General features: G+C 69.8%; 57 protein-coding genes and 1 tRNA gene (2 of these 58 running past the window's edge). 37 read left to right on the forward strand and 21 right to left on the reverse strand.

Going from position 1 to position 55,096, the window contains the following annotated elements; genetic code table 11:
- Positions 1 to 1,407, reverse strand: partial view of a single-stranded DNA binding protein gene (locus GRX01_RS07080; protein WP_159664959.1) — the 5' portion only. 54 nt of this gene lie to the left of the window's left edge; only the first 1,407 of its 1,461 coding nucleotides appear in the window; its start codon is at positions 1,405 to 1,407; the stop codon falls past the left edge of the window.
- Between the two features lie 225 nt (positions 1,408 to 1,632).
- On the reverse strand, positions 1,633 to 2,154 hold the full coding sequence (locus tag GRX01_RS07085) for a hypothetical protein (protein WP_159664961.1): 522 nt from the start codon (positions 2,152 to 2,154) through the stop codon (positions 1,633 to 1,635).
- 130 nt (positions 2,155 to 2,284) lie between these two features.
- Between GRX01_RS07085 and GRX01_RS07090 the strand changes: the two genes are divergently transcribed.
- The 3 genes from GRX01_RS07090 (at position 2,285) to GRX01_RS07100 (ending at position 4,043) form a co-directional block, all read left to right on the forward strand.
- Positions 2,285 to 2,357: transfer RNA gene (locus GRX01_RS07090), tRNA-Arg, on the forward strand.
- A 399-nt stretch (positions 2,358 to 2,756) separates the two neighbouring features.
- Positions 2,757 to 3,434: a DUF309 domain-containing protein gene (locus GRX01_RS07095; protein WP_321167951.1), complete on the forward strand. Its 678-nt coding sequence runs from the start codon at positions 2,757 to 2,759 to the stop codon at positions 3,432 to 3,434.
- 129 nt (positions 3,435 to 3,563) lie between these two features.
- A complete protein-coding gene (locus tag GRX01_RS07100) occupies positions 3,564 to 4,043 on the forward strand; it encodes an HPP family protein (protein ID WP_159665711.1) in 480 nt (159 codons plus the stop codon).
- A gap of 28 nt (positions 4,044 to 4,071) precedes the next feature.
- Here the strand turns inward: GRX01_RS07100 and azf are convergent, their stop codons facing one another.
- Positions 4,072 to 4,884 carry an NAD-dependent glucose-6-phosphate dehydrogenase Azf gene (gene azf / locus GRX01_RS07105; RefSeq protein WP_159664967.1) on the reverse strand — a complete coding sequence of 271 codons (813 nt, stop codon included), beginning with the start codon at positions 4,882 to 4,884 and terminating at the stop codon, positions 4,072 to 4,074.
- 204 nt (positions 4,885 to 5,088) lie between these two features.
- Here azf and GRX01_RS07110 point away from each other — a divergent pair, with 204 nt between their 5' ends.
- Both GRX01_RS07110 and GRX01_RS07115 read left to right on the forward strand, forming a co-directional pair.
- A complete protein-coding gene (locus GRX01_RS07110) occupies positions 5,089 to 5,439 on the forward strand; it encodes a dihydroneopterin aldolase family protein (RefSeq protein WP_159664969.1) in 351 nt (116 codons plus the stop codon).
- A gap of 180 nt (positions 5,440 to 5,619) precedes the next feature.
- Positions 5,620 to 6,057: a DUF5790 family protein gene (locus GRX01_RS07115; RefSeq protein ID WP_159664972.1), complete on the forward strand. Its 438-nt coding sequence runs from the start codon at positions 5,620 to 5,622 to the stop codon at positions 6,055 to 6,057.
- 114 nt (positions 6,058 to 6,171) lie between these two features.
- On the opposite strand, the gene GRX01_RS07120 is transcribed toward GRX01_RS07115, so the two are convergent.
- Positions 6,172 to 6,963, reverse strand: coding sequence for a creatininase family protein (locus GRX01_RS07120; RefSeq protein WP_159664974.1), 792 nt, complete (start codon positions 6,961 to 6,963; stop codon positions 6,172 to 6,174).
- 120 nt (positions 6,964 to 7,083) lie between these two features.
- Between GRX01_RS07120 and GRX01_RS07125 the strand changes: the two genes are divergently transcribed.
- A complete protein-coding gene (locus GRX01_RS07125) occupies positions 7,084 to 7,773 on the forward strand; it encodes a methyltransferase domain-containing protein (protein ID WP_159664977.1) in 690 nt (229 codons plus the stop codon).
- A gap of 24 nt (positions 7,774 to 7,797) precedes the next feature.
- Here GRX01_RS07125 and GRX01_RS07130 read toward each other — a convergent pair whose 3' ends face one another.
- The gene (locus GRX01_RS07130; RefSeq protein WP_233740930.1) at positions 7,798 to 8,355 is read right to left on the reverse strand and encodes a type IV pilin N-terminal domain-containing protein; all 558 of its coding nucleotides are present in this window, start codon (positions 8,353 to 8,355) and stop codon (positions 7,798 to 7,800) included.
- Between the two features lie 80 nt (positions 8,356 to 8,435).
- The gene (locus GRX01_RS07135; protein WP_159664979.1) at positions 8,436 to 9,779 is read right to left on the reverse strand and encodes a DUF7096 domain-containing protein; all 1,344 of its coding nucleotides are present in this window, start codon (positions 9,777 to 9,779) and stop codon (positions 8,436 to 8,438) included.
- A 223-nt stretch (positions 9,780 to 10,002) separates the two neighbouring features.
- Between GRX01_RS07135 and GRX01_RS07140 the strand changes: the two genes are divergently transcribed.
- The 3 genes from GRX01_RS07140 to GRX01_RS07150 all read left to right on the forward strand — a co-directional run bounded on the left by GRX01_RS07140 (position 10,003) and on the right by GRX01_RS07150 (position 13,165).
- Entirely contained in the window at positions 10,003 to 11,334 is a 1,332-nt protein-coding gene (locus tag GRX01_RS07140; RefSeq protein WP_201289536.1) for a helix-turn-helix transcriptional regulator, read from the forward strand.
- A gap of 89 nt (positions 11,335 to 11,423) precedes the next feature.
- Entirely contained in the window at positions 11,424 to 12,215 is a 792-nt protein-coding gene (locus GRX01_RS07145) for an electron transfer flavoprotein subunit beta/FixA family protein (RefSeq protein WP_159664982.1), read from the forward strand.
- On the forward strand, positions 12,212 to 13,165 hold the full coding sequence (locus tag GRX01_RS07150; protein ID WP_159664985.1) for an electron transfer flavoprotein subunit alpha/FixB family protein: 954 nt from the start codon (positions 12,212 to 12,214) through the stop codon (positions 13,163 to 13,165). Before GRX01_RS07145 ends, GRX01_RS07150 begins: the two co-directional genes overlap by 4 nt.
- A gap of 178 nt (positions 13,166 to 13,343) precedes the next feature.
- On the opposite strand, the gene GRX01_RS07155 is transcribed toward GRX01_RS07150, so the two are convergent.
- Positions 13,344 to 13,718 (reverse strand): CBS domain-containing protein, encoded by a 375-nt coding sequence (locus GRX01_RS07155; RefSeq protein ID WP_201289537.1) that lies wholly within the window; start codon positions 13,716 to 13,718, stop codon positions 13,344 to 13,346.
- Between the two features lie 191 nt (positions 13,719 to 13,909).
- Between GRX01_RS07155 and GRX01_RS07160 the strand changes: the two genes are divergently transcribed.
- The gene (locus tag GRX01_RS07160; protein ID WP_159664987.1) at positions 13,910 to 14,752 is read left to right on the forward strand and encodes a polyprenyl synthetase family protein; all 843 of its coding nucleotides are present in this window, start codon (positions 13,910 to 13,912) and stop codon (positions 14,750 to 14,752) included.
- 272 nt (positions 14,753 to 15,024) lie between these two features.
- Here the strand turns inward: GRX01_RS07160 and GRX01_RS07165 are convergent, their stop codons facing one another.
- Both GRX01_RS07165 and GRX01_RS07170 read right to left on the reverse strand, forming a co-directional pair.
- Positions 15,025 to 15,891: a 2-oxoacid:ferredoxin oxidoreductase subunit beta gene (locus tag GRX01_RS07165; protein WP_159664990.1), complete on the reverse strand. Its 867-nt coding sequence runs from the start codon at positions 15,889 to 15,891 to the stop codon at positions 15,025 to 15,027.
- Positions 15,888 to 17,654 carry a 2-oxoacid:acceptor oxidoreductase subunit alpha gene (locus tag GRX01_RS07170; RefSeq protein ID WP_159664992.1) on the reverse strand — a complete coding sequence of 589 codons (1,767 nt, stop codon included), beginning with the start codon at positions 17,652 to 17,654 and terminating at the stop codon, positions 15,888 to 15,890. Before GRX01_RS07170 ends, GRX01_RS07165 begins: the two co-directional genes overlap by 4 nt.
- A gap of 293 nt (positions 17,655 to 17,947) precedes the next feature.
- Here GRX01_RS07170 and GRX01_RS07175 point away from each other — a divergent pair, with 293 nt between their 5' ends.
- A complete protein-coding gene (locus tag GRX01_RS07175; RefSeq protein ID WP_159664995.1) occupies positions 17,948 to 18,574 on the forward strand; it encodes an FAD-dependent oxidoreductase in 627 nt (208 codons plus the stop codon).
- 40 nt (positions 18,575 to 18,614) lie between these two features.
- Here GRX01_RS07175 and GRX01_RS07180 read toward each other — a convergent pair whose 3' ends face one another.
- Entirely contained in the window at positions 18,615 to 19,961 is a 1,347-nt protein-coding gene (locus tag GRX01_RS07180) for an alkaline phosphatase family protein (protein ID WP_159664998.1), read from the reverse strand.
- Between the two features lie 162 nt (positions 19,962 to 20,123).
- On the opposite strand from GRX01_RS07180, the gene GRX01_RS07185 reads away from it, so the two are divergent.
- A complete protein-coding gene (locus GRX01_RS07185; protein WP_159665001.1) occupies positions 20,124 to 21,485 on the forward strand; it encodes an MFS transporter in 1,362 nt (453 codons plus the stop codon).
- Positions 21,486 to 21,604: 119 nt separating this feature from the next.
- Here GRX01_RS07185 and GRX01_RS07190 read toward each other — a convergent pair whose 3' ends face one another.
- Positions 21,605 to 22,036, reverse strand: a complete 432-nt coding sequence (locus tag GRX01_RS07190) for a hypothetical protein (RefSeq protein ID WP_159665004.1) — start codon at positions 22,034 to 22,036, stop codon at positions 21,605 to 21,607.
- A 174-nt stretch (positions 22,037 to 22,210) separates the two neighbouring features.
- On the opposite strand from GRX01_RS07190, the gene GRX01_RS07195 reads away from it, so the two are divergent.
- Both GRX01_RS07195 and GRX01_RS07200 read left to right on the forward strand, forming a co-directional pair.
- Positions 22,211 to 22,549, forward strand: coding sequence for a DUF7536 family protein (locus tag GRX01_RS07195; RefSeq protein ID WP_321167952.1), 339 nt, complete (start codon positions 22,211 to 22,213; stop codon positions 22,547 to 22,549).
- Between the two features lie 45 nt (positions 22,550 to 22,594).
- Positions 22,595 to 22,831, forward strand: coding sequence for a hypothetical protein (locus GRX01_RS07200; protein ID WP_159665007.1), 237 nt, complete (start codon positions 22,595 to 22,597; stop codon positions 22,829 to 22,831).
- Between the two features lie 7 nt (positions 22,832 to 22,838).
- On the opposite strand, the gene GRX01_RS07205 is transcribed toward GRX01_RS07200, so the two are convergent.
- From GRX01_RS07205 to GRX01_RS07220, 4 genes are all read right to left on the reverse strand, one after another.
- Entirely contained in the window at positions 22,839 to 24,161 is a 1,323-nt protein-coding gene (locus tag GRX01_RS07205; protein WP_159665010.1) for a potassium channel family protein, read from the reverse strand.
- 50 nt (positions 24,162 to 24,211) lie between these two features.
- Positions 24,212 to 24,691, reverse strand: a complete 480-nt coding sequence (locus tag GRX01_RS07210) for a PaaI family thioesterase (RefSeq protein WP_159665013.1) — start codon at positions 24,689 to 24,691, stop codon at positions 24,212 to 24,214.
- Positions 24,692 to 24,774: 83 nt separating this feature from the next.
- Positions 24,775 to 25,422: a DUF502 domain-containing protein gene (locus tag GRX01_RS07215; RefSeq protein WP_159665016.1), complete on the reverse strand. Its 648-nt coding sequence runs from the start codon at positions 25,420 to 25,422 to the stop codon at positions 24,775 to 24,777.
- A 55-nt stretch (positions 25,423 to 25,477) separates the two neighbouring features.
- Complete coding sequence (locus tag GRX01_RS07220; protein WP_159665019.1) at positions 25,478 to 26,317, reverse strand: proline dehydrogenase family protein; 840 nt, start codon at positions 26,315 to 26,317, stop codon at positions 25,478 to 25,480.
- A gap of 153 nt (positions 26,318 to 26,470) precedes the next feature.
- Between GRX01_RS07220 and GRX01_RS07225 the strand changes: the two genes are divergently transcribed.
- The 17 genes from GRX01_RS07225 to GRX01_RS07305 all read left to right on the forward strand — a co-directional run bounded on the left by GRX01_RS07225 (position 26,471) and on the right by GRX01_RS07305 (position 43,080).
- Complete coding sequence (locus tag GRX01_RS07225) at positions 26,471 to 27,019, forward strand: CDP-2,3-bis-(O-geranylgeranyl)-sn-glycerol synthase (RefSeq protein ID WP_159665022.1); 549 nt, start codon at positions 26,471 to 26,473, stop codon at positions 27,017 to 27,019.
- A 78-nt stretch (positions 27,020 to 27,097) separates the two neighbouring features.
- Positions 27,098 to 27,610, forward strand: coding sequence for a hypothetical protein (locus GRX01_RS07230; protein WP_159665025.1), 513 nt, complete (start codon positions 27,098 to 27,100; stop codon positions 27,608 to 27,610).
- Positions 27,611 to 27,727: 117 nt separating this feature from the next.
- Positions 27,728 to 28,273, forward strand: coding sequence for an orotate phosphoribosyltransferase (gene pyrE, locus GRX01_RS07235; protein ID WP_159665028.1), 546 nt, complete (start codon positions 27,728 to 27,730; stop codon positions 28,271 to 28,273).
- 153 nt (positions 28,274 to 28,426) lie between these two features.
- Positions 28,427 to 29,140 carry a phosphoribosyltransferase family protein gene (locus GRX01_RS07240; protein ID WP_159665031.1) on the forward strand — a complete coding sequence of 238 codons (714 nt, stop codon included), beginning with the start codon at positions 28,427 to 28,429 and terminating at the stop codon, positions 29,138 to 29,140.
- A 193-nt stretch (positions 29,141 to 29,333) separates the two neighbouring features.
- Positions 29,334 to 30,740 carry an NCS2 family permease gene (locus tag GRX01_RS07245; RefSeq protein ID WP_159665034.1) on the forward strand — a complete coding sequence of 469 codons (1,407 nt, stop codon included), beginning with the start codon at positions 29,334 to 29,336 and terminating at the stop codon, positions 30,738 to 30,740.
- Positions 30,741 to 30,844: 104 nt separating this feature from the next.
- On the forward strand, positions 30,845 to 32,263 hold the full coding sequence (locus GRX01_RS07250) for an aryl-sulfate sulfotransferase (protein WP_159665037.1): 1,419 nt from the start codon (positions 30,845 to 30,847) through the stop codon (positions 32,261 to 32,263).
- A gap of 254 nt (positions 32,264 to 32,517) precedes the next feature.
- On the forward strand, positions 32,518 to 32,850 hold the full coding sequence (ahaH, locus tag GRX01_RS07255) for an ATP synthase archaeal subunit H (protein ID WP_159665040.1): 333 nt from the start codon (positions 32,518 to 32,520) through the stop codon (positions 32,848 to 32,850).
- Positions 32,837 to 35,101, forward strand: a complete 2,265-nt coding sequence (locus tag GRX01_RS07260) for a V-type ATP synthase subunit I (protein WP_159665043.1) — start codon at positions 32,837 to 32,839, stop codon at positions 35,099 to 35,101. Before ahaH ends, GRX01_RS07260 begins: the two co-directional genes overlap by 14 nt.
- Positions 35,102 to 35,309: 208 nt before the next feature.
- Positions 35,310 to 35,570 carry a F0F1 ATP synthase subunit C gene (locus GRX01_RS07265; RefSeq protein ID WP_159665046.1) on the forward strand — a complete coding sequence of 87 codons (261 nt, stop codon included), beginning with the start codon at positions 35,310 to 35,312 and terminating at the stop codon, positions 35,568 to 35,570.
- 20 nt (positions 35,571 to 35,590) lie between these two features.
- Positions 35,591 to 36,175: a V-type ATP synthase subunit E gene (locus GRX01_RS07270; protein WP_159665049.1), complete on the forward strand. Its 585-nt coding sequence runs from the start codon at positions 35,591 to 35,593 to the stop codon at positions 36,173 to 36,175.
- Positions 36,168 to 37,220, forward strand: a complete 1,053-nt coding sequence (locus tag GRX01_RS07275) for a V-type ATP synthase subunit C (protein ID WP_159665052.1) — start codon at positions 36,168 to 36,170, stop codon at positions 37,218 to 37,220. The genes GRX01_RS07270 and GRX01_RS07275 overlap by 8 nt, the downstream gene beginning before the upstream one ends.
- Positions 37,217 to 37,540, forward strand: a complete 324-nt coding sequence (locus tag GRX01_RS07280; RefSeq protein ID WP_159665055.1) for a V-type ATP synthase subunit F — start codon at positions 37,217 to 37,219, stop codon at positions 37,538 to 37,540. Before GRX01_RS07275 ends, GRX01_RS07280 begins: the two co-directional genes overlap by 4 nt.
- A gap of 4 nt (positions 37,541 to 37,544) precedes the next feature.
- Positions 37,545 to 39,308, forward strand: a complete 1,764-nt coding sequence (locus GRX01_RS07285; RefSeq protein ID WP_159665058.1) for an ATP synthase subunit A — start codon at positions 37,545 to 37,547, stop codon at positions 39,306 to 39,308.
- A 3-nt stretch (positions 39,309 to 39,311) separates the two neighbouring features.
- Positions 39,312 to 40,742: an ATP synthase subunit B gene (locus tag GRX01_RS07290; protein WP_159665060.1), complete on the forward strand. Its 1,431-nt coding sequence runs from the start codon at positions 39,312 to 39,314 to the stop codon at positions 40,740 to 40,742.
- A 179-nt stretch (positions 40,743 to 40,921) separates the two neighbouring features.
- Positions 40,922 to 41,629 (forward strand): V-type ATP synthase subunit D, encoded by a 708-nt coding sequence (locus GRX01_RS07295; protein ID WP_159665063.1) that lies wholly within the window; start codon positions 40,922 to 40,924, stop codon positions 41,627 to 41,629.
- A 57-nt stretch (positions 41,630 to 41,686) separates the two neighbouring features.
- A complete protein-coding gene (locus tag GRX01_RS07300) occupies positions 41,687 to 42,130 on the forward strand; it encodes a DUF6276 family protein (RefSeq protein WP_159665066.1) in 444 nt (147 codons plus the stop codon).
- 62 nt (positions 42,131 to 42,192) lie between these two features.
- The gene (locus GRX01_RS07305; RefSeq protein WP_159665069.1) at positions 42,193 to 43,080 is read left to right on the forward strand and encodes a DMT family transporter; all 888 of its coding nucleotides are present in this window, start codon (positions 42,193 to 42,195) and stop codon (positions 43,078 to 43,080) included.
- 91 nt (positions 43,081 to 43,171) lie between these two features.
- Here the strand turns inward: GRX01_RS07305 and prf1 are convergent, their stop codons facing one another.
- Positions 43,172 to 44,437, reverse strand: a complete 1,266-nt coding sequence (prf1, locus tag GRX01_RS07310; RefSeq protein WP_159665072.1) for a peptide chain release factor aRF-1 — start codon at positions 44,435 to 44,437, stop codon at positions 43,172 to 43,174.
- A 95-nt stretch (positions 44,438 to 44,532) separates the two neighbouring features.
- Between prf1 and GRX01_RS07315 the strand changes: the two genes are divergently transcribed.
- The gene (locus tag GRX01_RS07315) at positions 44,533 to 45,903 is read left to right on the forward strand and encodes a P-loop NTPase (RefSeq protein ID WP_159665075.1); all 1,371 of its coding nucleotides are present in this window, start codon (positions 44,533 to 44,535) and stop codon (positions 45,901 to 45,903) included.
- 57 nt (positions 45,904 to 45,960) lie between these two features.
- Entirely contained in the window at positions 45,961 to 46,104 is a 144-nt protein-coding gene (locus tag GRX01_RS18780) for a hypothetical protein (protein ID WP_201289538.1), read from the forward strand.
- Positions 46,105 to 46,159: 55 nt separating this feature from the next.
- Here the strand turns inward: GRX01_RS18780 and argS are convergent, their stop codons facing one another.
- Positions 46,160 to 47,920 carry an arginine--tRNA ligase gene (argS, locus tag GRX01_RS07320; RefSeq protein WP_159665078.1) on the reverse strand — a complete coding sequence of 587 codons (1,761 nt, stop codon included), beginning with the start codon at positions 47,918 to 47,920 and terminating at the stop codon, positions 46,160 to 46,162.
- A 233-nt stretch (positions 47,921 to 48,153) separates the two neighbouring features.
- Between argS and GRX01_RS07325 the strand changes: the two genes are divergently transcribed.
- From GRX01_RS07325 to GRX01_RS07335, 3 genes are all read left to right on the forward strand, one after another.
- Positions 48,154 to 48,909, forward strand: a complete 756-nt coding sequence (locus GRX01_RS07325) for a DUF120 domain-containing protein (protein ID WP_159665081.1) — start codon at positions 48,154 to 48,156, stop codon at positions 48,907 to 48,909.
- Positions 48,906 to 49,580: a 3,4-dihydroxy-2-butanone-4-phosphate synthase gene (gene ribB, locus GRX01_RS07330; RefSeq protein WP_321167953.1), complete on the forward strand. Its 675-nt coding sequence runs from the start codon at positions 48,906 to 48,908 to the stop codon at positions 49,578 to 49,580. Before GRX01_RS07325 ends, ribB begins: the two co-directional genes overlap by 4 nt.
- 77 nt (positions 49,581 to 49,657) lie before the next feature.
- Entirely contained in the window at positions 49,658 to 50,200 is a 543-nt protein-coding gene (locus GRX01_RS07335; RefSeq protein WP_159665084.1) for a GNAT family N-acetyltransferase, read from the forward strand.
- 60 nt (positions 50,201 to 50,260) lie between these two features.
- On the opposite strand, the gene arcD is transcribed toward GRX01_RS07335, so the two are convergent.
- Complete coding sequence (arcD, locus tag GRX01_RS07340; protein WP_159665087.1) at positions 50,261 to 51,700, reverse strand: arginine/ornithine antiporter ArcD; 1,440 nt, start codon at positions 51,698 to 51,700, stop codon at positions 50,261 to 50,263.
- A 311-nt stretch (positions 51,701 to 52,011) separates the two neighbouring features.
- Here arcD and GRX01_RS07345 point away from each other — a divergent pair, with 311 nt between their 5' ends.
- Entirely contained in the window at positions 52,012 to 52,944 is a 933-nt protein-coding gene (locus GRX01_RS07345) for a branched-chain amino acid transaminase (protein WP_159665090.1), read from the forward strand.
- A gap of 153 nt (positions 52,945 to 53,097) precedes the next feature.
- Here GRX01_RS07345 and meaB read toward each other — a convergent pair whose 3' ends face one another.
- The 3 genes from meaB to GRX01_RS07360 all read right to left on the reverse strand — a co-directional run.
- Positions 53,098 to 54,162, reverse strand: coding sequence for a methylmalonyl Co-A mutase-associated GTPase MeaB (gene meaB / locus GRX01_RS07350; RefSeq protein ID WP_159665093.1), 1,065 nt, complete (start codon positions 54,160 to 54,162; stop codon positions 53,098 to 53,100).
- Positions 54,162 to 54,587, reverse strand: coding sequence for a cobalamin B12-binding domain-containing protein (locus tag GRX01_RS07355; protein ID WP_159665095.1), 426 nt, complete (start codon positions 54,585 to 54,587; stop codon positions 54,162 to 54,164). Before GRX01_RS07355 ends, meaB begins: the two co-directional genes overlap by 1 nt.
- 104 nt (positions 54,588 to 54,691) lie before the next feature.
- On the reverse strand, positions 54,692 to 55,096 hold the end of the coding sequence (locus GRX01_RS07360) for a GAF domain-containing protein (protein WP_159665097.1). The gene runs 774 nt beyond the window's last position; 405 of the gene's 1,179 nt are visible here — the last part of the coding sequence; its start codon lies off the right edge, out of view; the stop codon is at positions 54,692 to 54,694.

Genomic DNA, 55,096 nt, shown 5'->3' on the forward strand with positions numbered 1-55,096 from the left:
GACCTCCTCCCCGAGACGGAGCTTCGCCGACGTCTCCACCGACCGGGTCTGTGTCCCGTCGTCGAGAACGACCGGGTCGCCCGCCTGCACGACGGTCCCGGTGAACTCGACGACGCCGCCCTCGTCCGGGTCGCCGCCGTCGGCGTCGCTGGCGGCGGCCCCGTCGGCGGTCGCGGCGGCGGCCGATCCGCCGGCGCCGTCAGAGTCCGCCGATCCACCCGAGCCGCCGTCGAAGGAATCGAGACCGCCCTGTCCGGCGTCGCGATCCGCCGCTCCGGCGGCGCTCCCGGCGCCGCCGCCGCTCGCCCGTTCGAGCACGGAGACGGAGGACCGCCACCCGGCGGAGGCCTCGAGGTCGTCCTGCCAGCCGTCCTGGATCTCCACGTCGGTGAACGCGACCCGGTCCGCGAGGTCGATGTCGCGGTCGGCCTTGTCGCCCCACAGCGCCACGCGGATCTCGCCGGACTCGTCCTTGATTCGGACGTTGCGAACCTGCCCCTGCGAGCCGTCGTCGCGGTCGAACGTCCGCTTCTCGCTCGTCTCGATGACGCCGCCGGCGATGTCGGCCACGTCCTCGAGTTCCAGGTCCGCGATGTCGGTGGTCTCGGGAACGTACTCCACGTCGGCGTCGACCTCCTCGATCGCGCCGCGCGACCCGACGTGGAGCTCGAGATCGCCGTCGCGTTCGCGGACGTAGCCGTCCACGATCTCGACGGTCTGGTCCGCCTCCAGTTCCTCGACGCGGTCGGCCGTGTCGTCCCACATGGTGACGCGCACGCGACCGGTCTCGTCGCCGACGGTCAGGTTCGACACCTTCCCCTCGGAGCCGTCGTCGCGGTCGAAGGTGCGGACGGTGTCGACGTCGAGGATCACACCGAGCAGGTCCACGTCCGATGCACCCATCGTGAGGTCCTCGACGCGGTACTCCTCGACGGCCTCCACGTCGACCTCGGCGTCCGGGTCGGGCTCGACCTTGTCGACGGCGACCTCCAAGCCGCTGTAGCCCTCCTTCGGGCGGCCCATGATCCGGAGCACGTCGCCCGTCTGGAGGTTCTCCTTCGCGTCGACGGCCACTTGGTCCCACAGCGAGATCGTGACGCGGCCGGACTCGTCGGCGACCTCGACGTTGAGGACGTGACCGTCCTCGTCCTCGCCGTCGCGCTCGAAGGTGCGCACCTCGCCGACGGCCATCACCTTCGCGAGGAACTTCACGTCGTCCATCCCGGGCTCGATGTCGGCGACGCTGTTGACCTCCTCGTCGCGCAGCTCGTGGGCGATGAGCATCGCCGCGGTCTCCTCGTCGGCTAGCCCGCCCATGTCCTCGACCTTCTGCTCGACGGCGGCCTCGAACTCCTCGAAGGGGACGTCGGCGTCCAGGTCGTCGTAGACGTCCTCGATAGCGCCCATAGTCGTATCCGGATTCAGGCAACTCCCGCGCATAAGGGTTCTCGTTCGTTCGGATCCCGCCAGTTCTCCCCCGGCCGCATCGCCCGGCCCCTCGGCGGATCCCTCTCGGGTCCGCTCACCCGTTCCCGTCGCCTCCTCCGTCGCGTCCCCGACCGCCGGCGTGTCACCCGTCACACGTCGGCTGTGTCGGGATCGTATTTGAGGCTTCGCCGGAGCCGGACCCGCTCACTGAGTCACGTCGGTCACGGTCCGCACCTCGCCCATCGACTCGTGCTCGACGACGACGGACCCGGGGTGGCCGCCGGCGAACTCGACGGCCGCCTCGTAGCCGCGATAGACGATCTGCTGGGTACAGGTGTCACCGCCCTCGCGGACGGTCTCCACGCGGACGCGGAGTTCGTTCGCGTCCCGGTCGTACTCGGCGGCCTTCAGCGACGCCTGCATGCAGCCGTTGTTGCCACGGATGACGCCGGTGACGGTCACGAGGTCGGTCCCGAAGGAGACGGTCGCGGACTCGCCCGGTTCCGCCGCGTCACCCGTCCGCTCGAACGATCGGTCCGTGATCCGCGGGAACTCGCCCTCCTCGTTCGGCGTCTCGGTTGCGGTCTCGGTCGCGGTCGGCTCCGGTCCCTCGTCCGTCTCGTCGTCGTCGCCCCCGCCGTTGGTTCCTCCGCCTCGACCGGTACAGCCCGCCAGCGCGGCCGCTCCGACGCCGGCCGCGAGCGAGAGGACGGTGCGTCTGTCCATGTTTCAGGGAACGACAACTGAACGCAAAAGTCCAGCGTAGACGCAAGGGCGCGTTTGTGTCACGGTGGTCGGTCGCACGGGCCGATCGGATCGGAATCCCTTTACGTGGTCCGGGCGTCGGTTGAATCGAGTCCGGGTAGGGTAGTGGACTATCCTCTTGGCTTGCGGAGCCAGGGACCGGAGTTCAAATCTCCGTCCGGACGTTTTCAAGGCGCAACGACGACGAGCGAAGCGAGTCGTCCGTGCCGACTTCGAGTCTATATGTGGAGATTTGGGCAGCGAACGAGCGAGCGATAGCGAGCGAAGTGAGTGAGTTCAAATCTCCGTCCGGACGTTCCTTCACTCACTTCGTTCGTTCAGTCACGACCGGCCGGTTCACGTTCGCTCGTTCACGGGTCGCTTCGCTCCCCGTTCACGGTCACGGTCTCACTGCGTTCGACCGCGCACCGCTCACGTGAACTCCGTCCGGACGTTTTCAAGGCGCAACGACGACGAGCGAACCGAGTCGTCCGCGCCGACTTCGAGTCTATATGCGGAGATCTGGGCGGCGAACGAGCCGCCGCCACGGACAGACTGAAACGCCCGCCCGCCCGAGGTTCGTTGTGACCACCAGCGACGCCCCGGAGGAGTCCGCACGCGTCGCGGCGCTCCGCGCCGGCATCGCCCTCTACACGGTCGGCGAGTTCCACGCCGCCCACGACCCCTGGGAAGCCGTCTGGCTCGACCTGAAGGACACGACCGCCGCCGGCGACACCCCCGAAGCCGTCGTTCGGGACGAGGCGCTGTTCCACGGCCTGATCCAGTTCACCGCCGCACAGTACCACGCCCGCGACCGGAACTGGTCGGGCGCGGTCGGCCTCGCCGAGAGCGCTCGGGGGTATCTCGCCGACGTGCCCGACGACTACCGCGGCGTCGACGTGGCCGACACGCGCACCGCCCTCGCCCGTCTATCCGCGGACCCCGAGCGCGTCGAACGCGCGCCCGAGCCGCCGCTGCCGTACGACGACGGCCGTATCGCTCCCGAGGCACTGTCGCTGGAGGCCGCCGGACTCGCGGCTGAGGCGCTCGCGGAGGAGCACGGCCTCGACGCCGACGCCGTCGCCGACGCGGCGCGGTTCGCCCGCGAGGAGGAGCGGGCGGGCCGATCACGCTTCGCGGCGCTGCTGTTCGACCTGCTGCGCGTCGAGGAGCCTCAGGAGCGGCGACTGGTGTTCGACCGCCTGACGGGGCTGGTGGCGAAGGAACGCCGCAAGGAGGAGGACGTGGAGGGGCTGTTCTGATCGAGCCGGGCTCGCTCGGCCGCTCGCCCGGATCCGCCCGAGCGGTCCGAACACGACAGGGATTTCAGCCGACGCACACGGCGGGAAGACGTGAACCGACGTCGAACGGGAACGAGCCTGTACGCGGGGATGCTGTTCCTGGTGCTCGGACTCGTTGCGTGGGCCAGCGGCCAGCCGTTCGTCTTCCCCAGCCTCGGGCCCTCGGCGTTCGTCCTCGCGTTCGAGCGTCGGGGCGAACGAACCCGTATCTACCGTATCGTCGGGAGCCACGTCATCGGCGGGGTCGCCGGACTCCTCGCGTACACGCTCCTGGCCGACGGCGTGGCGATCACGGCCACGCCGGGGGCGTTCTCCCCGGACGGCCTCCGACTCGCCGCGAGCGGGGTGCTCTCGATCGTGGCGACGAGCTGGGCGATGGTCGCCACCGACACGAACCACGCCCCCGCGTGTGCGACGACCCTCATCGTCTCGCTGGGCCTGCTCTCGACGCCCCTGCAGGTGGGCGTCATCGTCGCGAGCGTCGTGATCCTCGTGGAGGTGCACCGGGCGGTCGTCTACGCGTACAGACGCGCCGTCGCCGGGACGCACCCCCGGTTCGACGAGAACTGATCCGGACTGACGGCTCGACCGTGGTCGCTTACCGCGGCGTCCGCCCGTCCGCCTCCACACTCTCGCGCGGTTCCCCGTCGAAGGTGTACTCCGCGGAGTTGTCCTGCGGGTCGTAGCCGAGCGCCTCCCGCGCCCGCTCGATGGAGTAGTACTTGCGGTCGTTGTCGGAGATGCCGTAGACGATCTCGTAGCCGTAGTCCGCGAGGAGACAGCGGTCGAAGAGGTGCGCGCAGTCGCGGTGGGAGAGCCACATCGCTTGCCCGCGTTCGTACTCCTTGGGCGGGTGGCCCTCGGTGAGGTTTCCGATGCGGACGCACGCCACCGAGAGGTCGTGGTGGTCGTGGTAGTAGCGCCCGAGCGTCTCGCCGGCCGCCTTCGAGACGCCGTAGAGGTTCGACGGGCGGGGAAGCTCCGAGCCGTCGAGGCGGAACTCGTCGTCCTTGCGGTACATGTGGGGCGTGCGGTCGTCGGTCTCGTATGCCCCGACCGCGTGGTTCGAGGAGGCGAAGACGAGCCGGTCGACGCCGGCGTCGACGGCGGCCTCGAACACCGTCCGCGTGCCGTCGATGTTGTTCGTGAGGACGGAGTCCCACGGCGCGTTCGGACGGGGGTCGCCGGCGAGGTGGACGACCGCGCCGACGCCCGCTGCGGCCTCCCGGACTTCGTCCTCGTCGGTCACGTCCGCGACGACCACGTCGTCGTCGGTGACGCCGTCGGGCAGCGCGTCGGCGCCGATCGGCTCGCGATCGAGGAGGCGCCAGTCGTACGCCTCGCCGATGCCGGCCAGGATCGCGCGGCCGACGCGTCCGCCCGCCCCGGTGAGCAGTACCGGTTCGTCCATTCGGTCGTGTCTCCGCCGAGCGCGGGTAAGTAAGGTACGGTTCGGTCGGTGTTGTCATCGGAACTGACAGGTCGCTCGGGGAGTCGCTCGAACGTCCGTCCGCACGTCCCAGCAGCGATCGCGGAACGGCCACACCGACGCAGTGCGGCACGTCCACACGCCGCCACTCGGTACGCCTTTGCCCGACCGCGTCGACGATCGACCATGCCCACCGACGCCCAGCAGGCGTGTTTCGAGGCCGGTATCAAGTTCGGGTCGCTGTATCACCAGTTCGCGGGGACGCCCGTGTCCCCGCGGAGCACGCGTTCGCTGGAGACGGCGATCGCCGAGTCGATCGAGAACCAGCCGTACTGCGAGTCGGTGGCCGTCGACATCGACGACGAGGCGGTCGCCGCCGACATCGACCACGAGAACGGCTACACCGAGCTGTCGGGGCACCTGATGGAGATCGACATGCGCGTCGCGTACGACGGGATCACCGTCCGCACCCGCATGGAGATGGAGGACGGCTATCCGCTGATGAAGCTCGTGGAGGTCGTCGATCGGGACGAGTGAGCGACCGAACGTGTGAGCGACCGAACGCGTGACCGCACGGGTGTGTCGCCGAGGGGGTCGGTTCCTCTCTTCCGGTGGCGACGACGAGGGTCGGATTCGACCGGCTCGGTCCGCGCCGCAGTCGATTCCACTTTCACTTTCGGGCGACCGCTTAAGAAGGTCCCCGGCGAACGCGCGGACATGGCACAGTCTACCTTCGACGACGACGATCTGTTCGGGGAAGCGGCCGACGAGATGCGCACCGACGTGGAGGCGCACCTCCGCGCGGCGAAGGCGACGCTTCCGGAGGCGGACGCGGTCTGGGAGACGGACGCGGACAACGTTCTCGGCGCGCTCAACGGCCTCCGCTCGGCGCTGGACACCGGCGACGCCGTCGAGGAGCTCCGACAGGCGAAGAAACAGTACGTGCTCGGCGAGCGCGCCGGCGCGTTCGAGGACGACGAGGAGCTCGCCGCGGAGATCGAGGACCTGCAGGAACTGGTCGAGACCCTCGAGGAGACGCACGAGCAGGTCGGCGACCTCACGAGCGTCGTCCCACAGATCAAAAGCGATCTCGAGGACGCCCACGCGGAGGGCGTCGACCCGGACGCCGACGACGCCGAGGAGGCGGAGGCGTAGTCGTCCGTTCGGCCGTCGATTCCCGGTCGACGATCCCTGGCGTCCGTTCCCGGTCGCCCGTTCTCGGTCGCCAGTTCCCGTCGCCTCGTCCCGAACCGCTCGTCTCCGTCGACCTCAGCGGTCCCGTTCGACGATCGCCCGCGACACGTCACACAGCGCCTCGCTCGCGCGATCGAGCAGCGTCTCCCCGAGGTCGGCGGTCCCCCCCGTGGGGTCGCCGACGACGCCGTTCCCGGTGAACTCGTCGCTGTCGTGCGCGAGGTTCACCCCGCGAACCCACTCCCCCCAGCGCGGGCTCCCGCCGTCGCGACCCTCCTCGATGCGGTCCTCGCGAACGAGATCGGGCGCGACGTGGCGCAACAGTGCGGTCTCCAGCGGGCCGCCGTGGCCCATCCGGCTCGCGTGTTCGCCGACCGCCTCGAACCACGTGAACGACACCGCGTAGGCGTCGGTCGCGTCGTCGCGCGAGACGCGCCGGGCGACCTCCGCGAGCGCCTCCACGTTGCCGCCGTGGCCGTTGACGAGGACCACGCGGTCGATCCCGTGGTGTGCGAGACTCTCGACGGTCTCGCGGACGTACGCGCGGAACGTGTCCGGCGACACCCACAGCGTGCCGTCGAACGCGCGGTGTTCCTCGGCGACCCCGACGTGAACGGGGGGCGCGACGAGGAGGTCGCCCGCGGCGACACGGTCGCCCGCATCGTCCGAATCGTCCGAATCGTCCGAATCGCCCGCGTCGGCGTCCGTCCACTCGTCGGCGGCGGCCTCGGCGACGGCCGCCGCCGTCAGCGCGTCGGTCCCCAGCGGAGCGTGCGGGCCGTGTTGTTCGGTGCTCCCGACGGGGAGCAGCGCGGCGTCGACGTCGGCGTCGCGGACCTCCGTCCACGTCGCCTCCGAGAGGTTCATGGGGGTCGATCCGTCCCGGGGTGACTTGTAGTCGGCTATGCCGGCGTCCCCGAGTCGCCGGCGAGGGAGCCGCCCGGGGTTCCGTGGGGGTTATGACCGGCCCGCCCCAACGCGAGCACAATGGGTATCCTCGAGGACAAGGACAACGCTCGGCTGTTCTACCGGTACTTCTCGCGCGTCTACGACACGATCAACCCATACATCTGGGACGACGGGATGCGCAACCAGGCGCTGGAGTGGTTCGACGCCGACCGCGACGACCGCGTGCTCGACGTGGGCGCCGGCACCGGATTCGCCACCGAGGGGCTGCTCAACCATGTCGACGAGGTGTACGCGCTCGACCAGTCGCGCGGGCAGTTCGAGCAGGCGTTCCGCAAGTTCGGCAAGCACGGGAAGGTCCGCTTCCACATGGGCGACGCCGAGCGACTCCCGTTCAAGGACGACAGCTTCGACAAACTCTGGTCGTCGGGATCCATCGAGTACTGGCCCGACCCCGTCGCCGCGCTCCGCGAGTTCCGGCGCGTCGTCAAGCCCGGCGGAACCGTGCTCGTCGTCGGTCCGGACTACCCGAAGCTCCGGGTGTTCCAGAAGCTCGCGGACGCGATCATGCTGTTCTACGACGCCGAGGAGGCGGAGGAGATGTTCCGCGAGGCGGGCTTCGAGGAGACCCGACACTTCATCCAGCAGCGCCACCGCGGGTCGCCGCGAGCGATCACGAGCGTCGCGACGGTACCCGAGTCGGACGGCCCGTCCGACGATCCGGGCGTCGAGGCGGACCGCGACGCGGACAGCGACGCGAACGACGACTGACGCGACGGAAGCGACCGTCCGCCCTCAACCGGCGACCGCGGTCGTCACCGTCAGTCGTTGTGAGTCGACGAACAGCGACACCTCGACGCTCACCCCCGGTCGGATCGCCGGGCGGTTCGTTCCGGCGGGCGTCACGGTCGTGGACTCGCCGGCCGACCACGCGTGATCGCTCGCGTGGTTAAACGGTCCCGTCGGCCCGCTTTCGAACCCCCGAGCGGCGAAGAAGGGGATCGGCGGCTGGTGGTGGAGGCGCTCCCCGCCGACGCGGATCACGACGCGGAGTCGGCGAACGTCGAGGGTGTCGCCGCCGCGGTGCGTGAGGGTGATCGCCCCGTCCGTGACGACGAGGTCGACGACGGCCGCGGTCGGTCCCGACGGCGGCGCCGACCCGACCGTTCCCTGTGTTCTGTCGCCCGAGCGTGTCGCCTCCGTCGCCGACAGCGTCGCGGCGCCCACTGCCGCCGAGAGCGCGACCGTGACGAGCACCAGTAGGGCGACCCCGACGGGGACAGCCACGGCTCGCTGCTCAGGGGCCGTCGACGATCGGCGTCTGGTCGGGTCCCCGCACGTGTCTCGCCCCATCGACGACGGGAAGTGTCCGCGTCATCGGTGATAAACGCTCGTCGTGGGACGGACCGGACCGCCCCGTTCGAGGCGGGCTGTCACCCGCTGGCGTTCCGTGAACCGGTCCCGTCCGAGGAGTCGAACGCCCCCTCGACGGTCACGGGATCGGTCGGCGTGACGCTGATCGTGGAGACCTCCGTCGAGCCGACCTCGACGACGGTGACGACGAACTCGCCGCGCGGGGAGACGGTCCAGAGGACGCCGTCGTCGCCCGTCGTCCCGACGTCCACGCTCTCGCCGCCCTCGCGGCCGATCTTCACGACCGCGTCGACGGACTCGCCGGTTCGTGGGTCGGTGACGGCGACGCGAAGCGGGCCGCCGGGGAACGTCCGGTTCACCGTCAGGGTGAGATCGAGCGTCCGCGTGGTTGACTCGCCCGGGGAGACCGCGTCGAGGTCGACGCGCTGTCGTTCCATGAACACGCGCTCGGCTCCCCCTCCGACGAACGCGGTCAGCGTTCCGTTCGGGTACGCGAGGTCGAACAGGAACGTCCCGCCCGACCCCTGCCCCGCGACCGAACCGCCGGTCGCGGCCCACACTTCGGGATAGCTCCGCGACGTGACGTTCTGGGCGGTCTCCTCGTCGATTCCCGTGCCGTCGCGCTCACGAAGGTCCCCGCGGAACGCCTCGCGGACGAACTGTCCGTCGGCAACCGTCGAGAGAACGATCCCCGACTCGGTCGTCGCGACGTACACCCGTGTCGACGCCCCGGGATCGCCACCGAGCGCGGCGGCGGTCCGCGAGCGGACCGGCCCGTCGAACGTGCGAAGGTCGTACACCACGGGATAGATGCGACTGTCGTCCAGCGTGAAGTCGTCCGTCCCCTCGGCGAGCCGCTCGAGCATGAGGACCCGCTCCTCGAGCACCGCGGCGCTCACGCGGATCCGCGCCAGTTCGACGAGGAACTCGCTCGCGGAGAGTTCGCCCGCGTGATAGGCGGCGATCGCCTCGCGGTGCCGGCTGTGGAGCGTGACGACCTCCTTGTCTACCTCGTTCAGCCCGTCGAGGATGCGGATCTGGCGTTCGTCGTTGGTGGTCGCGTTCGTGACGCGCTTGCGGAGGGCGATCGTCTCGATCCGCTCGGCGGACGCGTTCGCGCCGAACGCGGTCGCGGTGCCCGCGTCGACGGTCACCACGTCGGTTCCGGAGGCGACGCTGCCGTTCCCACCGAGCGAGAGGACGCGGATCGGCGCCGAGCCGTTGATCGCGGCCACGGCCGTCTCGGGGGCCGAGGCGGACGCTCCGGGCGGACCGACCGCCGGCGACGTGGAGGGGCCGACGGCGGCCCCGCCCGCAGATCCGCCCCGCTCGGGGGCGGCGAACGCGCCGCCGACACCGGCGGACACGAGGAGGACCACGACGAGGACGGGGATTGCTCGCATGGGAGGCCAGTAGCGAACCACCGGATAAAAAACCGTCCACACGCGAGACGCGTGCGTCGGGTACGCGACGATCGCCGACGTCAGCCACCGACGGATCGATCGCGACGAGTCGGCGAACGGGAGCGAGGACACCGGCGATGGCTCCAGAAGTCGGTGCTGGCGGCACGATCGCGACATCCGATGGAAAGGGTTTTGCCAAAACGCCAAGAGTCGCATACACAGCATGCGGTACGTCGCCCTCCTCGCCGCGCTCGTCGTTCTCGCCTCGGTCGCCCCGAGTGCGGCGGCCGCGGCGGCCGTCCAGCCGGCGGCACCCCTCGCGACCGCGGACCGGCCGACCGGCGCGGTCGACGCCGGTCCCCGAGCGATCGCTCCCGCGACCGACAGCGCGTCCCCACAGGTCGCCTCCTCCGTCGGCGCACCGCGCACGAACTTCACCGTCTCCCTCCGAGAGGACGGCTCCGCCCGGTGGACCGTCGAGACGCGGATCCCCCTCGACGACGAGAACGACCGCGACGCCTTCCGGGAGTACGCCCGCTCATACGAGGCGGGCGACGCGACGGGCGGACCGACGGTCGAGCCGTTCAGAAACGCCGCGGAGGCCGCCTCGGAGGCGACGGGACGGGAGATGGCGATCGAGCGGGTGAACCGCACGGCGACGCTGACGAACCGCTCGGGCGTCCTCCGGCTTCGGTTCACCTGGACCGGGTTCCTCGAACCGGGCGACGACGGCGTCCTCGCGCTCGGCGACGCGTTCCGGACCCCGGACAACGGGACGTGGTTCGGCTCGCTGTCGGGGTCGCAGCGACTCGTCATCGAGCCGCCCGCGGACTACGGCGTGAGCGACGTGTCACCGCGGTTCAGCTACTCGATCAGCGACCGTCGGATCGTCGCCGAGGGCCCACAGCGGTTCGAGGCCGGCGACATCGCGGTCCGATACGAGCCCGGCGGAGCGCCGCCCACCGACTCGTCGTATCTGTTCGAACTGCTCGCGGGCGCGGGCGTCGTCCTGCTGCTCGCCGTCGTGGTGTTGGTGTACCGCCGGGGGAACGCCGCCCCCGCGGGCACCGGCGGGAGCGCCGACGCCGATACGGGGACGGAACCGACCGACGACGGGTCCCGTCGTGGGGAGCCTGAGGCGTCCTCCGGCACCCACGACGGCGCAGCCACGGGGACGGGATCCGATCGAGCGGGAGACCACGGCGAGTCGCCGGGTGTCGCCGCCGGTGCCGCCGGGGTCGACACGACCGCGCCGGACGACGGCGCTTCCGAGTCCGAGGAGGAGCTGGAACTGCTCTCGGACGAGGAACGGGTCGAACGACTCCTCGAGAAGCATGACGGCCGGATGCGGCAGGGAGCGATCGTGGAGGAGACCGGCTGGTCCGACGCGAAGGTGTCGCAGCTACTGTCGGCGATGGCCGACGACGGACGGGTCGAGAAGCTGCGGCTCGGCCGCGAGAACCTCATCTCGCTGTCCGACGGCGGCGGGGCCGACGGCGATGAGGGCGACGACAACGCTCTCAACGGCGGTTCCGCCCCCGACGACGTGTCGTAACCCCGGGGGTCCACCGACCGCAACCGACGCGTCGCCCGTTGCCCGCGGTTTCGAAACTGTTTACCTCCGACCGTGGCAAGGCTTGCGCGATGAAGATCCTCGTCACGGTCAAGGAGGTCGCGGAGGCGGCCGACGACTTCGAGATCGAGGGGACGGACATCGGGGAGCAGTACCTCGAGTACGACCTCAACGAGTGGGACGACTACGCCGTCGAGGCGGCCGTTCAGCTCTCGGAGACGTACGACGACGTGGAGGTCGTCTCCGCGACGATCGGTCCCGAGCGCGCCGAGGAGACGATACGAATGGCGCTCGCGAAGGGCGTCGACCGCTCGATCCGCGTGTGGGACGACGACGTCGCCGCCGCCGACCTCGACGTGGCGGCCAAGACGCGGCTGTTCGCGGCTGTCGTCGAGGAGGAGGACCCCGACCTCGTGCTCTCCGGCGTGCAGGCGGCCGACGACGGCTTCGGCGCCACCGGCGTCTCGTTGGCCGACGAGATCGGCTTCGACTGGGCGGCGGTCGTCAACGATCTGGAGACCGAGGACGACCTCTCCATGGCGCACGTCCACCGCGAACTGGAGGGGGGCATCGAGGAACTGACCGACGTGGACTTCCCCGCGGTGCTCACCATCCAGACGGGGCTGAACGAGCCTCGGTACGCCAGCCTCCGCGGCATTCGCCAGGCCCAGAGCAAGGAGATCGCCGAGTTCGGACTCGCGGACCTGGGGCTCGACGCCGACGCGGTCGCCTCGCCCATCTCGCGCACCGGGATGTACGAGCCGGAGACGGAGTCGGACGCGACGTACCTCGACGGGGCGGCCGACGAGCAGGCCGGGCAGTTGGCTGACGTGCTCCGTGAGAAGGGGGTGGTGTCGGAATGAGCGACGTGCTCGCGGTCGCCGACCACCGCCGCGGCGCCGTGCGCGACGTGAGCTTCGAGATCGTCCGCGCCGGCCGGGAGCTGGCCGACGACCTCGACGGCGACCTCCACCTCGCGGTGATCGCCGGCGACGTGGACGCCTTCGCGGACCGCCTCTCGCTCGCGGGCGTCGACGCGATCCACACGGTCGAGGCGGGCGAGGAGTTCAACCACGACCTGTACGCCGGCGCGACCGCCGCGCTGTTCGAGGAACTCGCGCCGACGGCCGTCCTCATGCCGAACTCGGTCAACGGGCTCGACTACGCGCCGGCGGTGGCGAACCGCCTCGACCTCCCGCTGGTCGCCGACGCGGTCGACCTCGCGTACGACGACGGGCTGGAGGCGACCCGCGAGATGTACGGCTCGAAGGTCGAGACGACCGTCGAGGTGAGCGAGGAGCCGTTCGCCGTCACCGTCCGCGGCGGCGAGTGGGCGGCCCTCGAGGAGCGGGCCGACGTGCCCGTGGAGGCGTTCGAGTACGAGTTCGACGAGTCGGCCTCCGGCGCCCGCGTTCAGGGGTTCGAGGAGGTCGGCGCCGGCGACGTGGACATCGCGGACGCGGAGTTCCTCGTGTCGGTCGGCCGCGGCATCGAGGAGGAGGAGAACCTCGAACTCATCGAGGAGCTGGTCGAGGTCACCGGCGCGACGATGTCCTCGTCCCGGCCCATCGTCGACAATGGCTGGCTGCCGAAGAACCGGCAGGTCGGACAGTCGGGCAAGCAGGTCACGCCGGACGTGTACCTCGCGATCGGCATCTCCGGGGCCGTCCAGCACGTCGCCGGGATGAAGGGCGCCGAGACGATCATCGCGATCAACACGGACCCGAACGCGCCGATCTTCGACATCGCCGACTACGGGATCGTCGGCGACCTGTTCGACGTGGTTCCCGCGCTGATCGAGGAGTTCGAGTAGCGCCCCGATCGCTTCCTCCTCGCGTCCGTTCTCGGCGGTCCCGTTGCTCACGCCAGGAGCGCGCGCTATCGTCCTCCCGTTCCGTTCGGACGCGATAGCCGTCCCGTTCGGGGCGCGCTATCCGTCCCGTCCGGGGCGCGCTATCCGTCCCGTTCGAGGTCCGCCGCTCGCCGTGCGATCAGGAGAGGTAGGCGGTGACGTCGGTCGAGGAGACCATCCCGACGTAGTCGTCGTCGACGACGGGAAGGTGTTTGATGCCGTACGTCGTCATCATCTCGGCGACCTCCTCCATGTAGAGGTCCGGGGTGACGGTCTCGACGTCGGTCGTCATCACGTCCGCAACCCGCAGCTCGGCGACGTTCCGGCCGTCGGCGACGGCCTCGATCACGTCGGTGCTGCTGACGATCGCCCGCGGGGAGGTCAGGACCACCAGCGCGCTGATCTCCTTCTCCCGCATCGTCCGAGCCGCCTCCTGTACCGTCGCGTCGCTCTCGATCGTCTCCAGCGGCGACGACATCACGTCCCTGACGGTCCTTCTCTCGGTGGAACTCATACCGAGACGAACGGAAACGGGATGTATGGGTGTTTCCCCTCCCCGAACCGTCGAGCGGGGATTCGTCGCGGACGGACGGTCCGGATGTCCCGGACGGCCCGAACGGCCCGGATGAGTCAGTGGGGGTTCCGGGTCGTGACAGTCACCGCCATCCGGTACCCTCTTTTCCGCCCGGGCCCGAACACTGGTCAATGGAGTATCTGGAGCGTCGGGTCGCGATGGCGAACGAGCGCCTCACCGAGGTGACCGGAGCGGTCGACCCGCCGCAGCTCTCCGAGGAGATCGAACACGTCGTGCTGGCGGGCGGCAAGCGGGTCCGTCCCACCGTGACGCTCCTCGCGTGCGAGGCCGCCGGCGGCGACCCCGAGGAGGCCGTCGACTTCGCGGTCGGCGTCGAGCTCGTCCACAACGCCTCGCTGGTCATCGACGACATCATCGACCGCTCGGACGTGCGCCGGGGAACGCCCTCGGCGTGGGCGGAGTTCGGCTACGGCCCGGCCATCATCGGCTCGGACGGGATGCTCGGCGAGGCGTTCGCGCTGTTCTCGTCGGACGAGCAGGCGATGCAGGTCGTCGCCGAGGCGATGGTCGAGTTGGGCGAGGGCGAGGCGACGGAACTCGTCGCGAAGCCGACGAACGAGGAGGAGTACATGACGCTCGCGCGCCGCAAGACGGGCGCGCTGTTCCGGGCGGCCGCCGAGCTCGGCGCCGTCGCCGCCGGCGCCGACGGCTTCACGATCGAGGCGTTCGGCGACTACGCGGAGCGCGTCGGCGTCTCCTTCCAGATCCGCGACGACGTGCTCGACGCGACCGCCGACGCCGACGAGCTCGGCAAGCCGACCGGCGTCGACGAGGCGGTCGATCGTCCGTCGCTGCTTCAGGTGACGGACCTCACGCCCGAGGAGGCCGACCAGCGCGCCCGCGATCAGGCCGACGCCGCGCTGGAGGCGCTGGAGACCGCCGGGATCGGCGAGTCGGACGCGCGGGGCTACCTCCGCGATCTGGCGGAGTTCGTGGTCGTTCGGGAGCGATAGCTCGCGACGGTCGCGACGATCGCTGGAGCGGGTGCGCCGTCGGCCGCTCGAGAAACGCGGACTCATCGAACGGGGGTTCGCACGGATTCCTCGACGCGGAGCAGTACCCCGTTCTCCGCTCACATCGCGAGCGACTCCCTACGGACGCGGTTCGCAGAGGGGTTGTACCGCGATCGAGCCGGCCGACAGGCTGGCGAGCGAGCGGACTCCGATCATGAACGGGTTTTGGCGGGGGTTGACGAGCGGGCGAGGAGGACCCCGTTAAAGGAGGTTCAGTAGAACTCCCGGACGAGATCCGTCGCGCCCTCGGGAGCGCCCTCGTGGTCGATCTCGGCCATGCTGGAGTCGAGACCGTGCGTCTCCTCGTACGGAACCGAGTTCTCGTCCTGGTAGAGGACGCCCATGTACTCCTTGTCGGCGTCGAGGACCTTCTCCTTGGCCGCCTCGCGGTCGGTCGGGTCGTAGTCGGTGTCCGCCAGGTCGACCAGCGAGTCGCGGAAGTAGTCGTAGGTGTCCACGTCGTTGAACGTCACGCACGGCGAGAACACGTTCACGAAGCCGAAGCCGTCGTGCTCGATGGCCTGCTGGACGATCTCCTGGTGACGCAGGGCGTCGCTGGAGAACGACTGCGCGATGAACGTCGCGCCTGAGGCGAGCGCGAGCGCGAGCGGGTTGACGGGGGGCTGCTGGGGCCCCTCGGGCGTCGTGGAGGTCTCGAAGTCCTCCCGGCTGGTCGGGGAGGCCTGCCCCTTCGTCAGCCCGTAGATGCGGTTGTCCATCACGATGTAGCTCATGTCGACGTTGCGACGGACGGCGTGGACGAAGTGGCCCGCGCCGATGGAGTAGCCGTCGCCGTCGCCGCCCGCGACCATCACCTCGAGGTCGGGGTTGGCCATCTTCACGCCCGCGCCCACCGGCAGCGCGCGGCCGTGGACGCCGTGGATCGCGTAGCTGTGCATGTACGTGCCGATCTTGCCCGAGCAGCCGATGCCGGCGACGACGAAGGTGTTGTCGGGGTCGTTGCCCGTCTCCGCGAGCGCCTTCATCATCCCGTTCATCGTCCCGAAGTCGCCGCACCCGGGACACCACGTGGGCTGCTTGTCGGATTTGAAGTCGGTGAACCTGACCTCTGAACTCATGCTTCCACCTCCTGGCCCGAAGCCAGGGTCCGCTTGATGTCGTCGGCGAGCTCGTCCGCCTTGAACTGCACGCCGTTGTACTTGTTGACCCGCTTCACCCGCTGGAGCGTGTCGTGCTCGACGACGTCCGCGAACTGCCCCGTCGCGTTACACTCGACGACGACGACGTCGTCGGCCGCCTCGAACTCCTCCGTGAGGTCCGGTCGCGGGAACAGGTACGGAACCGAGAGGATGCGCACGTCGATGTCCTCCTCCTGGAGGAACTCGAGCGCCTCCACGAGCGTCCCCTCGTTGGACCCCCACGAGACGACGAGGTTGTCGGAGTCGGGGTCGCCGAACTCCCGCGGGGAGAAGTCCTCGCGCTCGCGGGCGGTCTGGATCTTCCGGTTGCGCTTGTCGACCTGCTCGACGCGCATCTCGGTGTCCTCCGTCCGGCGGCCCTGCTCGTCGTGCTCCAGCCCGGTGGACATGTGGGCGCCGCCCTCGGTTCCGGGGATCGCGCGCGGTGAAACGCCGTCCTCGGTGATCTCGTGGGGCTTGAACCCGCCCGACTCGGTCTGGTGGTCGGCGATGGACTCCTCGTCGACGACCTTGCCGCGGTCGATCTCGACGGCGTCCATGTCGAACGCGTCCGGCTCGAACGTCTGCTCGGTGACCGCCATCGCGAGGTCGGCCGCGAGGTACACCGGCGTCTGGTACTTCTCGGCGAGGTTGAACGCCTCGACGGTCTTCCAGAAGCACTCCTCGACGGTGGTCGGCGCGAGGACGAACCGCGGGATCTCGCCGTGTCCGCCGTACAGCATCATGTTGAGGTCGCCCTGCTCCTGCTTGGTCGGCATCCCCGTCGAGGGCCCCGAGCGCATCACGTCGACGACGACCAGCGGCGTCTCCGAGGTCGCCACCAGGCCGAACGTCTCGGCCATCAGGTCGATGCCCGGACCGGACGTGGCGGTCATCGACCGCGCGCCGGCGCGTGCGGCGCCGAGCGCGAGGTTGATCGCCGCGAGCTCGTCCTCCGCCTGCACGACGTGGCCGCCGAACTGCTCGATGCGACCCTTCAGGTACGTCATCACGTCCGTCGCGGGCGTGATGGGATAGCCGGCGTAGTACTTGCAGCCGGCGGCGATGGCGCCCATGCCGATCGCCTCGTCCCCGTTGAGCAGGACGTAGTCGTTGTCCGTCGTCTCCAGGTCGTACTGGAGGTCGGCGTCGGGGTAGTTGTCCCGGACGTACTCCTGACCGAGCCGGGCCGCCTGCTTGTTGTTGTCGACGATCGCCTGCCCCTTGCCGCCGAAGTGCTTCTTCAGCGAGGAGTCGAGGTGCTCGATGTCGAAGCTCGTCGCCTCGCAGGCGGCGCCCAGCGCGACGACGTTGCGCATCACGGCGCCGCCGGCGTCCTCGGCGAGGCTCTTGAGCGGGACGTCGAGCCCGATCATCCCCTCGGGGATCTCGACGTCGGCCATCGTGGTCCGCTCGCCGTCGTAGATGATGATCGAGCCCTCGTGGAGCTCGTCGAGGTTCTCCTCGATCGTTCGGGGGGTGAGCGCGACGAGGACGTCCAGCCGGTCGACGACCGACCGGACCTTCTCCGTGGACGTACGCACCTTGTACGCGGTGTAGCCGCCCCGGATCCGGGAGGCGAAGTCCTTCGACGTGAAGACGTGTCGACCCGCCCGGGAGAGCGCCTGCGCGAAGACCTTCCCGGTGGAGTCGATGCCATCGCCGGCCTCCCCGCCGATGGCCCAGTTGAAGTCCGCTGGCATACTGGTAACTCCTTCCCGCGGTCGGTGGAAAAGCCTTCTGAATGGGGTGAGAACAGATTTCCGCCCGTTCCTCTGTCGATACGGAAGATCGTGGTATGAACGTCCATATAGACGGCCGTACATCGGCAAACTAGCAGACGATCGATCGGTTCCTTCGCCCGCCCCGGCAGTAATTGCGTCGACCGTCGCCGCGCGGACCCGGCTACGACAGGCGTACGACGGCGATTCGACGAGCGACGACTGCCGGTTCCCGAAGCGACAGGTTCGGGTACCCGGCGCGGGAACCGGTCCGCATGGACGCCACAGTCGCGGTGCGGTCGGTCGCGGAGGTCGGTCCCGACACGGTCGCGGTGACGCTCGACTCGCCCGACGGGTTCGACGGCAAGCCGGGACAGTTCGTCCGGTTCACCGCCGTCGTCGGCGGCGAGGAGGAGTCGCGGTTCTACACGATCTCCTCGCCCGACACCGAGGGGTCCTTCGAGACGACCGTCGGCCTCGACGGCGGCGACTTCGCCGCACACCTCGCGGGGCTGTCGGAGGGCGACGAGATCGAGATGACCGGTCCCTTCGGCGACGACTACTACGAGGGTGAGTCGCGCGCGGTCGTCCTCGCGGGCGGCCCGGGCGTCGGCCCCGCGGTCGCCATCGCGGAGGCCGCGCTCGCGGCGGGGAACGAGGCCGCCGTCGTCTACCGGGACGGCGAACCGGCCCACGGAGAGCGCCTCGACGACCTGCGCGAGCGAGGCGCCAGCGTCGTCATCGCCGACGGTCCCATCGCCGACGCGGTCGCGGCGGCGGTGACGGGCGCCGACGGCGAGCAGGCGTTCGTCTACGGCTTCGCGGACTTCGTCGACGAGGCGGTCGCGGCGCTGGAGGCGGCGGGATACGCGGGCGACGCGAAGGTCGAGAACTTCGGATAGGCGGTCGCGCGGGCCGCGACGAGCGGGTCGCGCGGGCGAGTCAGACGAGACTGGCGCCGTCGAAGTCGCCGCGGGCGCGGTCCACGTCCATCAGCTCGAGGATCGTCGGCGCGATGTCGAACAGGTCCGCGTCGGCGATGGTCGCGTCGGGGTCGTCGACGAACAGCGTCGCGTTCTCGAAGCTGTGCATCCCGTTGCGCGGTCCCGTCGAGAAGACGCCGTCGTCGTGCGGCTTGAACTTCGACTTCAGGTCGAACCCGTGGTTCGGGATGATCGTCAGGTCCGGCGCGATGTCGTCGTGGTCGCCGCGGAACGCGTCCTGCTTCTCGACGACGCGCTTGGCGACGGGCGTGCCGTCGGGGCCCTCGAGCGACTCGATGTCGGCCTTCAGCTCGTCGCGGACGGCCTCGTAGTCGGACTGGGGCACCGAGCCGCGGGGCTCGCGCCCCTCGAGGTTGATGTAGAGACGACCGGGAATGAGCGAGTACGCGCGCGCGTCGTCGTCGATGTCGCTCAACTCCTCGTGGTCGTCGTCCTCGAAGGAGAGCCACCCCTCGTCCTGGAGCCACTGGTTGATCTCGACCTCGTAGTCCTGCACGGTGAAGCCGTGGTCGGAGGCGACGACGAGCGTGACGTCGTCCGGGAGCATCTCGCGGATCTCGCCGACGTAGTCGTCGACCTTCTCGTAGAACTCCATGAACTCCTCGTAGTACTCGCCGTCGCGGGCGTAGTCCTCGAACAGGAAGTGGTTCACCCGGTCGGTCGTCATGAAGACGCCGAAGAACAGGTCCCAGTCGTCCTGCTTGAGGTAGTGACTGAACGCCTCGAACCGCCTGTCGAGGGTCTCGTGGGAGACGTCGAGGAACTCCGATTTGTCGTCCTTGTGCCCGAGCTTCGCGTTCGTGTCGATGCGGTAGTCGATCGACTCCAGATACTCCCGGAGGTCGTCGGGGTAGGCGGCCTTGTCGACGCCCGGCGAGAGGAACCCGGAGACCATGCGCTGGACGTTGCGCTGGGGCGGGAACGTCACCGGAACGTTCAGGACCGTCGCGTCGCGGCCGTCGTCGGCGATCCGGTCCCAGATGCGCGTCGCCTGCACGTCGCGACCCATCGGAACGTACGTGTCGTAGCTCCCGATCTCACGGTCCTGAAAGCCGTAAACGCCCGTCTCGCCCGGATTCACGCCCGTCGTGAGCGCCGGCCAGCAGGCCGACGACTCCGGCGGCACGATCGAGTCGATGGCGGCGGCCGATCCCTCGTCGGCGAGCGCGGCGAAGTTCGGGAACCGGTCGGGGTGTTCGGCGAGCAGCGAGTGGGGTACCCCGTCGATACCGATGAACGCGACCCGCGGGTCGTCGTCCCCGCGGAGCCGATCGAATAGTCCCATGGGAACTCCTTCCGCGGGGGCGGGTAAAGTAATTCAGGTTCCGTCGGCCGGTGACGGCTGTCTCCGACGGCGGCAACGTCTGCCGTCCGGCGGGTGTGGCGGGCGACGACTGCCGCGCGCTCGTCGGTACCGTTTTGTCGGCGCCGCTCGCAGGCACCCCGAATGCCGGACGACGGCCGTGCTCCGACCGACGTCCGTCGCGACAACGAGCGGACCGACCGCCCCGGCGACGACGCCGACCCCGACCCGTTCGACGCGTTCCGGCAGCTCCGGGCGCTCCCCGGCGACGTGCTCGTGTTGTCGCTGGCGATGTTCGCGTTCAGCCTCGGCTTTCAGGCGACCGGCCGGTACCTCCCGCAGTACCTCGCGGTGCTCGGCGCGTCCAGCCTCGCGCTCGGGGCGTTCGGATCCGTCGGCAACCTCGTCTCGGCGGTGTTCCCGTACCCCGGCGGCGCGCTGTCGGATCGCCTCGGCTCGCGCACGTCGCTCACGCTGTTCGGGTTCGCCTCGACGCTCGGCTTCCTCGTGTGGTGGGCGGCGGACCCGTTCCGGAGCGTGGCGGTCGGCCCGACGAACCTCGCGGTCGTCATGGTGTTTCTGGGGCTGTTCCTCTCACAGGCGTGGAAGTCGTTCGGCCTCGGCGCGACCTTCGCGATCGTGAAGCAGTCCGTGCCCGCGGACCGACTCGCCTCCGGCTTCGCGGCCACCGAGACGTTCCGACGGACGGCGTTTCTCCTCGGCCCGCTGCTCGTCGCCGCCGTCCTCTCGGCGTACGCGTTCACCGAGGGCTTTCGGCTCGTGTTGTTGGGGGCGGCGGTCGTCGGGGGGATCGCAACGGTCGCGCAGTTCGCCCTCTACGACGCCTCCAACGACTCCATCGGGGACTCCTTCGAGGGCGTCGCCTCGGTTGTCGATGACCTCCGGTCGCTCCCGGACACGCTCCGCCCGTTGCTGGTCGGCGACACGCTGGTGCGGTTCGCCAACGGAATGGTGTACGTGTTCTTCGTGCGCGTCGTCGTCGACGTGCTCGCCGTGGGCGCGACACTCCCGGTCGTCGGCGACCTCTCGCCGGAGGCGTACTTCGGCGTCCTGCTCGGCGTCGAGATGGCCGTCGCCCTGCTCACGATGGTGCCGGTCGCGCGGCTCGCGCGGTCGGTCGGCCTCAAGCCGGTGGTCGCGCTCGGCTTCGCCGTCTACGCCGTGTTCCCCGCGATGCTGATCTTCGCGCCGCCGGACGCGACGGTGCTGGCGGCGATGTTCGCGTTCTCCGGGCTCCGCTTCGCGGGACTCCCCGCCCACAAGGCGCTCATCGTCGGGCCGGCCGAGGCCGACGCCGGCGGACGGGTCACCGGGACCTACTACCTCGTTCGGAACGTGATCACGATCCCGAGCGCCCTCGTCGGCGGCTGGATCTACGGGCGCTCGCCCGAGACGGCGTTCGCCCTCGCGACGGCCGTCGGACTCGTCGGCGTGGCGTACTTCCTCCTGGAGGGTCGAGAGTTCGCGGCGTACTCGAACGGGTGACCGCCCAGCGATCAGGATCGCGGACCGACCGAATCGGGTCGGAGAGTGAAGAGTGAGCAATCGGGGAGCGGAACGACCGGTGCCCGAGCGATGTCGGCGCGGTTCCCGAGTGCGGTCGCTCAGGCTCCGTCGGCCGCCTCGACCGCCCGCGACAGGAGGTCGACGACCGAATCGAGCGCGTCGAGCCCGTCCCGTTTCGCCACGGCCCCGGCGACGTCGGGCCCCGAATCGAGGTCGTCGACGGCGCCCGAGAGCACCACGACCGGGACGTCCGTCTCGACCTGATGGACCGCGGTCGCCACCTCGGCGGCGTCGGTCAGTGGCGGCCGGTGGTCGGTGACGACGGCGTCGGCTCCGGACCGGACCGCCGAGGCGGCGTCGTCGGCCCCGTCCGCGTTGACGACGTCGATCCCGGAGTACGACCGCCGGAGATAGGCGTCCGCCAGCCCGGCGAAATCGTCGTCCGGCTCGACGTGGACGACCCGGAGGTCTCCCGGGTCGTCGTCGCGGTCTCGATCCCCCCCTGTCCGGTACGAGTCGTGTGTCGACATCCTCGCGTCGCGACGTGCACAATGGCACTATTTAACATGAACGATGCCGTCAACGGCTGCGGGATCGTCCGATGGCGGACACCCAGCGCTCGGCCCCCAGGGATCGACGCGTGACTGTCGGCGCCCGACGCCGCGTGGCGATGGGGATTTGAGGTGGGGGCGCCAACACCGACCGTGAGCGAGGAGTCACGCGACGGCGCCGACGGGTCCGTTCCCTCCGAGTCGCGTCCCGACCGTCCCCCGATCGCGGGGCTGCTGGAGACGTTGTCGGTGAAGCGCAACGCGGCGGTCGGGGCGGTCGTCGGCGTCGCGCTCGCCGTCGCCGTGTACGCGGTCCGGGCGCTCGAACTGCTCGGGCCGGCGGGCGGCACCCGCGAGTACCCGGTGCTCGGCCCGGACGGCTACTTCCTCCTGCTCGCGTTCGTGCTCGCGTCGGCGACGACGCTGTTCGTCGTCTCGGTGCTGACGGTCGTCTCCGCGATCCGGGCTCTCCGCGCCGACGACGCGCCCTGAGCGACGGGTCGGTTCGGCACCGAAACCGTCGACTTCGTGCGAAACGTGACCGATCCGTATGGTCGTGCTCGCCGGCGGTCCGGTCGTTCGGCCGCTGCTGACTGGAGTGCTGTTCTCGTCCCGACGCTCGCGTTCCTCTGGCTGCCTCGTCTCCTCGACCGGCTCCGGATCGACGTGCTCGTCGAGCACACGGTGCGGATGGCCGCGGACGACGGCGCGACCGCCGAGGACGTCGTGAGGCGAGCGGACCCGGCCGTCACGGTCGGCTCCCGACGCCCGTGAGTCCGTCTCAGTTGGTGTCGAACTCCTCGGGGGACCCGGCCAGCGCCGTGAACCGCTCGGCGCCCGCGCGGGTTCCCTTCGCGATGAGCACGTCGCCGACGCGCAGTCGCGTTCCCGCTCCCGGCGAGACGATCCACTCGCCGTCCTCGTCTTGGGTCTCGCCGTCGTTCCCGTCCTCCGCGGCGGCTGGGTCGTCCCGGGCCCCCTCCTCGTCGGCGCGACCGTCGCCCTCCTCCCGGCGACCGCGACGGACGGCGATGACGCGCATGCCGGTCTCCGTCTTCACCTCGCGGTCTCCCAACGTCGCACCGGCGAGCCCCGACTCCGGTGCGACGACCGTGCGGACGATGACCTCGTCGGACTCCTCGACGGCCTCCGCGACGACCGGGTGCGCCTCCAGCCCGCGGAGGACGCCCTCGCTGATCTCGAGGGCGGCGTCGCTGATCACCTCGGTCGCCGACGCGAGGTGGACCAGCCCCCGCAGCGACACCGGGTCGTCGACGCCGGCGGCCGCCCGGAGCGTCCACGCCTCGAAGCGGGACTGCAGGGCGTCAACCTCCGCCTCCAGCTCGGCGACCTCCTCGGCGACGCCCCGGCTGTCGAACAGCACGGCGCCGTAGGCCAGATCGACCGCGAGCTCGCTCATGTTCTTCATCAGGACGATGGAGTCGACGGCGCGTTCGAGGTCGGCGACGGCCGGCTCGGGCGACGCCGGGGGCTCGTACGCCTCCCCCGAGGCCGCCTCGTACACCTCGCTCAGTCCCTCGTCGAACCCCCGGAGGATCAGCGCGTCGCCCGCGCGGAGCTCGGTCTCGCGGTCCGGGTTGGTGATCCAGCGGGCCTTGCCGGTCGCCTGCTCGCGGCGGACGGCGATGACGCGCACCCCCGTCTCGGTCTCCATGTTGATGCCGGCGAGGGTCCGGCCGACGTACGGCGAGTCGTCGGCGACGGGGACGCGCACGAGCGTCTCGACGGCCTCCGGCAGCGCCGCCCGCATCGCGTCGGGGAGGCCCACCTCCTCGAGCACGACCTTCGCGATGTCGCCCGCGGCGTCGCTGATCTTCTCGGCGGCGCCGACGACGCCCAGCACGGGCGCCAGATCCTCCACGTCCTCGGGCGAGCGCGCGGCCATCATCACGCTCATGCGCGCCTGCAACTGGAGCACGTCCATCCGCGACTCCAGCGCCAGCACCTCCGCCGCGAGGTCCGGGCTCCCGTGCAGCACCGCCGAGTACGACAGGTCGATGAGCAGCTCCGCGGTGTCCTTCATCTCGGCCAGCACGGCCTTCACGCTCGTCGGCTCGTACTCGACGGGCTCGTCTCGGTGCATCCGGTCGGGGAACGGTTCGACGGGCCGGCCCAAAAGGGTTGCTCGGGCGCCTACTCCCGGTCGGCGTCCCGGAACAGCCGGTAGGAGGTCCGACCGACGGCGACGTCCTTCTGCTCGCCGTCGGGGGCGACGCTGGAGACCAGCGTGTCGGTGAAGCCCATCGAGCCGCCGGCTCGCAACACCTCGGCCTCGACGCGGAGGTCGTTGGTGGCGGGGCGGAGGTAGGTGACGTTGAGGTCGGTCGTCGCCAGCGACCCGGTGGTCGGCTCGTCGAACGTCGACCGCAGGGCGAACCCGGAGGCGGTGTCCACGAGCGTCGCCGCGATGCCGCCGTGGACCGATCCCACCGGCGACCCCGGGTTGATCAGCTTCTCGTCGTACGGGACGGACATGACGATCCGGCCGCGATCGAGCTCCTCGACGGTCAGATCGAGCCACGAGAGGAAGCCGTGGCTCTCGATGAACGCCTGCAGGAGCTCGACGTGGTCGGCGTCGATCGGATCGGATCCGTCGGTCGGGCCGTCGTGCATGTCCCGAGCACCGCCGGGGGCGTACTTCACGGTTCGGTTCGACCGGCCGCGAGCGAAGCGTCGACCGAACGGTGCCCCGGCGCTCAGTCCTCGCCGGCGACGCCGTCGATATCGCCGATAGCGGTCTCCTCGGGGGCCTTCGCCCCATTCCCGCCCTCGCCGAAGCCGGCCGAGAGGATGCGGGTGAGCGCCTCCTCGACCTTCTCGTCGGTCTCCTGCAGGTCGTCGGGGTCGACCTCCATGACGAACCCGGTGGTGATGTTCGGCGCGGTCGGCATGAACACGACCTCGCGACCGTCGTCCGTGGTCTTGCCCGTCTTGAACGCCGTCATTCGCATGCCGTTCCACGGCTCCAGCTTCACGGGCGTCTGGAGGTCCTCGGTCCCCGTGAGCGCGGTTTCTACGGCCAGCTTCGAGGCGTTGTAGATTACGCGGAGCCCCGGAACGCGGTTGATGGCGTCGTCGATGACCCCCTCGGCGAGCCGCCCGGCGGTCGTTCGCATCAGGTACCCCGCGGAGAACACCAACAGGACGAACACCACGAGCGCGGTGATCACCTCGGCGAACTCGTAGACGGCGAGATATCGCGGGTCCGGATTCTCAGGCGTGATCGTCGGAACGAACGGAAGCGCCGACAGGAGGTTGTACAACCAGTTGGTGACGAAGAGGATGACGAGAAGCGGCGTGATCACGACCAGCCCGCTCGCGAAGTCGCGCTTCCACGTGGACATTCGGAGTTCGTCCCTTACTCGGGGACGGGGCCATATCAGCCCTTCTACACGGCGCTCACACGCCGACGACCGCTCGAAGGGCGAACAGGGCGTTCTCCTTGCGCTCGCGCACGCGGCGGGAGAAGTACGAGAGCCACTTGTCCCCGTAGGGCGCGTACTGCCAGGTCTCGACGCCCTCGCTCGCGAGCCGCCGCTGTTCGTCCTCCCGGACGCCCATGAGCAGCTGCACCTCGTAGTCGGCGTCGTACTCGGCCGCCAGCTCCGCCGCGAACGAGATCATCGCCGGGTCGTGGCTGCCGACGGCGATCCCGTCGTCGCGCTCCTTGAACAGGAACTCGAGGTCCTCGCGGTACGCCTCGTTCACGTCGGCCTTGTCGGTGTACGCGATCGACTCGGGCTCGTCGTAGGCGCCCTTCACGAGCCGGATCTTCCCGGGCACGTCCGCCAGCCGGTCGAGGTCCGAGCGGGTGCGACGCAGGTTCGCCTGCACGCACTGCCCGACGCCGCCGTCGAACTCGCGGGCCAGCGTCTCGAACGCGTCGAGCGTCGCGTCGGTCGTGTCGGCGTCCTCCATGTCACACCAGACGAACACGCCGTGCTCGTCGGCGACCTCGACGACCCGGCGGAAGTTCTCGCGGAACACCCCGTCGGAGATATCGATCCCGAGCTGTGAGGGCTTCACGGAGACGCAGGCGTCGAGATCGGTTCCGCCGATGTCTCGGATCACGGAGGCGTACGCCTCGACGTCGGCGTCGGCCTTCGCGCGGTCGTGGTAGTGTTCGCCGAGGAGGTTGAGGATCACCTTCACGCCGTCCTCGTTGGCGCGGCGGACGTGGTCGAACGCCGCCGCCGGCGTCTCGCCCGCGACGAACCGGCTGGCGATGGGCGGGATCATGTCGGTGGCAACGCTTGCCGCCCGCGTGTCTTGAGTTCAGGGGATCCGTCGCGACGCCGTCGCCGGGCCGCCGGTCGGGTCGACGGCGTTCGACACACGCCGGCGCGTCGGAACCCCGCCCACTTAACATCGAACGCGAACCAGCCGCATTCGATGACCGCACTGGTCGGACTCGTCGCGGGCGCGCTGTGGGCGATGCTGCCGGCGTACGTCCCGAACAACGCCGCCGTGCTCGCGGGCGGGGGCGCCCCGATCGACGGCGGGCGGACGTGGGACGGCCGCCGCGTGCTCGGCGACGGCAAGACGTGGCGCGGCACCGCCGTCGGCACGCTCGTGGGCGTCGCACTCGCGTTCGCGCTCAACGCCGTCGCCGGGGCCGCCGGCGCCGCCGTCGGCGTCGACCTGCCGGGATTCCCGCCGCTGGCGGCGCTCGGGCTCGCGTTGGGCGCGATGCTCGGCGACATCGGCGCCTCGTTCCTCAAGCGCCGGTCGGGGCGCGAGCGGGGCGCCTCCTTCCCCGGGCTCGACCAGCTCGACTTCGTCGTCGGCGCGCTCGGGCTCGCGCTGGTGCTTTCCCCCGCGTGGACGCTCGAGACGTTCACGCTCGAACGCCTCGCCGTCGTGCTCGTCGCGACGCCGCTCCTGCACGTCGTCACGAACGTCATCGCGTACCTGATCGGCGCGAAGAACGAGCCGTGGTGACGACGCGCACGACCCGTCGGACTCACTCGTGAGAATCGGGGCGCTGTGGTTTTGAGGGATAGTCGCGACGGTCCGGGCGTGAGCGAATCGGACACGGCCGAGTCGAGCGATCCTCCCGAGGGCGTCGAGGAGGAGGGCGACCTGTCGCCCCGCGAGCACGTCCGGGTCATGTTTCCGACCATCGCGCTGGCGTTCATGCTGGTCGCGGCCGCCAGCGTCGCCGGGATCGGCGGCGTCGTCGCGACCGGACTCGGCGGCGAGCCGATCGACCGGCCCGAGGGGTTCTCCTTCTCCATCGACGGGGAGGGCGACGACACCGCGATCGTGGTCACCCATCGCGACGGCGCCGTGCCCTCGGTGGAGCGCGTCGTCGTCGTCGACGAGGCCGGCACGAAGGTGCCGTGGACGGACCTCCGAACCGACGAGGGCGAGGCGCGGATCACCGGCCGCAGCGCGCTCGCGTGTCCGACGCAGGGAGCGACGTATCGCGTCGTCTTCGAGGGCCGCGCGGCCGACCACACCGTCGGCGCCTACGAGGTCGGCGCGCCGATCCCCGCGAGCGTCATCGAGCGGTGTGAGGCGGCGAACTGACCGGCGCCGTCGGTCCCCGCGGGACCGCGAGCAGGAAGGTCTCGCCTGTTCCGTGGCGAGCGCCCGCGGCGACCGCGGACCGATAGCCTTTCGCGGCGTCGCGCGCCTCCCACGGGTATGAGCGACTCCACCGACGGCGCCGTCGGCGACGCGGAGCTGATCGCCGCGCTTCGGGACGCGGAGGCCGTCCTGTTCGGCGAGTTCGAACTCTCCCACGGCGGGACGAGCGACTACTACGTCGACAAGTATCGCTTCGAGACGGACCCCACCTGCCTGGGACTCATCGCCGAGGCGTACGCCGAGCGCGTCGGCGACGCGACGCTCGCGGGCGTCGCCCTCGGCGCCGTTCCGCTGGTGGCCGCGACCGCCGTCGAGACCGGCTCGCCGTACCTCATCGTCCGAAAGGCCGCCAAGGAGTACGGGACCGGAAACCGGATCGAGGGGACGTTCGACGAGGGCGAGGAGGTCGTCGTTCTGGAGGACATCGCGACGACCGGCCAGTCCGCGCTCGACGCCGTTGAGGCGCTGCGAGAGGCGGGCGCGACCGTTAACAGGGTGCTCGTCGTCGTCGATCGCGAGGAGGGAGCCGCGGAGCTCCTCGCCGAACACGACGTGGAGCTGGAGTCGTTGCTGACGGCGACGCGTCTCCTCGAGGACGAGTAGCGGCCCCTTAGACACGGGTTCTCTCGTCTGTTCTTCGCGTGTCCAGCCCGCGGCGGCGGCCGTGCGATGAGGTATACACACATACGCAACGCTGGCAGATCCGGCCGTAGCTGAATCCGAAGTGTTCATAGTTGCACGAACGAGCATAGATCCATGAACAGGGCCGAGAAGGCCGCCCTGCAGTTGCAGGCGGTCGCCGTGTTGCGGACGCTGAAGGAGACGCGAACGTACGACGAGCTCGCGGAGGTAACCGGTCTGCCGGCGGGCGACCTGAACCGCTACGTCAACGGACACGTCCTGCCGGGCGCCGAGCGCGCTCGGGAGGTCGTCGGCGGCATCGGTCGCGAGACGCTCGCCGCCGAACTGGAGGCGCGAATCGGCTTCGACGACGAGGGGTACGTCGACAACTCCGGCGTCGTGTTCGACCAACCGTTCCTCGACCTGGTGGCGCCAGTCGCCGCCGAGTCGTTCGACTTCGAGACGCCCGACGTGGTGCTCACCGCCGCGACAGACGGGATCACGCTGGGGGCGGCCATGGCGAGTCACTTCGACGCCCGCGTCGCTTACGCGAAGAAGTCCAAGGAGACGGCCGTCGAGGAGTTCATCGAGTCGCGCCAGCGCCTCGCCTCCGGCATCGAGCTCACGTACTACCTTCCCGCGAGCGCCATCGACGCCGGCGAGTCCGTGCTCGTCGTCGACGACCTCATCCGATCGGGGGAGACGCAGGAGCTCCTGCTCGACATCGCCCTGCAGGCGGACGCCGAGGTGACGGGCGTGTTCGCGCTCATCGCCGTCGGCGAGGAGGGAACCGACCGGGCCGCCGAGATAACGGACGCGCCGGTCGGAGCCCTGGCGCGGTTCGAGTAGGGCGGACCGTCCGCGAGCGCTGTCCCGTCGCACGAGTGGATCTCGTTGCGGCCGGACCGTTGTCACGATCGACCGCCGTCGCGGACGACCCCTCGACAGTGTGACGCGTTCTCGTCAGTAAGTATCCATGTTTGTGTATATATTGTCGGTATAAAGCCGAATGGTTAAGTGATATATGCACAAGTGTGGCGATATGGGCCTGCAACAGCGGTTGGCTGAGTACTTCGAGTTCGAGGAGCTCGGGACGGACCTCGGGACCGAGGTCGTCGCCGGGGTATCCACGTTCCTGACGATGAGCTACATCGTCTTCGTGAACCCGAGCATCCTCGTCGGCATCGAGGGCGAGAAGCCGGGGATCATCGTCGACGGGGTCTCGTACGCACAGACCCTGCAGATGGTGGCGGTCGTGACGCTGATCGCCGCCGCGGTGGCGACGCTGATCATGGCGCTGTATGCGAAACGGCCGTTCGGGCAGGCGCCCGGACTCGGCCTGAACGCGTTCTTCGCGTTCACCGTCGTCGGCGCCCTCGGGATCCCGTGGGAGACGGCGCTGGCGGCCGTCGTCGTGGAGGGACTGCTCTTCATCGCGCTCACCGCGGTCGGCGCGCGCGAGTACGTCATCAACGTCTTCCCGACGCCCGTGAAGCTCGCGGTCGGCACCGGGATCGGGCTGTTCCTCGCGATCATCGGGCTGGAGGCGATGGGCGTCGTCGTCGACGACCCCGCGACGCTCGTGACGCTCGGGTCGGTCGCCTCCGACCCGGTCGCGATCGTCTCCATCCTCGGGCTGTTCCTGACGTTCGGACTGTACGCCCGCGGCGTCACCGGCTCGGTCGTCATCGGCATCCTGTTCACGACCGTGCTCGGCTTCCTCGCGGCGCGGTTCGGCCTCGGGCCGGCCGACGCGCTCGTGGGGAACCTCACGGCGCAGGCGACGTACGATATCACGCCGCTCGCGGGCTCGTTCATCGGCGGGCTCTCGAACGTCGAGCCGTTCGCCTTCGCGCTCATCGTGTTCACGTTCTTCTTCGTCGACTTCTTCGACACCGCCGGCACGCTCGTCGGCGTCTCGCAGGTCGCTGGGTTCCTCGACGAGGAGGGCGACCTGCCGGACATCGACAAGCCGCTGATGGCCGACGCCGTCGGCACCACCGTCGGCGGGATGCTCGGCACCTCGACGGTGACGACGTACATCGAGTCAGCCGTCGGCGTCGAGGAGGGCGGCCGCTCGGGAATGACGGCGCTCGTGGTCGCGCTGCTGTTCCTGGCGGCGCTGGCCGTCGTCCCCCTGGCGGCGGCGATCCCGCTGTACGCCAGCCACATCGCGCTGGTCGTCATCGGCGTCGTGATGCTGCGCAACGTCGTCGAGGTCGCGTGGGACGATCTGACGGCCGCCATCCCGGCCGGGATGACGGTGCTCGTCATGCCGTTCACGTACTCGATCGCGTACGGCATCGCCGCCGGTATCGTCACGTACCCGCTCGTGAAGCTCGCCGCCGGGCGCGCCGACGAGACTCGTCCCGGTCACTGGGTGCTCGCGGGCGCGTTCGTCGTCTACTTCGTCGTCCGAACGAGCGGCGTCCTCTCCGCCGCGGTCTGAGGGAGACCCCGTTCGGGGCCGGTCGACATCCCCGACGACGTGCCGCTCTCATACCGCCGGACCGGAGCACAAGAGTTTCCATCCCACATCCCGCCGTTCGGGGTATGGCTTCCTCCCTCCCCGTCTCCAGGCGGACGGCCGCCCGGGCGCTCGTCGCGCTCGTCGTCGTCGGCCTGTTCGCCCCCGCCGCGGCACAGGCGATCGCGCCGGGAGACTCGGGCACGCCGGGCACCGTCGGCCTCGAGGCCGGCACGATCGACTCCGAGGCGAACAACGACACCGTGGTCGCGATCCAGGGCTTCCACTTCCAGGGACAGGGCTCACAGAAGAAGCCAGCCCGACTGGTCCAGGTGACGCCCGACGGGTCGACCGACTGGGTGTACGACGGGTCGAACCAGAACGCGCGGTGGTTCTACGACGTCGACCCGCTCCCGAACGGGAACCTCCTCGTCGTCGGGACGAACCCGGACGGAACGACGGTCGCGGAGATCGACCGCGAGACGCGCGAGCCGGTGTGGACGGAGCGGTTCGACTTCCACGACACCCACGACGTGGACATGCTGCCGAACGGGAACCTCCTCATCGCGAACATGCGCAACTGGAACGAGGAGGAGCAGCGGTCGGACGACCGGATCCTCGTCTACAACCGGACGACCGACGAGACCGTCTGGGAGTGGACGTTCCGCGAGCACTACCCCAACTCCACGGACGGCGGGTTCAACGAGGACTGGACGCACGTCAACGACGTGGACCGCATCGCCGAGGGACAGTACCTCGTCTCCCCGCGCAACTTCGATCAGGCGATCGTGGTGAACCGGTCGACCGGGGAGATCGACTACCGCCTCGGGACCGACGGGAACCACGACGTGCTCAACGAACAGCACAACCCCGACTGGCTCGTCAGCGAGGACGGCAACCCGACGGTGCTCGTCGCCGACTCCGAGAACGACCGCGTCGTCGAGTACGAGCGCCGTGACGGCGAGTGGGTCGAGACGTGGGAAGTCGGCACCGGACAGCTCTCGTGGCCGCGCGACGCCGATCGACTGCCGAACGGGAACACGCTCATCACGGACTCGCTCAACCACCGGGTCATCGAGGTGACGCCGCGCGGCGAGATCGTCTGGGAGTACTACGCCACGTGGGGACCGTACGACGCCGAGCGGATCGGGACCGGCGACGAGTCGAACGGCCCGACGATGGCGGACCAGGGCGTCTCCGGGAGCTATCGGCTGTACGGCTCCGCCGGGCTCATCGAGGGGACCGGCGACAGCGCGACGTTCGCCGCCACGGTACAGAACACCTTCGCGGGCACGGCGCTCGCCGGCCCCGCGCGGGCGTTCGCGACCCGGTGGGCCCACGTGACGCCGTGGATCCGACCGGTCTGGATGGGCTCGTGGCCGTTCGCCGGCGTCGTGGCCGGACTGATCGTCCTCGTCGGCTGGGCGCTCGGCGAGGTGTTCGCGTCGCGCGAGGCCATCGGACGTGGCCTCCGCAGGGCGGCGGGGGAGGTTCGCGCTCGCTGATCGGAGCATCGTCGACCGTCGTCCCGCTCGCTTCGCTCACGGTGACTCCGTTCCCCGTCCCGCTCGCTTCGCTCACGGTGACTCCGTTCCCCGTCCGCGTCTCGGGGGCTCACTGTGTTCACCCCCGGTTCGCTCTCGTGGCCGAAAACCGCCGTCGATAGTCGTCTCGCTCGCTCGCTCCACGACGCCACTGACGCCTGCGTTCCGCAAACACCTTATATCGACGTGGGATAACCCACAGACGACGAGTATCCATGCCGAGACCCGAAGTTCTCGAACGCGTGAAGGAGGCCGAAGCCGATGCCGAGGAGATCGTCGCCGAGGCCGAGGCCGACCGCGAGGCGCGGATCTCGGAGGCCCGGTCGGAGGCCGACGAGATCGTCGCCGAGGCCGAGGCCGAGGCCGACAGCATCGAGCAGGAGCGCCTCGACGAGGCACGCGAACAGATCGAGGAGAAGCGTGAGGAGACCATCGCGGCGGGCCGCCGCGAGCGGAACGAACTCGTCGACGAGGCGAGCGACCGGGTCGACGAGGTCGTCGAGTTCGCGGTGGAACGGTTCGAGGAGGCGGTACATGCTCAGGCCTGAGCGGATGAGCAAGGTCTCGGTGACCGGCTCCAAGGCGTACATGGAGTCGGTCGTCGAGGCGGTTCACGAGCTCAACCTCCTGCACGTCACCGAGTACGGCGGCGGTTGGGAGGGGTTCGTTCAGGGTAACCCGCAGTCGGGCGCGGAGGACGCGGCCGAGAAGCTGGTCACCGTTCGTTCGCTGAAGTCCATGCTCGGCGTCGAGGGCGACGACGCGGGGCCGACCCGCGTGGTCGACGACGACGAGCTGACGGCCGAGCTCGAGGAGCTCCGCGAGGAGGTCAACGCGATCGACGACCGCCGCGACGAGATCCGCTCACAGCTCCGGTCCGTCGAGGAACGCATCGAGGCGGTCGAGCCGTTCGCCGAGCTCGGTATCGACCTCGACCTGCTGCAGGGCTACGATTCCGTGCAGGTCGCGGTCGGCGAGGGCGACCGCGACACCGTCGAGCGCGCCGTCCTCGACGCGCCCGCGCTCACCGAGTACCAGTTGTTCGGCGACGACGTGTTCGCCGTCTTCGCGCGTCCCGACCGCGACGCCGACGAGAGCGCGCTCTCCGACGCGCTGGTGGGAGCCGAGTTCGCCGCCATCGAGGTGCCCGACGTCGAGGACGACAGCGTCTCGCCGGAGGCGTACGTCGCCGAGCTCGAGCGCGAGCGGGAGTCGTTGGAGTCGGACCTCGAGTCGGTCGAGAGCGAGCTCGACACGCTTCGATCGGACGCGGCCGGCTTCCTGCTGGCCGCCGAGGAGAAGCTCGCTATCGAGGTTCAGAAGACGGAGGCGCCGCTGTCGTACGCGACGACGCGCAACGCGTTCGTCGCCGAGGGGTGGATCCCCACCGACAGCTACACCGAGTTCAAGTCGGCGGTGCAGGACGCGGTCGGCGGCCACGCCGAGGTCGAGGAGATCGAGCGCGCCTCCTTCGGCGCCGACGGCGAGGTGCAGGTCCGCGAGGACGTGCCCCCATCCGTCGAGGACGCCGGTCCGGACGAGGAGCTCGAGGCGGGCGACGAGGACGAACGCGAGTCCAAGCGCGCCGTCGCCGACGGCTCCGGCGGCTCGGTCGTCATGCGCGACGACGACCCGCCGGTCGTGCAGGACAACTCGGGGATCGTCTCGCCGTTCGAGGTGCTCGTGCAGGCGGTCGGGCGCCCGAACTACCGCGAGTTCGACCCGACGGTCGTCCTGTTCCTCACGTTCCCGGCGTTCTTCGGGTTCATGATCGGCGACCTCGGCTACGGCATCCTCTACGGGCTCATCGGCTACTATCTGTACTCGAACTTCGACTCGCAGGCGTTCAAGTCCATGGGCGGCGTCACCATCGCGGCCGGTATCTTCACCGCGATCTTCGGCGTCCTCTACGGCGAGTTCTTCGGCCTCCACGTCATCTCGACGTACTTCTGGGAGGGCGTCGTCGGCCTCTCCAGCGCCCCGATACACAAGGGGCTGCAGCCGGCCGACATCTACTGGGCGCAGGCGTGGCTGGTCGTCTCCGCGCTCGTCGCGCTCGTCCACCTCAACGTGGGGTACGTCTTCGGCTTCCTCGAGGAGCTCGAGTTCCACGGGCCGAAGGCGGCGATCACCGAGAAGGGTTCGTGGTTGCTGGGCATGAACGGCCTCTGGCTGCTCGTGTTCAGCCGGCTGGCCGCCGGCACCGCGCCCTCGTTCATCTACACCGTCTTCGACGGGACCGGGGCGGCGCCGGAGGCGACGGGCGAGTACGCCAAGGCGGCGTTCGCGCTCGGGTTCAACGGCTTCCCGCCCGTCGTCGGCTACGTCGGCCTCGCGATGTTCCTCGTCGGCGCGCTCCTGCTGCTACTGGGTGCGCCCGCCGAGCTGCTGGAGATCTTCGACGTGCTCGTGAACGTGCTGAGCTACACCCGGATCGCCGCGGTGCTGCTCGCCAAGGCGGGGATGGCGTTCGTCGTCAACCTCCTGTTCTTCGGCGTGTACGAGCACCACGGCGAGTACCACTACATGCTCTCGCACGGACCCGAGTACTACGCCGCCGAGTACGGCGCCGAGGCGATCCTGTTCCCCGGGCTCGCCCACGGCGGCGTGGCGGCGCTCGTCGGCGGGCTGCTCATCCTGGTGATCGGGCACGTCCTCGTGCTCGCGCTGGGGGTGACCTCCGCCGGTCTGCAGGCCGTCCGTCTGGAGTACTACGAGTTCTTCTCGAAGTTCTTCGACGGCGGCGGCACCGAATACGAGCCGTTCGGTCGCGTCCGTCGGTTCACCGCCGACGAGTAGACCGGACCGTCGAACCGGCCGGACCGTCGGACGGTCCCGGCTCGGTTTCGCGGCTGTCGACCGTGCTCGGATGTGGACGATTCACACGCCCAGCGACGCGTCACACGTCCGTATTCCGGACTCTCGTCGCTCTCTTTGGGAACCTTTATGCACTCCACAGGTGCAACACAGACTTGTCCGGAGTTAGGCAATCCGCCTACCGAATACCATGCTCGAAATCGCATCCGAAGTCGGCAACGTTGTACTGCAGGAGACCGGATCCAGTTCCCCCGCCATCACCGCCAACGCGGCGGCGGCGCTCGCCGTGGGCCTCGCCGCGTTCGGCGCGGGCTATGCGGAGCGCGGCATCGGTTCGGCCGCGATCGGGGCCGTCGCCGAGGACGAGGACCTGTTCGTGTCCGGGCTGATCTTCACGGTCCTCCCGGAGACCCTCGTCATTCTCGCACTGGTCACCATCTTCCTGGTCTAAACCGCTTCCTCCCTTTCATCATGAGTTTGGAGACCGTCGTCGAAGACATCCGAGACGAGGCCCGCGCGCGTGCGGAGGACATCCGCGAAGAGGGCGAGGAGCGCGCCGCGGAGATCGTCTCGGAGGCCGAGGAGGAGGCCGAACGAGTGGTCCAGGAGCGAGAACAGCAGGTCGAGCGACAGATCGAACAGGAGCGCGAGCAGACGCTCTCGGCGGCGAAGCTGGAGGCGAAACAGCAGCGGCTCGAGGCGCGCCGCGACGTGCTCGCCGACGTGCGCGAGGGAACCGAGGCCGCCATCGCGGACCTCGAGGGCGACCGGCGCGAGGAGCTGACGCGCGCGCTCCTCGACGCCGCGGCCGTCGAGTTCGAGGACGACGAGTCCGTCGCGGTTCGCGGCCGAGCGGACGACGAGGAGCTGTTGACCGAGATCCTCGACGACTACGAGGGCTGGTCGTTCGCCGGCGAGCGCGAGTGCCTCGGCGGCGTCGTCGTCGAGAGCGAGGAGTCGCGCGTCCGGGTGAACAACACGTTCGACTCGGTCCTCGAGGCCGTCTGGGAGGACAACCTCAAGGAGCTGAGCGACCGACTGTTCGACGATGAGTAGTCGCGCCGGCACGTCGAACCCCGAGTACGTGAACGCCCGCGTCCGATCGCGGCGGTCGTCGCTGTTCGAGGAGGACGACTACCGGAAGCTGGTCAGGATGAGCCCGGCGGAGATCGCCCGGTTCATGGAGGAATCGCCGGCGTACGAGGAGGAGATCAACGCGCTCGGCTCACGGTTCTCGGGCGTCGACCTCATCGAGTACGCGCTGAACGCGAGCCTCGCCGAGGACTTCGAGGACATCCTCCGCTGGGCCGAGGGGGAGCTGTACGGGCACGTCGCCCGCTACCTCCGGAAGTTCGACGCGTGGAACGTGAAGACCGTCCTGCGGGGCATCTACTCGGACACCGAGCGCGAGGCCGTCGCCGACGACCTCATCCGCGCCGGGGAGTTCGACGACCGACTGCTCGACCGGCTGCTCGACGCGGGCACCGTCGAGGAGGCCGTCGAGGTGCTGTCGTCGACGGTGTTCGGCGACGCGCTCGCGGACGCCCTCGACGACTACGAGTCCGAGGGCGTGCTGGTGCCGCTCGAGAACGCGGTCGACCGCGCGTACTACGACCTCCTGCGGACCGACGACCTCTCCGGCGAGGCGCTGTCGGAGTACCGCGAGTTCCTCGAGGCGGAGATCGACTTCCGCAACGCGATCAACGCCCTGCGGCTGGCGCGGTCGGGGGCCGACCTCGACCCGTCGGAGTACTACATCGAGGGCGGCGTCCTGTTCTCCGCGGGCGAACTCCAGCAGCTGGCGTCGAACACCGACGAGCTGATCGATCGAGTCCGCGAGTCGCGGTACGGCGACCGGCTCTCCGACGCGCTGGCGGAGCTCGAGGGGGCCGAGAGCCTCATCGCGTTCGAGCACGCGCTGGAGGCGGCGCTGCTCGAGTACGCGGACTCGCTCGGGCTGATCCACCCGCTGTCGGTGACGCCCGTCGTGTCGTACGTGCTCGCGAAGGAGCGTGAGGTCGACAACATCCGCGCCATCGCGCGCGGGAAGGAGGCCGGCCTCGACCCCGAGGAGATCGAATCCGAGTTGGTGATTATATGAGTCAGGAGATCGCGGTGATCGGCAGTCCCGAGTTCACCACCGGCTTCCGGCTCGCCGGCGTCCGGAAGTGCGAGAACGTCCCGGAGGACGAGAAGGACGAGCGCCTCGACGAGGCGGTCGAGGAGACGCTCGCGGACGACGGCGTCGGCATCGTCGTGATGCTCGACGAGGACCTCGAGCACCTCTCGCGGACCGTCCGCCGGGACGTGGAGGGCAGCGTGGAACCGGTGTTGGTCACGCTCGGCGGCGGCGCCGGGAGCGGCCTACGCGAACAGATCAAGAGAGCCATCGGGATCGACCTGATGGACGAGGACGAGTGAACACATGAGTCAGGCAACCGAAACCGAGACGACCGAAGGAACCGGACGCATCAAGAGCGTGAGCGGTCCGGTCGTGAAGGCCGTCGACCTCGACGCCCGGATGAACGACGTCGTCTACGTGGGCGACGAAGGGCTGATGGGCGAGGTGATCGAGATCGAGGGTGACGTCACGACCATTCAGGTGTACGAGGAGACCTCGGGGGTCGCCCCCCAGGAGCCCGTCGAGAACACGGGCGAACCCCTCTCCGTGGACCTGGGGCCGGGGATGCTGGACGCCATCTACGACGGCGTCCAGCGCCCGCTCGACGTGCTGGAGGAGAAGATGGACAGCGCGTTCCTCGACCGCGGGGTCGACGCGCCCGGCATCGACCTGGAGAAGGAGTGGGAGTTCACTCCCGAGGTCGAGGTCGGCGACAGCGTGGAGGCCGGCGACATCGTCGGCGTCGTCCCCGAGACGGTCACCATCGACCACAAGGTCATGGTGCCGCCGGACTACGAGGGCGGCGTCGTCGAGAGCGTCGAGGAGGGCGCGTTCACCGTGGACGACGCCGTCGTCACGCTCGAGAACGGCGAGGAGATCTCGATGCGCCAGGAGTGGCCGGTCCGCGAGAAGCGGCCGACCATCGAGAAGCGAACGCCCCGCGAGCCGCTCGTGTCGGGCCAGCGCATCCTCGACGGCCTCTTCCCGATCGCCAAGGGCGGTACCGCGGCGATCCCGGGCCCGTTCGGCTCCGGGAAGACGGTCACCCAGCACAGCCTCGCCAAGTTCGCCGACGCCGACATCGTCGTCTACGTCGGCTGCGGCGAGCGCGGCAACGAGATGACCGAGGTCATCGAGGACTTCCCCGAGCTGGAGGACCCGAAGAACGGGAACTCCCTGATGGCCCGGACCTCGCTCATCGCGAACACCTCGAACATGCCCGTCGCGGCCCGCGAGTCGTGCGTGTACACCGGCATCACCATCGCCGAGTACTACCGCGACATGGGGTACGACGTGGCGCTGATGGCCGACTCCACCTCGCGGTGGGCGGAGGCCATGCGCGAGATCTCCTCCCGGCTGGAGGAGATGCCCGGCGAGGAGGGGTACCCCGCGTACCTCGCCGCCCGCCTGGCGGAGTTCTACGAGCGCGCCGGCTACTTCGAGAACCTCAACGGCACCGAGGGGTCCGTCTCCGCGATCGGCGCGGTCAGCCCGCCCGGCGGCGACTTCTCGGAGCCGGTCACCCAGAACACGCTGCGCATCGTGAAGACGTTCTGGGCGCTGGACGCCGACCTGGCGGAGCGCCGCCACTTCCCGGCCATCAACTGGAACGAGTCGTACTCGCTGTACCAGGACCAGCTCGACCCGTGGTTCAAGGAGAACGTCGCGGAGGACTGGCCCGAGCGGCGGCAGTGGGCCGTCGACACGCTCGACGAGGAGGGTGAACTCCAGGAGATCGTCCAGCTCGTCGGGAAGGACGCCCTGCCGGAGGACCAGCAGCTCATCCTCGAGGTGGCGCGGTACCTGCGTGAGGGCTACCTCCAGCAGAACGCCTTCATCGACGTGGACATGTACTGTCCGCCCGAGAAGACGTACGCGATCCTCACGACGATCCAGACGTTCAACGACGAGGCGTTCGACGCGCTCGACGCCGGCGTCCCCATCGAGGACATCACCGACATCGACGCGGCGCCGAAGCTCAACCGGATCGCGACCCAGGAGGACTGGGAGGCGTACGTCGACGAACTGAAGTCGGACATCACCGAGCAGATCCGCTCGCTCTACTGAATCATGAAAGAGTATCAGACAATCACGGAAGTCAGCGGCCCGCTGGTGTTCGCCGAGGTCGACGAGCCCATCGGCTACGACGAGATGGTCGAGATCGAGACGCCGAGCGGCGAGACGAAGCGCGGACAGGTCCTCGAGAGCGAGGACGGCATCGTCGCCATCCAGGTGTTCGAGGGAACGACCGGCATCGACCGCAACGCGTCCGTCCGCTTCCTGGGCGAGACGCTGAAGATGCCCGTCACCGAGGACCTCCTCGGGCGGGTGATGGACGGTTCCGGCAACCCGATCGACGGCGGTCCGGACATCGTCCCGGACGAGCGCCGCGACATCGTCGGGGCCGCGATCAACCCGTACAGTCGGGAGTACCCCGAGGACTTCATCCAGACGGGCGTGTCCGCCATCGACGGGATGAACACGCTCGTGCGCGGCCAGAAGCTCCCGATCTTCTCGGGCTCGGGCCTGCCGCACAACGACCTCGCGCTCCAGATCGCCCGCCAGGCGACCGTCCCGGAGGAGGAGGGCGAGGGCGACGACGACGAGTCGGAGTTCGCGGTGATCTTCGGCGCGATGGGTATCACTCAGGAGGAGGCCAACGAGTTCATGGACGACTTCGAGCGGACGGGCGCGCTGGAGCGCTCGGTCGTCTTCATGAACCTCGCGGACGACCCCGCGGTCGAGCGGACGGTCACGCCGCGACTCGCGCTGACGACGGCGGAGTACCTCGCCTTCGACAAGGGGTACCACGTGCTCGTCGTCCTGACGGACATGACCAACTACTGCGAGGCGCTGCGGGAGATCGGCGCGGCCCGCGAGGAGGTGCCCGGTCGCCGTGGCTACCCGGGGTACATGTACACCGACCTGGCGCAGCTGTACGAGCGCGCGGGTCGCCTCAAGGACCGCGAGGGCTCGGTCACGCAGATCCCGATCCTCACGATGCCGGGGGACGACGACACGCACCCGATCCCCGACCTGACGGGGTACATCACGGAGGGGCAGATCATGATGGACCGTCCCCTCCACAGCCAGGGCATCGAGCCGCCCGTGAACGTGCTGCCCAGCCTGTCGCGACTGATGGACGACGGTATCGGCGAGGGCCTCACCCGCGCCGATCACGCCGACGTGTCCGACCAGATGTACGCGGCGTACGCGGAGGGCGAGGACCTCCGCGACCTCGTGAACATCGTCGGCCGCGAGGCGCTGTCCGAGCGCGACAACAAGTACCTCGACTTCGCGGACGCCTTCGAGGAGGAGTTCGTCGAGCAGGGCTTCGACACCAACCGGACGATCGACGAGACGGTCGAACTCGGCTGGGACCTGCTGTCGACGCTGCCGAGGACGGAGCTCAACCGCGTCGACGAGGACCTCATCGAGGAGCACTACCGCGAGGACGCGGCCGCGTCGGACGCCGAGACCGAGGAAGTCTCCGCGGACTGAACCCACAGCTCCGTTCGGTCAGTTTTTCTCGTTACCCGGGTCTCGACTGCTCAGGACGGACAGTCGCCACACAGCGGACCGGGACGACGTGTCGGGGGAGGAACGCCCCTCCGCGCCCCGCACGCGCACGCCGACTAACAAGGGTTAACACGCTCGCCGCGCAACGCACTCGCAAGACTATGGCGAACGACGTCAAACCGACCCGGAAGAACCTCATGGAGATAGAGGACCGGATCGACCTCTCCGAGCGGGGCCACGACACGCTCGAGCAGAAGCGCGACGGCCTCATCATGGAGTTCATGGACATCCTCGATCAGGCACAGGACGTCCGCGACAAGCTCGAGGGCGACTACGACACGGCCCAGGACAAGATCAACAAGGCGCGCGCGATGGAGGGTGACGTGGCCGTTCGCGGCGCCGCGGCGGCGCTGAAGGAGCACCCCGAGATCACGACCCAGTCGAAGAACATCATGGGCGTGGTCGTCCCGCAGATCGAGTCCTCGAAGGTGCGGAAGGACCTCGACGAGCGCGGCTACGGCGTGCTCGGCTCGTCGGCCCGGATCGACGAGGCGGCCGACGCCTACGAGGAGCTGATCGAGTCGATCATCCTCGCGGCGGAGGTCGAGACGGCGATGAAGAAGATGCTCGAGGAGATCGAGACCACCAAGCGCCGCGTCAACGCGCTGGAGTTCAAGCTCCTGCCCGACCTCAACGAGAACAAGGAGTACATCGAGCAGAAGCTCGAGGAGCAGGAGCGGGAGGAGATCTTCCGGCTCAAGAAGATCAAGGCGAAGAAGGAAGAGGAGGAGAAGGAGGAGGAGGCCGAGGCGGCCGCGGAGGCCGAGGCGGAAGCGCTCGAGGCGGGCGTCGCCGAGAGCGACGACTGACGCCGGGGTACCGTTCGCCGTCCGGAACTTTATATCGGTCCGCCCGTACCGCCGGGTGTGACCTGCCCCCACTGCGACACCGCAGTCGTCGCGTTTCCCGTCCCGGAGGACCTCCGTTCGCACGCGCCCGAGGACGCCGCGGCGGCGAGCATCTGTCCCGGCTGTCTCGCCGTCGGCGCCGTCGACGGCGACGGAGTCGCCGACCCCGAGGCGGACGCGGCGACCGCCGGCGACGCCGCCCCGGAGTTCGACCGCGTCCACGAGTCGTTCCCGGCCGGTGAGGGCGCCGTCGCGTTCGCGCTGCTGATCGGAACGTTGCCCTCCATCGCCCTGCACAGGGAGTCCGCGGCCACGCTTCGCGAGCGTGCCGAACGCGAGGGCGTCGACACCGCCCTCGCGTTCGACCGGCTGGTCGAGGCGGTCCACGAGGCGGAGATCGTCCCCGAGTTCGATCTGGAGCGGCGAGTTCGACAGCTCGACTCCCTGTTGGACCGTCGCTGACCGGGACGGACCGAACGGCAAGACGTATGCCGCGGGTCGGCCTCCGACCCGAACACGAACCGATGGACAGCGACACGGCCGGAACCCTCCTCGTGCTCGCGTCGGCGGCGGCCTTCGGCACGCTCGGCGTGCTCGGCGCGGTGGCGTTCCGGGCCGGACTGTCCGTGCCGTCGGCGCTCGCGCTCCGGTTCGCCGTCGGGACGCTCGTCCTCTGGGGTGGGCTGCTCGGCTATCGCGCGGTGGCCGGCGACGACGCGCCGACGCTCGGGCTGCCGACCCGCGAGACGCTCACCGCGGTCGCGCTGGGCGCGGTCGGCTACGCGGGCGTCAGCTACGGGTTCTTCGTCGGCGTCGAGCGCATGAGCGCCGGGCTCGCGACCGTGCTCCTGTACACGTACCCGCTGTTCGTCGTCGCGCTCGCGGCGACGTTCCTCGACGAGCCGGTCGGTGCCAGGACGGTCGTCGCGGCGGGACTCACCCTCGGGGGCGTGATCCTCATCTCCCGAGGCGGGGCGAGCGCCTTCGATCCCGTCGGCGCTGCCGCGACGGTCGCCGCCGCAGGACTGTACGCGGCGTACATCGTCGTCTCGCGGGTGACGCTGGAGACGACCGACGAGCGCGTGCTCACCGCCTACGTCGCCCCCGCGGCCGCGGTGTCGCTGGCGATCGTGGCCGCGCTCACCGACGCGATCACGCTCCCGACGACGGTCACGGGATGGGGGGCGGTCGTCGCGCTCGGCGTCGTCGCGACCGCGTTCGCGATGGTCGCGTTCTTCGCCGGGCTGGCGCGCGTCGGCGCCGGACGGGCGGGGGTGCTCTCGACGGCGGAGCCGGCGGTGGCGGTCGCGTTGGGTGCCGCGCTCCTGGGGGAGCCGGTGACACCCACGATCGTCGCGGGCGGTGCGCTGGTGATCGTCGGGGTCGTACTGGTCCGGACCGCCGGCGAGTGACGCCGGGCGAAGCGGAAGAATGGACGAGGAGAGGCGGAGGCGACGTGGGGGGTCGAGAACGGCCGGGCGGCGATCGACGCGCCGGGTCGGCTTACACGCCCGTCGAGTAGCGGAGGATGCCGGCGACGCCGCCGAAGGCGTCCATGAGCTGGTCGCCCTTCTCGAAGTCGGTGGAGATGAACTTCGTCTCCGTGCCGCGCTGCTCGGCGATGTCGATGAGGTGCTCGACGACGTCCTCGCGCTCGCCGGCGTCGCTCGCGGGGACCGTCTCCCCGCACTCCTCGCACTCGTGTTCGGGCGTCGAGTGGCGCCGCTCGACGACCTCGCGCTCCTCGTGGCCGTTCGGGCAGGTGTACGTGACGACGTCGTCCTGCAGGTCCTCCGACAGGAGTAGGCGTTCGACCGAGCCCATGATGAGGTTGCGGCGGGTCTGCTCGAAGCCGTAGGTCGCCTTGTCGCCGGTGTGAAGGTTCTCGAAGAACTCCTCCATCTCCCGCTTGTCCTTCATCACCTCCTGGTCGGCGAGCACGTCGCCCGCGGCGTCGACCAAGTCGTACAGCCCCGACTCGTCGGTGTAAGCCACGTCGAACTTCCCGAGCACGTGGTCCTGCAGCTCGTGGTGGAGGTAGTCGCCGTCGAGGAACTCGTCCTTCGTCGGCGACGGGCCGCCCACGAGGATCCCCTCGAGGTCGTGGCGCTTGTCGACCATCAGGTCGTTCGCCATCCCCGCGACCTCCTGATAGAAGTTGTCGATGGCCTCCAGACGGAGACGGGCGAACCGCTGGGCGGACTGGCCGCCCTTCCGCTGCTTGCCGGGCACCAGCGAGGAGGCGGACTTGACGGGCACGACGCGCTTGCCCTTGAGCCAGCCGACGTTCGCCTCTCGTCGGTCGAGGACGATGAGCCCGAACAACCCCTTGTCGGTCATCATGTCCTCCAGCGGCTGGGTGAGGAAGTCCGAGTCGCAGTGGTACCGGAACGACTGGATCGGCTCGGGCGGCGACTCCAGCACCTTCGTCACCATCTCGGTCTGCCCGCCGCCGGAGTCGACCGCCCCGGAGAAGATGACGATCCCGTTGTCGGGCGGGTAGACGTCGTAGTAGCGGAGTCGATCCTTGATGCTCGTGAGCGCGTCCTGGACGGCCGTCCGGGTCTGCTTGGACTTGATGTTGGACGCCTCGCTGTGCTCCTGGGTGACGTGGGCGACCACGTCGGAGATCTGCTTGTCGTCGGGAATGTAGATCGTGACGAGCTGAGTCCCCGAGCCCTCGAAGTCGTCGAGCTCGTCGAGGACCTTCCGGAACTCGTACTTCCGGCGGTCGTCGCTCGCCTGCCCCTCCTGGGCGTCGCTGCTCATTACGGGCTAGTAGGCCCTCCGCGGGGTAAGTACCTGTTGAATACCCGAGTGAGGGGGCCCACATTTATCACGCGGGACCGCCGTAGCCACGACAAATGCCGAAGATCTACGCCGTCGCGAGCGTCAAAGGGGGGGTCGGCAAGACGACCACGGCCGCCAACCTCGCGGCCACGCTCGCGGCCGCCGGCTACGAGACGGTCGCGGTCGACGCCGACCTCGGGTCGGCCAGCCTCGGGCCGTCGCTCGGAGTCCACCCCGGGGAGGTGACGCTGCACGACGTGCTCGCGGGCGAGGGCGATCCCGCCGAGGCGACCCGCGAGGGACCCCACGGCCTCGCGGTGGTCCCCGGAGGCGACAGCCTCGAACACTTCCGGAAGGCCGAGCCGGGGGAGATCACCGACGTGCTGGAGGCGATCACGGGCGCCGACTACGTGATCGTCGACACGGGCGCCGGCCTGACGCACCAGACGGCGCTCCCGCTGTCGGTCGCCGACGGCGTCCTCCTCGTGTCGACGCCGACGCGCGACGGCCTCGCCAACACCCGCAAGACGCAGGACCTCACCGAGAAGCTCGGCGGCGAGGTCGTCGGCCTCGCGCTCAACGAGGCCGAGGGCGACGAGGACACCGGCGACGTCGACGTGCCGGTGCTCGGCGCGATCCCGGACGACCCGCTCGTCGCCGAGGCACAGGCGGCCGGCAGTCCCCTCTCGGCGTACGCGCCCGACAGCGACGCCGCGGCGGCGTACCGCTCGCTCGCCTCCTCGCTCACCGGCGAGCCGATCCGGCCGGCGGTCACTCCGGACAACGCCGAGGCGGCCCCCGAGGACCCCGAGTACGAGGCGGCGGCCGATCCCGACGATCACCCGGAGGCCGCGCTCGATCTGCCCGAGGTGGACGAGGAGTCCGAGCGGTCCGAGGAGGAAGCCGACTCCGAGGACCCCGGGCCGGAGACGGAGGGCGGGGAGCAGGACGGCGAATCCGGGTCGACGGACGAGGCGACGGCCGAGTCGGGGACGACGGACGAGGCGACCGTCGAGCGCGATCCGGAGAACGCGACGACGGGAGGGGACGGAACGGAGGGCGCGACCGACGCGGACGCCGACGACGCGACCCCCGCCGTCGAGGCGGACGCGGACCCCGAGGTCGACGACGCGGTCATCCTCGACGACGACGCCGGCGAGGACGAGGAGGACGACGCGGCGACGGCCGCCCGGAGCACGGTGCTCGAGGAGGACGAGTACGACGCCTACCGGGGCGACCGCGAGGGAACGCCGACCGTCGAGGACGCCGAGTCGGGCGAGTCCGCGGAGATCGGCGACGACGTGATCCCGTTCGCCCAGCAGAGCAAGGAGCGGGCCGAGCAGGCGAAGGGAGACGGGTCGGAGGACGACGCGGACGACGAGGACGACGACCGGGACGACCGCGACGGCGGCGGGTTCCTCGGTCGACTGTTCCGGTCGTCGTAGCCGTCCGCGGGGATCGGATCGGGAGTTTCTTTTCCGTCGCCCCCGCCCCTCGGGAGTATGAGCGAAGCTGACAGCGACTCCGTGCCGATCTGGTGGATCCTCGTCTTCATCGTCCTCGCGCTCGGCCTGGGGGCCGTCGCGGTGCTCTCGGTCGGCGGGAGCCTGATCACGCCGGGGGCGCTGTTGCCGACGCTGGCGTAGTCGAACCGCGATCGGAGAACGGAGACGAGCGTGACGACTGCGGAGTTCCTCCTTCCTACATCGACTCGGGCGCCTCGACCCCGAGCACGTCGAGCGCGTTCGCGACGGTGTGTCGCGCGGCGGCGACGAGCGCGAGGCGCGCCTCGCGGGTCGCCTCGTCGTCGGCGGTGAGCACGGGGCACTCCCGGTAGAAGGCGTTGAACGTCTCGGCGAACTCGCGGGTGTAGGTGGCGACGCGGTGCGGCTCCAAGTCCTCGGCCGCCCCCTCGACGACGGCGGGGAAGCGCGCGACGACCTTCAGCAGGTCGCGTTCCTCGGGCGTCGACAGCGTCTCGGGGTCGACGGCGGCGTCGGGGGCCAGCCCCTCCTCGCCCGCCTCGTCGACGATCCCACAGCACCGTGCGTGGACGTACTGCACGTACGGGGCCGACTGCGCCTCGAAGTCGAGCGCGCGGTCCCACTCGAAGGTGATCGACTTGGTCGGCTGCTTGCTGACGATGTCGTAGCGGACGGCGCCGATGCCGACCTGTCGGGCGATGCGGTCGACGTCCTCCGCCGCGAGGTCGTCGTCGCGGATGCGGTCGTCCATCCGGCGCTCGACCTCCTCGCGGGCGCGGTCGATCGCCTCGTCGAGCAGGTCGTCGAGGTTGACGGCCGTGCCCGCGCGCGTGGACATCTTCCCCTCGGGGAGGTTCACGTACGAGTAGAACGTCGACTCCAACCGGTCGGTGTCGTTGCCGAGGAGGTCGAGCGCGGCCCCCAGCTGGCCGGCCTGCAGCTTGTGGTCCTCCCCGAGCACCGTCACCGCGCGGTCGTAGTTCTCGAACTTCCACTCGTGGTGCGCGAGGTCGCGGGTGGTGTACAGCGACGTGCCGTCCGAGCGGAGGAACACGAGCTTCTTCTCGTAGCCGTACTCAGAGAGGTCGACCTGCCAGGCCCCCTCCTCGATCACGGACTCCTCCAAGTCCTTCAGGCGCTCGGCGACCTCGTCGCTGGAGCCGTCGCGGATGAAGCGCGTCTCCTTGACGAACTCGTCGAACGCGGCGGGCAGGCGCGCGAGCGACTCCTCCATCCCCGCGAGCACGGTGTCGACGACCTCGCCGACGCGCTCGTACGTCTCCTCGTCGCCCGACTCCAGTCCCTGCAGGATCGACGCGACCTCCGCCTCGGCCGCCTCGACCGTCTCCTCGTCGCCCGACTCCAGCACCTCGTTGCCCTTGCGGTAGTAGCGCACGAGGTCGTAGTCGTCCTTCTCGCGGGCCGGCTCGGGCAGTTCCGACTCGTCGAACGTCTCGTAGGCCCACGTGAAGATCGCCATCTGTCGCCCGGCGTCGTTGACGTAGTAGTGACGGTCCACGTCGTAGCCGGCGTAGTCGACGGCGTTGGCGATCGCGTCGCCGATGATCGGGTTTCGTGCCCGACCGACGTGGACGGGGCCGGTCGGGTTCGCGGAGGTGTGTTCCACGACGACCGACTCGCCGTTCGGCGGGAGCCGGCCGTACTCGTCGTCGCGGGCGGCGTCGAGCGTGTCCGCGAGGTACGCGTCGTCGACGAGGAAGTTCACGTACGGCCCGTTGGTCTCGACGCGTGCGAGGTACTCGGTGGCCGCCACGTCGACCGCCTCGGCGACCTCGGCGGCGACCTGCGGCGGCGGGGCGCCCGCCTCGCTCGCCAGCCGGAACGCGACGCTGGAGGCCAGCGTCGCGTCGACGCCGTCGGGCGGGTCCTCGATGCCGAGGTCGTCGGTCGGATAGCCGAGGTCGGCGAGCGCGTCCGAGAGCGCCGCCGCCACGGCCGACCGGAACTGTCTGAACATGCGCGTGGCTTCCCCCGCCGCCGATAAATGGGTTTCCGAACCGCCCCGCCGGCGGCGTCGGCGACGGCGCCAGCGGCGCTCCCGAGCACGGCCGACTCGCCGACACCGACGCCTTTTGGTGTGTCGGGGGCGCAGATCGTGTACGAGTCTCGGTCGCGTGACGCACCGTAACGGTTCTGTTACGCATACCGTATTCGGTATCCTTTTGGGCGGCCACCACCGACGTACGTGCAATGAGCACTTCCACGACGACCGTCGGCCACGACGAGGTGGCGGCGCTGAAGACGGTCGCGCTCCGCGGGGGACTTCGCGAGTCGGTGAAGGTCTCCTGTTCGACGCTGGGCGAGCGACTCGACGCCTCCAGCCAGACGGCGTCCCGGCGGCTCCAGCGGCTCGAGGCCGCGGGGCTGCTCGACCGCGACGTCGTCGGCGACGGGCAGTGGGTCACGGTGACCGACGCGGGCGAGCGCCGTCTCCGTGCGGAGTACACGGACTATCGCCGCCTGTTCGAGGGAGATGCGGGACTCACCCTCTCGGGAACGGTCACCTCCGGGATGGGCGAGGGTCGCCACTACATCCAGCTGTCGGGCTACCACGAGCAGTTCGTCGAGCGCCTCGGCTACGAGCCGTTCCCGGGAACCCTGAACGTCTCGCTGTCGGAGGCGGCGGTTCGCGCCCGTGCGGGGCTCGACTCCGTCGAGGGAGTCCCCATCGACGGCTGGGAGGACGAGGACCGGACGTTCGGGCCGGCGACGTGTTATGCCGCCGAGGTGGTCGCGGACGGGGAGTCGTTCGAGCCGGTTCACGTCATCGTCCCCGAACGCACCCATCACGATGAGGACCAACTGGAGGTGATCGCGCCCGCGAAGCTGCGCGAAGAGCTGGGACTCGACGACGGCGACGAGGTGCGCGTCCGTGTCACCGACGCCGAGCGGGCCGACGGGACGGGGCGGCCGACCGGAGCCGCGGAGTCCGGGGGGTCGGCGTGAGCCGGCAGGCCGGCCGGCTGGACCGCGCGCTCGCGGCCTTCCGCGCCGGCGAGCCGGTGCTCGTCCACGACTTCGACGACCGCGAGGGGGAGACCGACCTGGTGTACCCCGCCAACGCCGTCGAACCGGCGGACGTGGCGCGCATGCGCAACGACGCCGGCGGACTGATCTGTGTCGCCGTCTCCGACCCGGTCGCCGACGCCGCGGGCCTCCCGTTCCTCGAGGACCAGATCGACCACCCGGCGGCCGCGGGCCACGATCTCGCGTACGACGACCGGTCGTCGTTCTCGCTGCCGGTGAACCACCGCGACACGTTCACCGGGATCACCGACGACGACCGGGCGCTGACGATCACGGAGCTGGCCTCGATGGCTTCCGCCGTCGACGCCGGCGTCGACTACGGCCCCGAGGAGTTCGCCGCGGAGTTCCGCGCGCCCGGCCACGTCCACGTGCTGCGCGGCGCGCCCGAGGGGCTCTCGGATCGACTGGGCCACACGGAATTGGGGCTCGCGATGGCCGCCGAGACGGGCCAGCCGCCCGCGGTCGTCGTCTGCGAGATGCTCGACGACGAGACCGGCGGGGCGCTGTCGCCGGCGGCCGCGCGGGAGTACGCCGAACGCCACGGCTTCCCGTACGTCGAGGGCGAGGAGTTGGTCGAGACGCTGCGGTAGGCCGCCGTTTCCGTCACCGCGGCCGCTCGTTGATTCGCGTATCCGCACACTCGTACACCTCCGAAACGACTTTTCTGATGACGGTCAACGACGCGATCGTGTCGACCGACGTGACGGTCCGCGTGGCCGTCGAGGACGATCTCAACGAGGTTCAGGAGACGCTGGCAGGTTCGTGGCGACGCGGCTACGACGGCGTCGTCGACGCCGACGCGCTGACGGAGGCGACGGTGGACCCGGCGGAGTTCTATCCGGCGGAGCGCTTCGAGCGGAAACGGGCGGCCGACGACCTGCTGTTTCTGGTCGCCGTCGCCGACGAGCGCGTCGTCGGAGTCTGCAACGTCGCGCGCGGCGAGAGCCACACCCATGCGTTCGTCCCCGACGACGCGGCACAACTCCGTGCGGTCTACGTCGATCCGGCGCACTGGGGGGCGGGTGTCGGCACGGCATTGGTGCGGAGGGGAACGGACGACATCGACGGCGGGACGTGCGTGTACGTCGAGTGTCTGGCCGCGAACGAGCGCGGGCGTCGGTTCTACGAGTCGCTCGGGTTCGAGCGCTACGACGGAGGGACCGTCGACCTGTTCGACGGGGCACATCCGACCGATCGGTTCACGCGGTAGCGACGGAGGTCGGCTCGAAGGACTCGATCCTTGTGGGCGGCTCGGCACATAGACCTCGCGTCAGTCGTCCGCGGGTGCGGCCCCCGCCGGCGCCTCCGTCGGCGTCGTCGCCCGCCCGGCCAGCGCCATCCCGACGAGCGCCAGTACCGACAGCGGCCCGAAGAAGTAGAAGGGGACGAACGCCCACGACGACTCGAATCCGAGCGACGCCGCCATGAAGACGGCGCCCGCGTGCCACGGGAACAGCGGCCCGGTCGGGGTCCCGGCGGCCTCGACGGCCCGCGAGAGGTCCCGCGAGTCGAGGCCGTACTCGTCGTACAGCTCCCGGAGGCTCACGCCGGGAACGACGATACTCATGTACTGCTGGGCGGTGAACGCGTTCGTGAGGAGCGCGGCGGCGCCGGTGCCGACGACGAGGGAGTTGCGCGACCACACCACGTCCGCCAGCCGGTCGGCGACGACCGCGAGCACGTCAGTGCCCTCCAGCAGGCCGCCGAGCGCGAGCGCGGCGACGACGACGGCGATGGTCCAGCCCGAGCCCGCGAGGCCCCCCGTCGTCAGCAGGCCGTTGACGAGCTCGCTCCCGGTTTCGGGGGCGGTCCCGTTCAGGAAGGCGTCCCAGGCGGCGGTGAACGACCGACCCTGTGCGAGCACGGTCGTCCCGGCGCCCGCGAACACGCCGGCGACCAGCGCCGGCAGCGCGGGGTACCCGCGGATCGCGAGGCCGAACGTGACCACCAGCGGGAGGAACACCAGCGGACCGAGCGCGTACGTCGACGCCAGCGGCCCGGTGATGGCGGCGGTGTCGCCGCCGGATCCGCTCACGACGAAGGCACCGAGGACGGCGTAGCCGACGACCGAGAGGCCGAGCGCGACGGCGGTGCCGAGGCGCATGGCGTTGATGTGGTCGTACAGGTCGGTGTTCGTCACCGCCGCCGCGAGGTTGGTGGTGTCCGACAGCGGGCTCTGCTTGTCGCCGGCGTAGGCGCCGGAGACGATGGCGCCGGCGGTCATCGGCGCCGACACGCCGAGCCCGCTCCCGATGCCGATGAAGGCGACGCCGAGCGTCCCGACGGTCGTCCACGACGACCCGATCGCGAAGGCCACGATCGCCGCAAGCAGGGCCGTCACCGGGAGGAACACCTGCGGCGACAGCAGGCCCAGCCCGTAGTACATCAGCCCCGGGATCGTCCCCGCGCTGGTCCACGTCGCGATCAGCCCGTAGATGACGAACAGGATCAGTATCGCCTGCATCCCCATCCGCAGGCCGCCCTCGGCGGCGTCGTAGAGGCCGTCCCAGTCGTAGCCGAGCCGGTAGTGCGCGAACAGCCCGGCGAACGCGATGCTCCACAGCAGCGGTCCGTGCGGGGCGAGTCCGAGCAGCCCCGAGCCGACGCCCAACGAGGCGACGACGATCACAAGCGGCACGATCGCCTCCGGGAACGTCGGCCGCCGCGGGCCGCCGTCGGTCCCGTCGGCGCGTGTCGTTCGTGTATCCATCACCGACGAGTAATTCATCTAAGTAATTAAGTTGCACGAGTTTATTATTCATGGTCGTAAATGGGGGTCGGCGTTCACGACTCCGACGACGCGAACGGCGCCCGCGACGCGAACTGCGCCGTCAACTCGGCCGGAGTCGGCGACCTGACCGGCGCCGGCGACCCGATCGGCGCCGGCAACTCGGTCGACGTCGACGACGACGGAGGCCGAACGGTCGACGGGCGTGGCGGGACGCCGACGAGGGCGAACGTGGGGGAGACCCGCCGGTCGTTTCTGTGGTCTTTATTGTCCGGCAAATCCTGCGCTCGGGTATGTCCGGCTTCGCGGAGATGGACGTCGACACCATCTGGCACGACGGCGAGTACGTCGACTGGGAGGACGCGACGACGCACGTCCTCACACACGGACTGCACTACGGCACGGGCGTCTTCGAGGGCGTGCGCGCGTACGACACCGGGGACGGGACGGCGGTGTTCCGCTGGGAGGAGCACCTCGACCGCTTCTTCGAGTCGACGAAGCCGTACGACATGGAGATCCCCTTCTCCCGGGAGGAGCTGACCGAGGCGACGATGGAGGTCATCCGCCGCAACGACCTCGACTCGGCGTACGTCCGCCCGATCGCCTACTACGGCTACCACAGCCTCGGCGTCTCGCCCGGCGACTGCCCCACCGAGGTCGCCATCGCGGCGTGGCCGTGGGGGACGTACCTCGGCGACGACGCGCTGGAGAACGGCATCAAGGCGATGGTCTCCTCGTGGCGCAAGCACTCCTCCTCGCAGATCCCGACGAACGCGAAGACGACGGGGCTGTACGTCAACTCCCTGCTGGCGGGCGAGGAGGCCCGCCGCAACGGCTACAAGGAGGCGATCGTCCTCAACAAGGAGGGGAACGTCGCGGAGGGTCCCGGCGAGAACATCTTCCTCGTGCGCGACGGCGAGATCTTCACGCCCGGGCTCTCGGAGTCCATCCTCGACGGCATCACCCGCAACACGGTGATCGAGTTGGCCCGCGAGCGCGGCTACACCGTCCACGACAACGTGAGTATCTCCCGCGGCGAGCTGAACACCGCCGACGAGCTGTTCTTCACCGGCTCGGCGGCGGAGGTCACGCCGATCCGGCAGGTGGACAACGTCGAGATCGGGAACGGCTCGCGCGGGCCGATCACCGAGGAGCTCCAGACCGCGTTCTTCGACCTCGTGGAGCGTCGTACCGACGACCACGAGGAGTGGTTGACGTACGTCTGACCGGGGAGTTCGGTCGTCTCGGTTCGCAGTGTTCGGTCGTCTCGGTTCGCGGCTTCGTTCGTTCCGGTTCGTTCGGTCCGCTGACCGACCGGTGAAACGGGTCGCGGGCGCCGACTTTCACCTCGTCTCGCCGCTACGGACGAGCGAGGCGGCTCACCGCTCCAACTCCTCGTCGACGCACTCCCGCACGGGCGCGACCAACTCGTCGGCCACGCTGTAGGGGTCCGTCTCCCGCGAGAGCACGTCCTCGGCGAGCGCGTCGATCCCGCCGCGGGCCTCGATCACCCCCTCGAGCAGCTCGGCGGTGTCGGCGCGGATCAACTGTCGGATCTCCTCGGCGTAGCGGGTGCGCGCCCGGTCGTCGATCTGACCGGTCTCCTGAAGCCACGTGGCGTGCTCGTCGAGCGTCTCGATCAGCTCGTCGACGCCGGTGGCGTCGGTGGCGACCGTCTCGACGACCCGGGGGTTCCACGCCTCCTCGTCGGGGTCGTCGAGGGCGACCTCGGCCATCTCCTCGTCGTCGACGGGGCCGTGGTGGCCGGTGTTCAGCCCCGCGGCGGGGTTCTCCCGCATGTGGATCATCTCCTCCAGTTCGGCGACGGTGCGCTCGGCGCCGTCCATGTCGGCCTTATTGACGACGAACACGTCGCCGATCTCGAGGATGCCCGCCTTCAGCATCTGCACGTCGTCGCCCGAGCCCGGCTGGACGAGCACACACACCGTGTCGGCGGTCCGCACGATGTCCACCTCGTTCTGCCCGGCGCCGACCGTCTCGATGATCACCTTGTCCTTGCCGAACGCGTCGAGGGCCTTGATCGCGTCCGACGTGGCCGTCGAGAGGCCGCCGAGCGTCCCGCGGGCGGACATCGACCGGAAGAACACGTCCATGTCGCCGACGTTCGAGGCCATCCGGATCCGGTCGCCAAGCACCGCCCCGCCGGTGTACGGCGAGGACGGATCGACCGCGATGACGCCCACTGTGTCGCCGCGGTCGCGGTACACGCTCGCCAACTTGTCGACGAGCGTCGACTTGCCGGCGCCGGGGCTGCCAGTGATCCCGATCACGTCCGCGGTCCCGGTGTGGGCGTGGAGCTCGGAGACGATGTCGCGGTACCCCGGCGAGCGGTTCTCGATCTTCGTGATGACGCGCGCGAGGGCCCGATGTCTCCCGTCCAGCAAGTCATCGACCAGCGCCGACTCCGTCCCAGTTGCCGTCATCACTCGCGGTTGGGGACGTTCTCGCGGACGAACTCGATCGTCTCCTCCATCGGGGTGCCCGGCCCGAAGACGGCGCCGACACCCATCTCGAGCATCTCGTCGCGGTCGTCGTCGGGGACGATCCCGCCGACGAGAATGAGCGTGTCCTCGAAGGCGTCGTACTCCTTCAGCCCGTCCACGATCTTCGGGACGAGCGTGTTGTGCGCCCCCGAGAGGATCGAGATGCCGAGGACGTCGACGTCCTCCTGAACGGCCGCCTGGACGATCTCGTCGGGCGCGCGGTGGAGTCCGGAGTAGATGACCTCGAAGCCGGCGTCGCGAAACGCACGCGAGATGACGTGTGCACCGCGGTCGTGGCCGTCGAGGCCCACCTTCGCGATGAGACAGCGGATCTGCCGCCCCTCCTCGCGCTCTTGTGTACTCATGGATCTCGGTTGGGCGGCGCCGGTGTTGACTTTAACGGACGTCCATGATGCCTCACGGTGGTCCGCGGATCCGCCGAACAGGCCGGCGCCCGGGCCGAGCCCCGCTACGGGAACTCGATGTCGGCCGCATACAGCCCGAACGCCGCGGCCTCGACCCCGGAGAGCGGAACCGGGACCACGCCGACGGTGAGATCGGCCGGACCGTCGACCGTCTCACGGGTGATGTCGCGGTGGACGACCTCGGCGGGGCCCTCGGAACCGAACAGGTCCCGCTCGGTCTCCGTCGGGAACGCGTCCGATACCGGTTTCCCGAGCCCCTCGGAGCCGAACAGCGCCTCGTAGGCCGTGTTGATCTCCGTGAGTACCGGCTCGTCCCCGTTCCTCGACTCGACGTACACCGCCGGCGACCGGATCCCGTCGAAGAAGTAGTGGAGCCGGTCGCGCTCGACGCGGAGGTCCGCCTCCCGCTCGAGTCGCGCGAGCGCCTCGGCGGCGTGCGAGCTGACGAT

The organism is Halobaculum saliterrae (genome assembly GCF_009831625.1).
GTDB classification, from domain to species: Archaea; Halobacteriota; Halobacteria; order Halobacteriales; family Haloferacaceae; genus Halobaculum; species Halobaculum saliterrae.

Coding starts and splice junctions, on each gene's coding strand:
- GRX01_RS07185 (WP_159665001.1), top strand. CDS start 20,124: ATGCCGGACGACGGCCGTGCTCCGACCGACGTCCGTCGCGACAACGAG.
- GRX01_RS07355 (WP_159665095.1), bottom strand. CDS start 54,587: ATGAGTACACAAGAGCGCGAGGAGGGGCGGCAGATCCGCTGTCTCATC.
- GRX01_RS07155 (WP_201289537.1), bottom strand. CDS start 13,718: ATGAGTTCCACCGAGAGAAGGACCGTCAGGGACGTGATGTCGTCGCCG.
- GRX01_RS07275 (WP_159665052.1), top strand. CDS start 36,168: ATGAGTAGTCGCGCCGGCACGTCGAACCCCGAGTACGTGAACGCCCGC.
- GRX01_RS07190 (WP_159665004.1), bottom strand. CDS start 22,036: ATGTCGACACACGACTCGTACCGGACAGGGGGGGATCGAGACCGCGAC.
- ahaH (WP_159665040.1), top strand. CDS start 32,518: ATGCCGAGACCCGAAGTTCTCGAACGCGTGAAGGAGGCCGAAGCCGAT.
- GRX01_RS07125 (WP_159664977.1), top strand. CDS start 7,084: ATGGGTATCCTCGAGGACAAGGACAACGCTCGGCTGTTCTACCGGTAC.
- GRX01_RS07175 (WP_159664995.1), top strand. CDS start 17,948: ATGGACGCCACAGTCGCGGTGCGGTCGGTCGCGGAGGTCGGTCCCGAC.
- GRX01_RS07280 (WP_159665055.1), top strand. CDS start 37,217: ATGAGTCAGGAGATCGCGGTGATCGGCAGTCCCGAGTTCACCACCGGC.
- GRX01_RS07250 (WP_159665037.1), top strand. CDS start 30,845: ATGGCTTCCTCCCTCCCCGTCTCCAGGCGGACGGCCGCCCGGGCGCTC.
- GRX01_RS07325 (WP_159665081.1), top strand. CDS start 48,154: ATGAGCACTTCCACGACGACCGTCGGCCACGACGAGGTGGCGGCGCTG.
- GRX01_RS07290 (WP_159665060.1), top strand. CDS start 39,312: ATGAAAGAGTATCAGACAATCACGGAAGTCAGCGGCCCGCTGGTGTTC.
- GRX01_RS07165 (WP_159664990.1), bottom strand. CDS start 15,891: ATGAGTTCAGAGGTCAGGTTCACCGACTTCAAATCCGACAAGCAGCCC.
- GRX01_RS07160 (WP_159664987.1), top strand. CDS start 13,910: ATGGAGTATCTGGAGCGTCGGGTCGCGATGGCGAACGAGCGCCTCACC.
- GRX01_RS07305 (WP_159665069.1), top strand. CDS start 42,193: ATGGACAGCGACACGGCCGGAACCCTCCTCGTGCTCGCGTCGGCGGCG.
- GRX01_RS07205 (WP_159665010.1), bottom strand. CDS start 24,161: ATGCACCGAGACGAGCCCGTCGAGTACGAGCCGACGAGCGTGAAGGCC.
- arcD (WP_159665087.1), bottom strand. CDS start 51,700: ATGGATACACGAACGACACGCGCCGACGGGACCGACGGCGGCCCGCGG.
- GRX01_RS07260 (WP_159665043.1), top strand. CDS start 32,837: ATGCTCAGGCCTGAGCGGATGAGCAAGGTCTCGGTGACCGGCTCCAAG.
- GRX01_RS07240 (WP_159665031.1), top strand. CDS start 28,427: ATGAACAGGGCCGAGAAGGCCGCCCTGCAGTTGCAGGCGGTCGCCGTG.
- GRX01_RS07120 (WP_159664974.1), bottom strand. CDS start 6,963: ATGAACCTCTCGGAGGCGACGTGGACGGAGGTCCGCGACGCCGACGTC.
- argS (WP_159665078.1), bottom strand. CDS start 47,920: ATGTTCAGACAGTTCCGGTCGGCCGTGGCGGCGGCGCTCTCGGACGCG.
- meaB (WP_159665093.1), bottom strand. CDS start 54,162: ATGACGGCAACTGGGACGGAGTCGGCGCTGGTCGATGACTTGCTGGAC.
- GRX01_RS07135 (WP_159664979.1), bottom strand. CDS start 9,779: ATGCGAGCAATCCCCGTCCTCGTCGTGGTCCTCCTCGTGTCCGCCGGT.
- pyrE (WP_159665028.1), top strand. CDS start 27,728: ATGAGCGACTCCACCGACGGCGCCGTCGGCGACGCGGAGCTGATCGCC.
- GRX01_RS07335 (WP_159665084.1), top strand. CDS start 49,658: ATGACGGTCAACGACGCGATCGTGTCGACCGACGTGACGGTCCGCGTG.
- GRX01_RS07245 (WP_159665034.1), top strand. CDS start 29,334: ATGGGCCTGCAACAGCGGTTGGCTGAGTACTTCGAGTTCGAGGAGCTC.
- GRX01_RS07315 (WP_159665075.1), top strand. CDS start 44,533: ATGCCGAAGATCTACGCCGTCGCGAGCGTCAAAGGGGGGGTCGGCAAG.
- GRX01_RS07210 (WP_159665013.1), bottom strand. CDS start 24,691: ATGCACGACGGCCCGACCGACGGATCCGATCCGATCGACGCCGACCAC.
- prf1 (WP_159665072.1), bottom strand. CDS start 44,437: ATGAGCAGCGACGCCCAGGAGGGGCAGGCGAGCGACGACCGCCGGAAG.
- GRX01_RS07145 (WP_159664982.1), top strand. CDS start 11,424: ATGAAGATCCTCGTCACGGTCAAGGAGGTCGCGGAGGCGGCCGACGAC.
- GRX01_RS07180 (WP_159664998.1), bottom strand. CDS start 19,961: ATGGGACTATTCGATCGGCTCCGCGGGGACGACGACCCGCGGGTCGCG.
- GRX01_RS07270 (WP_159665049.1), top strand. CDS start 35,591: ATGAGTTTGGAGACCGTCGTCGAAGACATCCGAGACGAGGCCCGCGCG.
- GRX01_RS07345 (WP_159665090.1), top strand. CDS start 52,012: ATGTCCGGCTTCGCGGAGATGGACGTCGACACCATCTGGCACGACGGC.
- GRX01_RS18780 (WP_201289538.1), top strand. CDS start 45,961: ATGAGCGAAGCTGACAGCGACTCCGTGCCGATCTGGTGGATCCTCGTC.
- GRX01_RS07285 (WP_159665058.1), top strand. CDS start 37,545: ATGAGTCAGGCAACCGAAACCGAGACGACCGAAGGAACCGGACGCATC.
- GRX01_RS07085 (WP_159664961.1), bottom strand. CDS start 2,154: ATGGACAGACGCACCGTCCTCTCGCTCGCGGCCGGCGTCGGAGCGGCC.
- GRX01_RS07140 (WP_201289536.1), top strand. CDS start 10,003: ATGCGGTACGTCGCCCTCCTCGCCGCGCTCGTCGTTCTCGCCTCGGTC.
- GRX01_RS07220 (WP_159665019.1), bottom strand. CDS start 26,317: ATGATCCCGCCCATCGCCAGCCGGTTCGTCGCGGGCGAGACGCCGGCG.
- GRX01_RS07170 (WP_159664992.1), bottom strand. CDS start 17,654: ATGCCAGCGGACTTCAACTGGGCCATCGGCGGGGAGGCCGGCGATGGC.
- azf (WP_159664967.1), bottom strand. CDS start 4,884: ATGGACGAACCGGTACTGCTCACCGGGGCGGGCGGACGCGTCGGCCGC.
- GRX01_RS07150 (WP_159664985.1), top strand. CDS start 12,212: ATGAGCGACGTGCTCGCGGTCGCCGACCACCGCCGCGGCGCCGTGCGC.
- GRX01_RS07225 (WP_159665022.1), top strand. CDS start 26,471: ATGACCGCACTGGTCGGACTCGTCGCGGGCGCGCTGTGGGCGATGCTG.
- GRX01_RS07130 (WP_233740930.1), bottom strand. CDS start 8,355: ATGGGGCGAGACACGTGCGGGGACCCGACCAGACGCCGATCGTCGACG.
- GRX01_RS07115 (WP_159664972.1), top strand. CDS start 5,620: ATGGCACAGTCTACCTTCGACGACGACGATCTGTTCGGGGAAGCGGCC.
- GRX01_RS07265 (WP_159665046.1), top strand. CDS start 35,310: ATGCTCGAAATCGCATCCGAAGTCGGCAACGTTGTACTGCAGGAGACC.
- GRX01_RS07110 (WP_159664969.1), top strand. CDS start 5,089: ATGCCCACCGACGCCCAGCAGGCGTGTTTCGAGGCCGGTATCAAGTTC.
- GRX01_RS07100 (WP_159665711.1), top strand. CDS start 3,564: ATGCTGTTCCTGGTGCTCGGACTCGTTGCGTGGGCCAGCGGCCAGCCG.
- GRX01_RS07295 (WP_159665063.1), top strand. CDS start 40,922: ATGGCGAACGACGTCAAACCGACCCGGAAGAACCTCATGGAGATAGAG.
- GRX01_RS07215 (WP_159665016.1), bottom strand. CDS start 25,422: ATGTCCACGTGGAAGCGCGACTTCGCGAGCGGGCTGGTCGTGATCACG.